At 64.6% G+C, this 50,315-nt stretch carries 49 protein-coding genes; 12 read left to right on the top strand and 37 right to left on the bottom strand.

What is annotated here, in order from left to right; all coding sequences use genetic code 11:
- Nucleotides 1–46 precede the first annotated feature (46 nt).
- From DY467_RS21870 to DY467_RS21760, 23 genes are all read right to left on the bottom strand, one after another.
- Nucleotides 47–754: a nitrogen fixation protein NifQ gene (locus DY467_RS21870; protein WP_164638909.1), complete on the bottom strand. Its 708-nt coding sequence runs from the start codon at nt 752–754 to the stop codon at nt 47–49.
- A gap of 17 nt (nt 755–771) precedes the next feature.
- Nucleotides 772–1,083, bottom strand: a complete 312-nt coding sequence (gene fdxB / locus DY467_RS21865; protein ID WP_107346155.1) for a ferredoxin III, nif-specific — start codon at nt 1,081–1,083, stop codon at nt 772–774.
- A 59-nt stretch (nt 1,084–1,142) separates the two neighbouring features.
- Nucleotides 1,143–1,349 (bottom strand): CCE_0567 family metalloprotein, encoded by a 207-nt coding sequence (locus DY467_RS21860; protein WP_107346156.1) that lies wholly within the window; start codon nt 1,347–1,349, stop codon nt 1,143–1,145.
- 17 nt (nt 1,350–1,366) lie between these two features.
- Entirely contained in the window at nt 1,367–1,831 is a 465-nt protein-coding gene (locus tag DY467_RS21855) for a NifX-associated nitrogen fixation protein (protein ID WP_012497763.1), read from the bottom strand.
- Nucleotide 1,832: 1 nt separating this feature from the next.
- Nucleotides 1,833–2,231, bottom strand: coding sequence for a nitrogen fixation protein NifX (nifX, locus tag DY467_RS21850; RefSeq protein WP_013504431.1), 399 nt, complete (start codon nt 2,229–2,231; stop codon nt 1,833–1,835).
- Nucleotides 2,232–2,286: 55 nt separating this feature from the next.
- Nucleotides 2,287–3,660: a nitrogenase iron-molybdenum cofactor biosynthesis protein NifN gene (gene nifN / locus DY467_RS21845; protein WP_164638907.1), complete on the bottom strand. Its 1,374-nt coding sequence runs from the start codon at nt 3,658–3,660 to the stop codon at nt 2,287–2,289.
- Nucleotides 3,661–3,670: 10 nt separating this feature from the next.
- Nucleotides 3,671–5,134, bottom strand: coding sequence for a nitrogenase iron-molybdenum cofactor biosynthesis protein NifE (gene nifE, locus DY467_RS21840; RefSeq protein ID WP_107357094.1), 1,464 nt, complete (start codon nt 5,132–5,134; stop codon nt 3,671–3,673).
- Between the two features lie 38 nt (nt 5,135–5,172).
- A complete protein-coding gene (gene nifK, locus DY467_RS21835) occupies nt 5,173–6,732 on the bottom strand; it encodes a nitrogenase molybdenum-iron protein subunit beta (RefSeq protein WP_107346161.1) in 1,560 nt (519 codons plus the stop codon).
- Nucleotides 6,733–6,809: 77 nt separating this feature from the next.
- Nucleotides 6,810–8,273: a nitrogenase molybdenum-iron protein alpha chain gene (gene nifD / locus DY467_RS21830; protein ID WP_107346162.1), complete on the bottom strand. Its 1,464-nt coding sequence runs from the start codon at nt 8,271–8,273 to the stop codon at nt 6,810–6,812.
- Between the two features lie 71 nt (nt 8,274–8,344).
- Nucleotides 8,345–9,238: a nitrogenase iron protein gene (gene nifH, locus DY467_RS21825; RefSeq protein ID WP_054161688.1), complete on the bottom strand. Its 894-nt coding sequence runs from the start codon at nt 9,236–9,238 to the stop codon at nt 8,345–8,347.
- Between the two features lie 609 nt (nt 9,239–9,847).
- Complete coding sequence (locus DY467_RS21820) at nt 9,848–10,750, bottom strand: SIR2 family protein (RefSeq protein ID WP_164638905.1); 903 nt, start codon at nt 10,748–10,750, stop codon at nt 9,848–9,850.
- 14 nt (nt 10,751–10,764) lie between these two features.
- Complete coding sequence (locus tag DY467_RS21815) at nt 10,765–11,043, bottom strand: DUF6129 family protein (RefSeq protein WP_164638903.1); 279 nt, start codon at nt 11,041–11,043, stop codon at nt 10,765–10,767.
- Between the two features lie 2 nt (nt 11,044–11,045).
- Nucleotides 11,046–11,246: a putative nitrogen fixation protein NifT gene (gene nifT, locus DY467_RS21810; RefSeq protein WP_107357099.1), complete on the bottom strand. Its 201-nt coding sequence runs from the start codon at nt 11,244–11,246 to the stop codon at nt 11,046–11,048.
- Between the two features lie 37 nt (nt 11,247–11,283).
- Nucleotides 11,284–11,517: a nitrogen fixation protein NifZ gene (locus DY467_RS21805; RefSeq protein ID WP_107346167.1), complete on the bottom strand. Its 234-nt coding sequence runs from the start codon at nt 11,515–11,517 to the stop codon at nt 11,284–11,286.
- Nucleotides 11,517–11,816 carry a nitrogen fixation protein NifZ gene (locus tag DY467_RS21800; RefSeq protein ID WP_107346168.1) on the bottom strand — a complete coding sequence of 100 codons (300 nt, stop codon included), beginning with the start codon at nt 11,814–11,816 and terminating at the stop codon, nt 11,517–11,519. The genes DY467_RS21805 and DY467_RS21800 overlap by 1 nt, the downstream gene beginning before the upstream one ends.
- Nucleotides 11,813–12,598 carry a 4Fe4S-binding leucine-rich repeat protein gene (locus DY467_RS21795; protein ID WP_164638901.1) on the bottom strand — a complete coding sequence of 262 codons (786 nt, stop codon included), beginning with the start codon at nt 12,596–12,598 and terminating at the stop codon, nt 11,813–11,815. The genes DY467_RS21800 and DY467_RS21795 overlap by 4 nt, the downstream gene beginning before the upstream one ends.
- The gene (locus DY467_RS21790; RefSeq protein WP_164638899.1) at nt 12,588–13,127 is read right to left on the bottom strand and encodes a tetratricopeptide repeat protein; all 540 of its coding nucleotides are present in this window, start codon (nt 13,125–13,127) and stop codon (nt 12,588–12,590) included. Before DY467_RS21790 ends, DY467_RS21795 begins: the two co-directional genes overlap by 11 nt.
- Before the next feature lie 3 nt (nt 13,128–13,130).
- Complete coding sequence (locus DY467_RS21785; protein WP_164638897.1) at nt 13,131–13,487, bottom strand: HesB/IscA family protein; 357 nt, start codon at nt 13,485–13,487, stop codon at nt 13,131–13,133.
- A 10-nt stretch (nt 13,488–13,497) separates the two neighbouring features.
- Nucleotides 13,498–13,719 (bottom strand): 4Fe-4S binding protein, encoded by a 222-nt coding sequence (locus tag DY467_RS21780; RefSeq protein ID WP_107346172.1) that lies wholly within the window; start codon nt 13,717–13,719, stop codon nt 13,498–13,500.
- A 26-nt stretch (nt 13,720–13,745) separates the two neighbouring features.
- Nucleotides 13,746–15,302 (bottom strand): nitrogenase cofactor biosynthesis protein NifB, encoded by a 1,557-nt coding sequence (nifB, locus tag DY467_RS21775; protein ID WP_164638895.1) that lies wholly within the window; start codon nt 15,300–15,302, stop codon nt 13,746–13,748.
- A 158-nt stretch (nt 15,303–15,460) separates the two neighbouring features.
- Complete coding sequence (locus tag DY467_RS21770) at nt 15,461–15,655, bottom strand: 4Fe-4S binding protein (RefSeq protein WP_011160163.1); 195 nt, start codon at nt 15,653–15,655, stop codon at nt 15,461–15,463.
- Nucleotides 15,656–15,931: 276 nt separating this feature from the next.
- Complete coding sequence (gene nifA / locus DY467_RS21765; protein WP_164638894.1) at nt 15,932–17,686, bottom strand: nif-specific transcriptional activator NifA; 1,755 nt, start codon at nt 17,684–17,686, stop codon at nt 15,932–15,934.
- 313 nt (nt 17,687–17,999) lie between these two features.
- Nucleotides 18,000–18,797: an SDR family NAD(P)-dependent oxidoreductase gene (locus tag DY467_RS21760; protein ID WP_349626913.1), complete on the bottom strand. Its 798-nt coding sequence runs from the start codon at nt 18,795–18,797 to the stop codon at nt 18,000–18,002.
- Between the two features lie 357 nt (nt 18,798–19,154).
- Here DY467_RS21760 and DY467_RS21755 point away from each other — a divergent pair, with 357 nt between their 5' ends.
- Nucleotides 19,155–20,009, top strand: a complete 855-nt coding sequence (locus tag DY467_RS21755) for a xanthine dehydrogenase (protein ID WP_164638891.1) — start codon at nt 19,155–19,157, stop codon at nt 20,007–20,009.
- Nucleotides 20,010–20,454: 445 nt separating this feature from the next.
- Here DY467_RS21755 and feoB read toward each other — a convergent pair whose 3' ends face one another.
- Nucleotides 20,455–22,335, bottom strand: coding sequence for a ferrous iron transporter B (feoB, locus tag DY467_RS21750; protein WP_107346177.1), 1,881 nt, complete (start codon nt 22,333–22,335; stop codon nt 20,455–20,457).
- Between the two features lie 37 nt (nt 22,336–22,372).
- Nucleotides 22,373–22,663: a FeoA family protein gene (locus DY467_RS21745; RefSeq protein ID WP_107346178.1), complete on the bottom strand. Its 291-nt coding sequence runs from the start codon at nt 22,661–22,663 to the stop codon at nt 22,373–22,375.
- 358 nt (nt 22,664–23,021) lie between these two features.
- On the opposite strand from DY467_RS21745, the gene DY467_RS26265 reads away from it, so the two are divergent.
- Nucleotides 23,022–23,183, top strand: a complete 162-nt coding sequence (locus tag DY467_RS26265) for a hypothetical protein (protein ID WP_205502648.1) — start codon at nt 23,022–23,024, stop codon at nt 23,181–23,183.
- A gap of 385 nt (nt 23,184–23,568) precedes the next feature.
- Here DY467_RS26265 and DY467_RS21740 read toward each other — a convergent pair whose 3' ends face one another.
- The 8 genes from DY467_RS21740 to DY467_RS21705 all read right to left on the bottom strand — a co-directional run bounded on the left by DY467_RS21740 (nt 23,569) and on the right by DY467_RS21705 (nt 34,915).
- The gene (locus DY467_RS21740; protein ID WP_164638889.1) at nt 23,569–25,260 is read right to left on the bottom strand and encodes a methyl-accepting chemotaxis protein; all 1,692 of its coding nucleotides are present in this window, start codon (nt 25,258–25,260) and stop codon (nt 23,569–23,571) included.
- Nucleotides 25,261–25,765: 505 nt separating this feature from the next.
- Entirely contained in the window at nt 25,766–27,457 is a 1,692-nt protein-coding gene (locus tag DY467_RS21735; RefSeq protein WP_164638887.1) for a methyl-accepting chemotaxis protein, read from the bottom strand.
- Between the two features lie 204 nt (nt 27,458–27,661).
- Entirely contained in the window at nt 27,662–28,054 is a 393-nt protein-coding gene (locus tag DY467_RS21730; RefSeq protein WP_164638885.1) for an acyl transferase, read from the bottom strand.
- 280 nt (nt 28,055–28,334) lie between these two features.
- A complete protein-coding gene (locus DY467_RS21725) occupies nt 28,335–29,720 on the bottom strand; it encodes a ribulose-bisphosphate carboxylase (protein WP_107346751.1) in 1,386 nt (461 codons plus the stop codon).
- 58 nt (nt 29,721–29,778) lie between these two features.
- The gene (gene fba, locus DY467_RS21720; RefSeq protein WP_011160174.1) at nt 29,779–30,864 is read right to left on the bottom strand and encodes a class II fructose-bisphosphate aldolase; all 1,086 of its coding nucleotides are present in this window, start codon (nt 30,862–30,864) and stop codon (nt 29,779–29,781) included.
- Between the two features lie 59 nt (nt 30,865–30,923).
- Nucleotides 30,924–32,939, bottom strand: coding sequence for a transketolase (gene tkt / locus DY467_RS21715; RefSeq protein WP_164638884.1), 2,016 nt, complete (start codon nt 32,937–32,939; stop codon nt 30,924–30,926).
- 31 nt (nt 32,940–32,970) lie between these two features.
- Nucleotides 32,971–33,846, bottom strand: a complete 876-nt coding sequence (locus tag DY467_RS21710) for a phosphoribulokinase (RefSeq protein ID WP_107346181.1) — start codon at nt 33,844–33,846, stop codon at nt 32,971–32,973.
- A gap of 37 nt (nt 33,847–33,883) precedes the next feature.
- Entirely contained in the window at nt 33,884–34,915 is a 1,032-nt protein-coding gene (locus tag DY467_RS21705) for a class 1 fructose-bisphosphatase (protein ID WP_164638882.1), read from the bottom strand.
- A 470-nt stretch (nt 34,916–35,385) separates the two neighbouring features.
- On the opposite strand from DY467_RS21705, the gene DY467_RS21700 reads away from it, so the two are divergent.
- Nucleotides 35,386–36,135: an alpha/beta hydrolase gene (locus DY467_RS21700; protein ID WP_164638880.1), complete on the top strand. Its 750-nt coding sequence runs from the start codon at nt 35,386–35,388 to the stop codon at nt 36,133–36,135.
- Between the two features lie 89 nt (nt 36,136–36,224).
- Here DY467_RS21700 and DY467_RS21695 read toward each other — a convergent pair whose 3' ends face one another.
- The 4 genes from DY467_RS21695 to DY467_RS21680 form a co-directional block, all read right to left on the bottom strand.
- Nucleotides 36,225–36,980, bottom strand: a complete 756-nt coding sequence (locus tag DY467_RS21695; protein ID WP_107357118.1) for an IclR family transcriptional regulator — start codon at nt 36,978–36,980, stop codon at nt 36,225–36,227.
- A gap of 81 nt (nt 36,981–37,061) precedes the next feature.
- Nucleotides 37,062–38,150, bottom strand: a complete 1,089-nt coding sequence (locus DY467_RS21690) for an extracellular solute-binding protein (protein ID WP_107346185.1) — start codon at nt 38,148–38,150, stop codon at nt 37,062–37,064.
- A 33-nt stretch (nt 38,151–38,183) separates the two neighbouring features.
- On the bottom strand, nt 38,184–39,977 hold the full coding sequence (locus DY467_RS21685) for an ABC transporter permease subunit (RefSeq protein WP_164638878.1): 1,794 nt from the start codon (nt 39,975–39,977) through the stop codon (nt 38,184–38,186).
- The gene (locus DY467_RS21680; protein ID WP_164638876.1) at nt 39,974–41,119 is read right to left on the bottom strand and encodes an ABC transporter ATP-binding protein; all 1,146 of its coding nucleotides are present in this window, start codon (nt 41,117–41,119) and stop codon (nt 39,974–39,976) included. Before DY467_RS21680 ends, DY467_RS21685 begins: the two co-directional genes overlap by 4 nt.
- A gap of 255 nt (nt 41,120–41,374) precedes the next feature.
- On the opposite strand from DY467_RS21680, the gene DY467_RS21675 reads away from it, so the two are divergent.
- The 9 genes from DY467_RS21675 to DY467_RS21635 all read left to right on the top strand — a co-directional run bounded on the left by DY467_RS21675 (nt 41,375) and on the right by DY467_RS21635 (nt 50,021).
- Complete coding sequence (locus DY467_RS21675; RefSeq protein WP_164638874.1) at nt 41,375–42,181, top strand: CoA transferase subunit A; 807 nt, start codon at nt 41,375–41,377, stop codon at nt 42,179–42,181.
- Nucleotides 42,181–42,948: a CoA transferase gene (locus DY467_RS21670; RefSeq protein ID WP_107357122.1), complete on the top strand. Its 768-nt coding sequence runs from the start codon at nt 42,181–42,183 to the stop codon at nt 42,946–42,948. The genes DY467_RS21675 and DY467_RS21670 overlap by 1 nt, the downstream gene beginning before the upstream one ends.
- 32 nt (nt 42,949–42,980) lie before the next feature.
- Nucleotides 42,981–45,290, top strand: coding sequence for a molybdopterin-dependent oxidoreductase (locus tag DY467_RS21665; protein WP_164638872.1), 2,310 nt, complete (start codon nt 42,981–42,983; stop codon nt 45,288–45,290).
- A gap of 14 nt (nt 45,291–45,304) precedes the next feature.
- A complete protein-coding gene (locus DY467_RS21660; RefSeq protein ID WP_107346190.1) occupies nt 45,305–45,874 on the top strand; it encodes a peroxidase-related enzyme in 570 nt (189 codons plus the stop codon).
- 78 nt (nt 45,875–45,952) lie between these two features.
- Nucleotides 45,953–46,639, top strand: a complete 687-nt coding sequence (locus DY467_RS21655) for an L-fuculose-phosphate aldolase (protein WP_164638870.1) — start codon at nt 45,953–45,955, stop codon at nt 46,637–46,639.
- A gap of 30 nt (nt 46,640–46,669) precedes the next feature.
- Complete coding sequence (locus DY467_RS21650; RefSeq protein ID WP_164638869.1) at nt 46,670–47,629, top strand: sugar kinase; 960 nt, start codon at nt 46,670–46,672, stop codon at nt 47,627–47,629.
- Nucleotides 47,630–47,675: 46 nt separating this feature from the next.
- Nucleotides 47,676–48,422, top strand: coding sequence for an SDR family NAD(P)-dependent oxidoreductase (locus DY467_RS21645; RefSeq protein WP_164638867.1), 747 nt, complete (start codon nt 47,676–47,678; stop codon nt 48,420–48,422).
- 32 nt (nt 48,423–48,454) lie between these two features.
- On the top strand, nt 48,455–49,441 hold the full coding sequence (gene acuI, locus DY467_RS21640; protein WP_164638864.1) for an acrylyl-CoA reductase (NADPH): 987 nt from the start codon (nt 48,455–48,457) through the stop codon (nt 49,439–49,441).
- Nucleotides 49,442–49,517: 76 nt separating this feature from the next.
- Nucleotides 49,518–50,021, top strand: coding sequence for a GNAT family N-acetyltransferase (locus tag DY467_RS21635; RefSeq protein WP_164638911.1), 504 nt, complete (start codon nt 49,518–49,520; stop codon nt 50,019–50,021).
- The last annotated feature ends 294 nt before the right edge of the window (nt 50,022–50,315 follow it).

Raw genomic sequence — 50,315 nt, 5'->3', positions numbered from 1 at the left:
GCTCTTCACCTCCCTGGAGGGGGAGGTGAAGAGCGGCGTCACTGCGTCAAGCCACGGCCGTCCGCAGTTCAACCTCGCGGCGGCGGATCGCCATCCGGCTTTCGCCGCTCTCTTCACCGAAGCACTCGGCGAAGTCGCCGCACTGCGAGCAGACCGGGGTGCTACACATCACCATACCGTCGTCTTCGCAGAGCTTGCGATAGAAGAACCGCTTCCAGCGCATGTTGCGGGTGTTGTCGCGGGCCAGCGGCTCGAAATGCCGCATCAACAGCCGGCTCAGCTCGGCACGGCTGCGCAGGCCGAGATCTTCCCACAGATGCTCCGGCTGCATTGCCCGGCGCGCCACCATCGCGGCGAGCCAGCGGCCGACGTCGCCCGAGGTCGAGCGATGCTTGAGCAGCAGGTCGCGGACCATGCCGGCTTCCTCGTCCTCGTCGTGCTCGCCGACCGCCAGCACTGACAACAGGACCGAGACGTGCGGGAACCAGCCGACGATCAGCGCCGCGAAATCGTCGGCCGTCAGACCGCTGGACTCCGTGATCGAGCCGGGTTCGGTGACCGCGACCGACAGGATCGATGCCAGCACGTGACGATCGAATGCCCGATCGTCATCGATCTGGGCTTCGGCCGGGGTGCAGCCGGTCAAGGCCCGGTACACCACCGCCGGAGAGGACGCGAAGCTCGACGCCGTCACGCGCAGCGGCAGCGCCGCTGCCGTCGCGCCTGCCGCCTGGATTCCCGCTGCGCCGAGCATGTCCGTCGCTCCCTTGCTTAGAGCCCGAGTTCGCTGGCCTTGACGTGGGTCTGGCATGCCTTCGGGCAGACCCGGACGCAGGCCGAGCAGCCGATGCAATTGCCGGCCGCGTCGAGGACCATCACCTTGCGGACGAACTCCTCGTCATCGTCATCATCATCGAGCGAGCAGGCGACCAGTTCGCCCTCCTCGTTGACGCCCATCAGATGCATCACGTCGCGCGAGCACACCTTGTGACAGCGGCCGCAACCGATGCACTTCTTGTCGTCGATCGCCGTGAGGTAAGTCGGTTCCCACGGCTGGCCGTCGCGGGTGGAAAAGATCGCCATTGTTCGCTCCTGCGCGCGGCTCGCGGCCGCGCCGTTTGGGCTGAGGCGTTCGGCCGCGATCAGGCGGCTTTCGCTTCCAGCTCCTTCAAAGCCTTCCGCGCAGCTTCAAGGGCCGCGTAGGCATCCTGGGTTTCCTGCGCCACCGTCATGATGTTCTGCCAATTGATCGGCAGCTCTTCCGACAGGTCGTGCAGATTCATCTTCATCGTCGTCGCGCGGGCGGACAGTTTCTTGATCTCGGCCTTCAGCGTGTCGATGTCGGACATGCGTGCTCGCTCTCGCGTTAGAGGTTGGCGACGTCGGGATATTTGCGGATCATCTCGCTGCCGGCGGCGACCAGCTTGTCGCCCTCCTCGGCCAGCTTGCCGAGGTTATCGAAGCCGAAGCGATGAACGTCGCGCATGTGCTTGTTGATGACGATCAGCCGCCCGGCGCTGAGGATCAGCCGACCGAAGCCCTCATGGTGCATCTTCATCATCGGCGACACCATGATTCTGGTCTCGCGTTCGATCGACAGCGCCACCGCGTTGTAGAACAGTTCGAGCCGCCACAGCGTCTCCGGATCCGGATCGCCCATGATCGGGATCTCGCGGCGCTTGGCCTTGTCGACGATGAACGGCTCCAGCAGCTTCAGATCAGACTTGCCCTCCCAGACACCGTGGGTGTCCTGAGCGCGGAGCTGCTTGACCAGTTCCTTGACGAACAGCGAGTCGAGCGCGGCGTCGGGTGCAGTGGTGGCTTCGGTCATGTCAGGCCTCGTCGGCAAAATCGAACGTGCGCTCTTCACCCTTCATCAGCGCCTTGCGCAGCCACGGCGGCGGCACGCCGCGCAGCACGCCCTGCAGCTTGGTGATCAGGTCGGTGATCAGCTCCGGCTGCGCCAGCTTCAGCGGGTGGACCTGAGCGGCGACGACGCGCGCCGCGCCGGAGCCGCCGATCGCCGTGCAGTACATGATGGCGCAATCACGGATCGCGTCGATCTTGGCGACCAGCTTGTCCTCGTTGCCGTCTTCTTTTTCCTCGGCGAACTGAACCGCTTCGACAAAGCGATAATCGTCGGCGGTGACTTCGTAGATCGCGATGTTCCGAGCCCAGCCGAAATGCGCATCGACGCGCGCAAGATCCTGGGTGGCAAAGGCGACTTTCATGCCGGTTCTCCTGAGTTGTGCATCGGCGCTGTGCTCCGCTCGACTGCCGTCGTTGCTAATGAGCCGTAGCCGGCGCATCGGTCTGATCCGGGCGACCAGCGGTACTCCGCCAGCTGTTCACATCCGGCTCCTTGATGTTGGCGATGAACACATTGCCGATCGCGAAGATCAGATCGCGGGTGCCGCGATAGCCGACCGCAACCTGATGCGCGGCGCCGAGCCGGTCGAACATCGGCAGACCCATCCGGAACAGCGGCACGCCCAGGCGTTCCGCGGCCTGGCGACCATGCGAATGCGTGACCAAGAGGTCGCAATCCTCGGCGCGGCGTTCAAGGTCTTCGAGGTCGCCGATCAGCACCTCGTCGCTCGGCACCTGGGCCAGGATCGGCGAGGTCGTGGTCGTGACCGCAGCACTGACGGTGCAGCCCATGTCGGCGAGGAAGCCGCCGATATTCAGCAGCATGTCGGGCTCGGTGCCGATCGCGACGCTCTTGCCGCCGAAATAGAAGTGGCCATCGAGCATGGCGTCGACCAGCTGGCTGCGCTGGCGGCGATATTTCGGCGGCACCGGGCGGCCGCTGATCTTAGCCAGCGTCGCCATCAGCTCATCGGCCGCCGCAAGCCCGGTGACCCGCGCCAGCAGCGCGAACGGCACGCCGGCCTTGGTTTCGAGCGCGACCGCGGCTTTGCGCATCTGCTCGCCGAACGCCAGCGTGTAGGCCGCGCCGCCCATCGCTGCGACTTCGGCGACGGAGACGCCGCCATGGGTGGTCGGTGTGAAGTCGTCCGGCAGATGGCCGTCGAGCGAACCGGAAATATCCGGCAGGAAGGTCGGCGCCAGGCCGAACGCTTCGATGATGTCGCGCAGCTCGTCGATGTCGCCCGGCGTCAGATGGCTGCCGGCCAACACATTGATCCTGTCAGCATCCGGCACGCTGCCCTCAGCCGGGACATTGACCAGGGTCTCGACGATCCGCGTCACGGTAGCGGCGAAGCCGTCTTCGAATGCGCCCTTGAAGTCCGGGGTCGACACCGGCACCAGCGCGACGTTTGCCAGTTCCGGATGATTGGCTCGCACCATCTTGATGTAGCCGTCGAGATCATCGCCTTTGATCTCGGTGACCCCGGTGGTGCAGATCCCAATCACGTCGGGCTTGGTGCGGCCGACGATGTTGACGATCGCCTGCTCCACGTTCTCGAAGCCGCCGAGCACGGTGGCGACTTCGCTCATCGCCGTGGTCTGCAGCGGAATCGACTCGCGGAAGTGGCGAACGAATAGCACCAGGCCGAACGAGGTGCAGCCCTGGGAGCCGTGCAGCAGCGGCATGCAGTTGCGCAGCCCCATGAAGGCCAGCGCGGCGCCGAGCGGCTGACTCATCCGCAGCGGATTGACGGTGCAGGACTTGGTCGAGGTGACGATCTGTGCCATCGCAGCCTCCCTACGCCACCCGAGCCGAACGCCCGAAGATCGCGCGCTGGCGATCGTCGGCGGCGTTGGCGGCATCGGCGCGCTCTTCCCAGGTCACCTCGTCCCACGGCGGGGCGCTGCGCACCTGAGCCCAGATCGGATTGGACAGCGACTTGTCGATCTGCCGGACCATCTCGACGATGCCGACATAGCCGCAATACGCGTAGGTCCGCTCCTGGTTGATATCCATCCAGGGCATCCGCGCCTTCAAGGCGACGAACTGCGAGCGGCCGCCCGACAGCATGATGTCGGCCTGCGCCTCTTTCAGCATCTTGTACATTTCGCGCGGGCGCAGGTCGTCGATCTGGTGGACGTCCGGGCTCATCTCCTTGAGCCGCAGCTTGTCTTCCTTGGTCGACTTCTTGACGCTGGTGCCGACGATCGTCAGCCCGGCCTCCTGCAGCGCCGCTACCACCGACCACGACTTCACACCGCCGGTGATCAGCAGCACCTTCTTGCCTTCGAGGCGCGGGGTGTAGGCCTTGATTGCCGCCCAGGCCTTGGCCTCTTCGCGCGCGATCAGCGCTTCGACACGGTCCATCAGCTCGGCGTCAGCGCCGCGCTGGATCAGCAGGCGGGCGATCTGGCGCAGCGACTCGGAGGTGTCGCTGATGCCGTAGAACGAACCTTCGAAGTACGGGATGCCGTAGCGCTCTTCCATCTTGCGCGCGACGTTGATCATCGCGGTGGAGCACACCATCATGGCGGCACGGGCGCGGTGCGACTGCGCCACCTCGTGATAGCGCGCATCGCCCGACAGGCACGACAGGATCCGGATGCCGAGCTCGTCGAGCAGCGGCTTCACCTGCCACAGCTCGCCCGCGACGTTGTATTCGCCGATGATGTTGATGTCGTAAGGGGTCGTGAACTCCGGCTCCTGGGTGCCGATCACGTAGTCCAGCATCGCCTCGCCGGCGAGCTTGTTGCCGAGATTCTTCGGCCCGACAAAGCCGGGCGAGATGATCGGAATGCAGGGCTTGCCGAACTTCTCGGCCGCCACCTTGCAGACAGCGACGATATCGTCGCCCATCATCGCCGGCACGCAGGTCTGATACACAAACACTGCAGGCGGATCGTACTTCTCGATGATTTCCTTGATCGACCGGAACAGCCGCTTCTCGCCGCCGAAAATGACGTCGTTCTCACCCATGTCGGTGGTGAAGCCGGTGCGATACAGCTTCGAGCCAGACGACTTGGTGCCGCGGTTATCCCAGGACGAGCCTTCACAGGCGATCGGGCCGTGCACCAAATGCGCGACGTCGACGATCGGCTGCAGCGCGATCTTGGCGCCGTCGAAGGCGCAGCCACCGGCTGCGCCTCCCGGCTGCAGCGGTTTGCTGCAGCCCTTCTTGCGTTGCTTGTCGGACTTGGCCTGATTGGCCGCACAGCCGGGCTCGTTGAAGACGTCTTGAATCTTGTCTGCGAGGCGGCTCATGCGGCACTCCTGTAATCAGGTTCTCCGAAGCTGCGGCATCAGCGGATGATGTCGAAGCTGATGTCGGTCTTGCCGGCGGCGTTGGTCGACTTGTCCATTTCGTCGAAGATCTTGTCGAGGATCTTGACCAGGACGTTCATCGAACCCTGATAGCCCCACACCGGTGCGCGGTGATGGTGATGGCGATCGAAGATCGGGAAGCCGATGCGGATCAGCGGCGTGCCGGTGTCGCGCTCGAGATACTTGCCGTAGGTGTTGCCGATCATGAAGTCGACCGGTTCGGTGAACAGCAGCGAGCGCAGGTGCCAGAGATCCTTGCCGGCGTAGACCTTGCAGCCCGCGCCGAACGGCGATGAGTCAAGCAGCGCCTGCACCTTGGCTTCCCACGTCTTGTTGCCGTTGGTGGCCAGGATGTGGGTCGGTTCGCCGCCGAGTTCGAGGATGAATTCGGCGAGGCCGTAGCACAGGTCCGGATCGCCATAGATGGCGAACTTCTTGCCGTGGATGTGGGCGGCCGAGTCGGCAATGGCGTCGACCAGCCGGCCGCGCTCCTTGGTCAGCGCTTCGGGGATCGCCTTGCCGGTGATCCGCGACACCGCCTGCAGGAAGCGATCAGTGCCGCTGACGCCGACCGGGTGATTGAACGCCACGACCTCCTGGCCATGGTCCGCGATCGTCGCCAGCGTCTTTTCGGTGCAGAACTCCTGCATCGAAATCGTCGCCTTGGCGTGGACGGCGTTGGCGGCCTGCTCCAGCGTGGTGCCGCCGTCGTACATCCGGAACTCGCCGTCGGCCGGGGTGTCCCAGACGTCGCTGTTGTCGCCGAAGATAGTGTATTCGACGCCCATCGTTTCGAAGATGCGCTTGATTTCGCGGAGGTTACCGACGGTGTAGCCGTCGAAGCCGCCGAGGAAGTTGATCGACTCGTTGGGCTTGCGCTCGAGCTTCGGCGCGGTGCCGGACTTGCCGTCCCAGAAGTGCTCGACCACGCCCTTCATGGTGTTGTCGTAGCCGGTGATGTGGCTGCCGACGAACGCCGGGGTGTGGGCGTAGGTGACGTCGAAGTCCGTCGGGACCGAGCCCTTTTCCTTGGCATTCTTGATGAACGCGTTGAGGTCGTCACCGATGACTTCCGCCATGCAGGTGGTCGAGACCGCGATCATCTTCGGCTTGTACAGCGCATAGGCGTTGGCCAGACCGTCGATCATGTTGTTGAGGCCGCCGAACACCGCGGCGTCTTCAGTCATCGACGACGACACGCAGGAGGTCGGCTCCTTGAAGTGCCGGGTGAAGTGGCTGCGATAGTAAGCGACGCAGCCCTGCGAGCCATGCACGAACGGCAGCGTCTTTTCGAAGCCGACCGCCGCGAACACCGCGCCGAGCGGCTGGCAGGCCTTGGCCGGGTTGATGACAAGCGCTTCGCGGGCGAAGTTCTTGTCCTGATATTCCTTGGTCTTGGTCCAGTCCGAGACGCGCGCGACCTCGGCTTCGCCAACATAGTTCTCGAAATTCTTCCGCTTGTTCTCCATCAACTCTTCGTACTGGGGCTCACGGAAGAGGTCGAAGTGATCGCGGATCTTCTCTGCGGTCTCGGTCATGGTGATGTCTTTCCCAAGAATTCGGTGTCGCGGCGCTTCCGGCGGCTGGCGCCGGAAGCCCGGTGTGAAGGTTCAGCTCAGCTCCAAGGTGCCTTGGTCAGTTTCCAGACCGGGGCATTGATGGCGATGTCCATGTCGCGGGCGAAGATGCCGAACCCGTCGTAGCCGTGATACGGGCCCGAATAGTCCCAGGAATGCATCTGGCGGAACGGAACGCCCATCTTCTGGAAGATGTACTTTTCCTTGACGCCGGAGCCGACCAGGTCGGGCTGCACCTTCTCGACGAACTTCTCGAATTCGTAGCCGGTGACGTCGTCGTAGATCAGCGTACCGTCCTTCACGTAATGGGTGGTGCGCTGATAGTCGTCGTTATGGGCGAACTCGTAGCCGGTTCCGACCACTTCCATGCCGAGATCTTCGTAGGCGCCGATGACGTGGCGCGGACGCAGACCGCCGACATAGAGCATCACCTTCTTGCCTTCGAGGCGCGGGCGATACTTGGCGATCACCGCATCCATCTTCGGCTTGTACTTGGCGATGACGCGCTCGGCGCCTTCCTTGATCTTGTCGTCGAACTTCGCGGCGATCTCGCGCAAGCTCGCCTCGATCTTGGACGGGCCGAAGAAGTTGTATTCAACCCACGGAATACCGAACTTCTCTTCCATGTGCCGCGTGATGTAGTTCATCGAGCGGTAGCAGTGCAGGATGTTCAGCTTCGCCTTCGGGGTGTTCTCCAGCTCGGCGATGGTGCCGTCGCCGGACCACTGCGCGATCACGCGGAGCCCCATTTCCTCGAGCAGGATGCGCGAGGCCCAGGCGTCGCCGCCGATGTTGTAGTCGCCGATGATCGCGACGTCGTAGGGGGTCGACTGGAAGCCGGCGTTCTTCTCGGCGGCCTTGTCGAACACCCAGTCACGGATCACATCGTTGGCAATGTGGTGGCCGAGCGACTGCGACACGCCGCGGAAGCCTTCGCAACGCACCGGGATGATCGGCTTGCCGTCATACTGCTTCGACTTGGCCTTGGAGACCGCCTCGATGTCGTCGCCGATCAGACCGATCGGGCACTCCGACTGCACCGAGATGCCCTTGGAGAGCGGGAACAGCTCCTGGATCTCGTCGATGATCTTGCCGAGCTTCTTGTCACCGCCGAAAACGATGTCCTTCTCCTGGAAGTCGGAGGTGAACTGCATCGTGCCGAAAGTGTCGACGCCGGTGGTGCCCTTGTAATAGTTGCGGCGCGAGCCCCACGAATACTGGCCGCAGCCGACCGGGCCGTGGCTGATGTGGACCATGTCCTTGATCGGGCCCCACACCACGCCCTTCGAGCCGGCGTAGGCGCAACCGCGGATCGTCATCACGCCCGGGATCGACTTGATGTTGGACTTGACCGAGCACTCCGCCTTCTCGGCGTCGTACGTGTTGAGATGCTTGGCGCGACGCTTGGCCGACTTGTCCGGATAGGCCTCCAGGACTTCGCCGATCAGCTTCTTGTTACGTTCCTTGATGTCCGCGGGGGATTCTGCGACTGCGGTGCTCATCGTTGTTCCTCGTGTCTGGGGCCGCCGGGATGGCGGCCGGTCGCGCTAGGCGACCGGCCTGGCTGATGCGATCAGGCGGACGCGGCCGCCTTGGCGGCTTCCTTGGCGGCGAGCTCGGCGAGCTGCTGCTCCTCGGTCTTCATGATGCCGAAGTCGAGCAGCATCTCTTCCAGCTCTTCCATGGTGATCGGGGTCGGGATGGTGCCGTTGCCGCAGTTGGCGTGAACCTTGTTGGCCAGGGCGCGATATTCCTTGGCCTGCTGGCTGTCGGGCGCGTACTGGATCACGGTCTGGCGGCGCAGCTCGGCGTGCTGCACGATATTGTCGCGCGGCACGAAGTGGATCAGCTTCGAGTTCAGCTTCTTGGCCAGCGCTTCGGCGAGGTCGAGCTCGCGGTCGGTCTGGCGCTCGTTGCAGATCAGGCCGCCGAGGCGGACGCCGCCCGACGAGGCGTACTTCAGAATGCCCTTGGAGATGTTGTTGGCGGCATACAGCGCCATCATCTCGCCGGACATGACGATGTAGATTTCCTGCGCCTTGTTTTCACGGATCGGCATCGCGAAGCCGCCGCACACCACGTCGCCGAGCACGTCGTAGGAGACGTAGTCGACGTCTTCATAGGCGCCGTTCTCTTCGAGGAAGTTGATCGCGGTGATAACGCCGCGGCCGGCGCAGCCGACGCCGGGCTCCGGGCCACCGGCTTCGGTGCACTTGATGCCCTTGTAGCCGATCTTCATCACGTCTTCGAGTTCGAGGTCTTCCACCGAACCCGCTTCCGCGGCGAGGCTCAGCACGGTGTCCTGCATCTTGGTGTTGAGGATCAGACGGGTGGAGTCCGCCTTGGGGTCGCAGCCGACGATCAGGATCTTCTGACCCATCTCGACCAGCGCCGCGAGGGTGTTCTGCGAGGTGGTCGACTTGCCGATGCCGCCCTTGCCGTAGAATGCGATTTGCCGAAGTGCCATGTTTTCTCTCCGTTGACCTAATGCCGCTTGATCGATTTGCGCCGAGGCGCAGCCTTCTTCCGTTCAAAACCGTCGCACGGCTCAGATGCGGACGTTGCCCTTTGCAGTAACTGCTCGGCCAACCATCCCTCGCCTTGCTGATCCCTGTTTTGCAACGAGCGTGCCAAGCTTCGCCGGAGACGAAAAAGTGTGTGTTTTCGCGGAGATGTAGAATGTCCGGGCAGAATGTACGTAGATGTTTAGAATCCGACATCGCTGCCGAGCGGACGACATCCCAGGGGACGGCTGTTAGAAACGAAACAAACTGATACCGGCCGGGCGAGCTAAGCGAGACTCTGTCGCAACTCGAAAACGGCTTCGCTGCGTCATCGCGAGCGAAGCGAGGCAATTCAGTGCTCGTTGTACGGAAGCAGGACCAAGCTCCTCACCATGACGTGGGCGAGTGCACGTATCGTCGTGTCCAGCCTTGTGCCGGGCATTCACGGGTACGGCAGGGCCTGGAGCAAGAACGGAGATGGCCGAGCCGCCGCCGCGCCGAAGCAGCTTCGGCGTAGGCGGGACGTGCCCGGCCAAGACGTTCATTGAGAGTGGGAAGAGACGAAGAAGCGCCTACGCCGTCAGCGCCTGGCTCTGCAGCAGTTCGCCGAGCATGGCGACAAACTTCGTCAGCGGCCAATCAATCCGGGTGATGGACTGTTCCTCGAGGAAGCGCTCTTCGTTGCGGGTGGGCGTATCCGGCAACACGGCCCAATGCTGGGCCGAGGAGCGCTTCATGATCTGGCGGGCGAAGGCGCGGTCGAGCTGGGTATCGAACCGGCAGCCGAGGAACAGGAAGTTCCTGTCCTTGCGCAGCTGCTGCACCGTCAGCGGGATCGGCGTCTGAATGTCGATCTCGGTCAGGACTTCGACATAATCGCTGTCGGACACCAGAAAATTGGCCGCCGGCGCGACCGAGCCGATCGGCTGATACAGCATCGTCGTCCAGCCGAGCGCCTCGTCCGGGACCGGCGCATACAGCGGCATCTCGTCTTCGGTCACGATGCCGGGTGCGGTCTCGGCAATCTCGCTGCCATCGGGCTTGTAGTAATTCACCCAATGGCCGTGATGTTCGCTCTGGCTGACGCCCTGTGCCATGCCCCAATTCTGGCGATTGGCGAACGCCTTCTGTGGCAAGTCGTCATACCAGGCGTGGACCAGCAGCGGCAGCTCGGACAGCGACGCCAGCATCCGATGCAGCTCGTTCGGCTGCGGCGAGGACCGGAACGCCTCGGCCATCATCGTCGTCAGGGTTTTGCGGTGCTTGAAGTTCTCGATGTACTGCGCGGCGCCGGTGAGATTGGTGCGGACCTTGTGCGGCACCGTGGTCTTCGCGGTCAGCCGCGCCACCAGCTCGGCCGGCGAGGTCGGCACGCTGCTCGATTCGCCGAGCGCCACGCAGGCCGAGCCGAGATACGGGATCACCCGGCCGCGCAACAAGCCTGCGGCGATGTCGTCGAGTGCTTGTACCGGCATGATCCTGCTCCCTGTTAGATCGCTCTTGCGGCCTTGTGATGGACCACCACCAAGCCGGTCGCGCGCGCGGCGTCGGTCGTGATGGTCCAGCAATGGTTCGATCCGTCGACCAGATAAACGCTGAACCGCGGATAATCGCGGAACGGCTGCTCCACATAGATGTCCGACGCGTCACACTGCGTCAGCGACAGGCCGGGAAGCTCCTGCCGCACCGTCTTCAGCGCACCGGCCTCGGCCGCGTCGCCTCCGAGCAGCGCGTCGAGCCGGGCGAGATCGTCGGGCGACAACGACATGGTCAGAGCTTGCGGGCTTCGACGGTGATCGGCAGTGGCGTGTCCGCCGCCATCACCGGCAGTTCGAGCTGCCAGCCATTGGCAAGCGTAACCTTGCCGCCCCAAAGCGCGGGATTCTCCATCTCGACGATCGGCTCTTCGAGGTCCTTCTTGGCGACATAGGCGGAGTGACCGGTCGCGGTCTTGCGGATCATCACTTTCATCGAGGGTGGTCCTTTGCTTGGCCGCCGCGGCGACAGGTCAGAGTGGGGTGATTTCGTCTTCGAGGCAGCCGATCACCCGGTGTTCGGCGAATTCGACCAGATAGACCGGCCGATTGGTTTCGGTGTGCAGGCCGATCCGGACGATCTCGCCGGCGTCGCCGCTCTTCACCAGCAGCGCGTCCTCCGGCTGGTCCGGAAAGCTGCCGTCATTGAACAGGTCGATCTCGGCGCGGACGCGCTGGCCCCATTGGTATCGCGGCTCCGGCGTCATCACACTGCCTCCTGCGTTTCGGCCTGAAAAGCTTCGACCGCGACCAACTCCCGCCGCTTCATGCCGACGATGCGGCCCTGCGCCACGAAGTCGACGCCGTAGATGTAAAACTGCTGCAAGAAGGTGCCGATCGAGACGACGTAGCCCTCGTCGCCCTTCTTCACCAGCACCTCGCCGATCTCCTTGCCGGGAAAGGTGCCGTCGTTGCGGATGTTGAGCCGCGCCCGGACCTTCTGGCCGTATTCAAAGTCCGGCGGGCCATCGAGCTCGACGATGTCGCTGTCACGCGCGATGTTCATGGCGAGGGCTCCGTTGCGGGTTTGAGCTGTGCAGGTTCGGTGAAGCCGCTGCGGCTGCGCGCCAGCTCGCGCACCAGCGGATCGGGATCGTCGAGCAGCGGCGCCAGTTCGTAGGCGTCGACGCGGCTGGCGACTTCGTAGCGAACCCGCCAATCGGCATCGCCGAGCATCGCCAGCAGCCGGCCGGGCGTCATTCGCTTTGCGGCTTCGAGACGGACTTCGCCGTCCTTATCCATCGCGATCTGGGCCAGCCATTCCGGACCGATCCGCCGAGCTACTTCGCGGCGCACGCCAGGATCGGGATCGAGCACCAACAGCGGCAGCAGGCCGGGCGATGCCCGCCGCGCCACGATCTGGCGGACATAATAATCCTCGTCGCTCGCCATCGGGCGCAGCTCGTCGTCGCTCAAGACCGAAGCGACGCGAATCCGCACTTCGCGATGCGGGTCGCTGCGCAGGCCGAGCAGATATCGCTTCGGCAGCCGGCGTGCCGCGCTCCACCGCACCGTCTCGTCCGGATCCTGCAGCAGCTTCGGCAGCAGGAACACCGTGGCATAGCCGGCCGCAACCGCGCGCGTCTCGAAATACGGATGGTCGAGATAGGAGTCAGCGAGCGGGCGGTTCTGCTGGAAGAACCGCTCCAGCCGCCGCGCATAGCGATCCTGGACACACGCCTTCTTCAATTCGCACAGCCCGGCGGACAGCAGCTCGTGATGCGGGCACGACGCACAATCAACCTCATTGCCCTGCCAATCACGGGCTTCGTCGATGTCAGTCGTCATCGTCCTGCCCTATCCGCCGCCACACCTCGAGCAGCACGGCAGCGCCGACCTTGTCGGTCGAATCGAGTTCGAGCAGCTTTTCGACCGCCGCATGACCTTCGTCGAGCTGGCCGAGCCGCATCTGCAAATAGGCGTAGGCCTTCAGCGCAAACAGATAGAACCGCGGCAGCACCGCCGAATAGCTGGAGAACTCGGCATCGCCGCGGCGCACGTTGCGCCAGTCGGAGGCGAGGCCGTTGTCGCGCGCCGCCTTGCACAGGCAGGCCTGCGCCACTTCCAGTGCCTCGCCGAGGCGGCCCTTATAGAAATAGAACCGGTACAGCCCGATCAGCACTGCGGCATGGTCGGGCGCCAGCAGATGAGCTTCGCGCAGATGCTGCTCAGCCAGCGCCTCGCTCTGATAGTCACGGCCCGCCAGTTCGAGATGCCGATGCGCATCTGCCGGCAGACCGGCGCCGAGCAGCGCCCCGGCCAGCAGCGACTGCTCCGGACCAGACATCGTCAGTTCGCTGTGCATCAGGTCGGGCATGGCTCACAGCTCCCGCAGCTGGTGCAGACCGGCAGCCGGCTTGGAGCCGCTGTCGCTGGCGCACTGACAGTTCGATCCCTTTGGATTGTGGAACATGAAGCCGCTGGAGGTCGGCGTCTCCATGAAATCGATCACCACCCCTTCGAGCAGCTTCAGGCTCGATTCCGGCAGAAACAGCTTGTAGTCGCCGCGATCGACCACCGCGTCGCCGGTGTGCGGCGCGCCGGCAATATCGAACTGCGCCGACAGGCCGGAGCAGCCGCCGGCGCTGACCACCAGGCGGAAGCCGCCGGTGCCGCCGCTGAACCGCAGCATGCGACGGATGAATTTCTCGGCCGAGGGGGTGAAGCTCATATCCATCGGAATCGCCTCATGCTGCCTGGTAGCGCGGGACGGAATTGTCGATCACGCAGGTGCCGTCGACCGGGCACACCGCGACACATTGCGGCTCGTCGTAGTGGCCGATGCACTCCGAGCACTTCGAAGGATCGATCGCGAAGGTGCCGCCCTTCTCGAAGATCGCCACATTCGGGCACTGCGGCTCGCAAGCCGAGCAGCCGGTGCATTGCGAGGCGACGATCTTGTAGGCCATGGCCGTTCCCCTTCGTTGCGCTCGCCCTAAGCCTCGGTAAAAGCGCCCTGGCGGATCGTGGCATCGCCGCGCGCGACGTGGCGGATCTCCGACTTACCGACGCGCTCGAGGTACTCCTTGAAGTACGCGATCACCGACTGCTCGATGTATTCGAACGCGTACGTCTCGACCGCCTCAATGCCGGCACCCGCGAGCGAATCCTTCGGGCACATGCCGATCTTGGCAACCAGGACGGCGGTGCAGTCGTTCAGCGCCTTGAGGATCGGCTCGATGCCGGTTTCGCTGGCGTAGCCGCCTTCGCAATACAGATCGACACGCCGGTGACCGACGAACTTCGCACCGGCAGTCGACACTTCGTAGATCTGGAATTCGTGAGCGTGGCCGAAGTGCTCATTGATGACGCCGCCGCCCTTGGTGGCGATTGCCACCTGGATCTTGATGGTCGCGGTCTCGTCGGCGAGCTTGTCCAGCTCGCGCCGCTTGGCGACCGCGATCGCGTCGCGCTCGGCCTCGACCTTGGCCTGGTAGGCCTGGCGCGCGGCGAGATCATATTCGACGTCCATCGCCATCACCTTTTCGGTGGTGAATTCGGCGCTACGGTCTTCGCCGAGCAGGCCGACGGCGTCGGCACGGCACTGTCGGCAATGCCGCATCATGTTCATCTCGCCTTCGCAGGCATCCTGCAGCGCCTTCAGCTCCTGCGCGGTCGGGCCGCGCTGGCCGGACAGGCCGAACGCGGTGCCGTGCTCGGCTTCGGAGATCAGCGGCATGATGTTGTGCAGGAAGGCGCCGCGCGACTTCACCGCCTTGTTGACCTCGATCAGATGCTCGTCGTTGATCCCCGGGATCATCACCGAGTTGACCTTCACCAGGATGCCGCGCGCGACCAGCATCTCCAGGCCGAGCAACTGCCGTTCGCTGAGGATCTTCGAAGCCTCGACGCCGGTGTAGCGGCGGTGATTGTAGAAGATCCACGGATAGATCTTCGCGCCGACTTCGGGATCCACCATATTGATGGTGATGGTGACGTGATCGACCTTCATGGCGGCGATCTGCTCGACATAGTCGGGCAGCATTAGGCCGTTGGTCGACAGGCAAAGCTTGATGTCGGGCGCGGTCTCAGTGACCAACTCGAAGGTCTTGAAGGTCTTGGCCGGATTGGCGAGCGCATCGCCCGGGCCGGCGATGCCGAGCACGGTCATCTGCGGGATGGTCGAGGCCACTGCGACGACCTTGCGCGCGGCCTGCTCCGGGGTCAGCTTTTCGCTGACCACGCCGGGGCGGGATTCGTTGGCGCAATCGTATTTGCGATTGCAGTAATTACACTGGATGTTGCACGCGGGCGCGACCGCGACGTGCATGCGGGCGAAGTGATGGTGCGCCTGCTCGCTGTAGCAGGGATGGTTCTTCACCTTCTCCCAAACTTCCGGCGGCAGATCGCTGGGACCTGCGGCCGAGCCGCAGCCGGTCTTGCCGGCGCCGCCCTTGCTGCTGCAGCCCGATTGCGCTGCGCTCTTGCGCATCTCGTCGAACGACGCCGTTCCCAGCGCGCTGAAATCGTGCAGTTGCAGCAGCTTGCTCATATCCGGGCCTCGTTCGATCGCCGCACGACAGACGGCTTGACGGTGGGTGATGGTGCTGCAACCGAGCCGGCGAAGATCAATCCCGATCCGCGGGCGCGGCGATCCGTTGAAGACGGCGTCCGACGGTCAAGGCGTCGGCCGTCTTGCAAGATCACGCGTCAGGCCGGCACGCAGGTGTTGTCGACCGGGCAGACCGAGACGCACTGCGGCTTGTCGAACTGACCTTCGCACTCGGTGCACTTGGTCGCGTCGATCACATAGGTGCCGCGCTTCATGCTGATCGCGGCGTTCGGGCATTCGAATTCACACGCACCGCAGACGGTGCACTGGGAGGTAACAATCTTGTAGGCCATGGTCGGCTCCTGGTTCGCAGAGTGCTGCTGACCAGTTGTCTTTCAAGCCGCGTGCCAGATGCGTGATAATTGATTTTAAAGAACTATTTGTCGCCTCAGAGGGCCCGCGCCGGTGTAAGGCCCCCGACACTTGTCGCAAGTCTGACAGGTGCTCTGACCCGTCATCGAACTTCGCAAGACACCAGAATGATCTGCTTGGAAGCGCCCCACAGACAGACAAAACGCGCGGCGCCGGACAGCGTCGCGCGTTTGACCGATGATCGCGTGCAAGACGCGTCAGAAGTGCTTGAGCTCGATGTTGTGCTTCTTCAGCGCATAGCCGATCTGGCGCGGCGTGAGGCCGAGAATGCGCGCGGCCTTCGCCTGCACCCACCCGGCTCGCTCCATGGCGTTGATCAGCCGCTCGCGCTCCGACATGTTCGATTCGTCGGACGGGATCTCCGAACGGACCGGCGCCGGCGCAAAATCATCTGCTGATGCGACCGGCTCGCGCGGATGCACGATTTCCACCGGCGCCTTGCGTGGCAGGACCTGCAGCGGAATTTCCGGGCGCGGACGCTCGGGCGCCGGTTCGGTGTGGCCTTTCCACAGGATCGCCGATAGGCACTCGTCCTGGTGACAGGCGAAATCGCTGTCGCGGATTTCCGGCCCCATCGCCAGGGTGGCGGTGCGGCGCACGCAGTTCTCCAGCTCGCGGACGTTGCCGGGGAACGAGCAGGCCTTCAGCAGATCCAGCGCGTGCGACTCGAAGGCCAGCTCGCGGCCGTTCTCCTTGTTGAAGTTCTTCAGGAATTCGGTCGCCAGCAGCGGGATGTCACTGGGCCTGTCGCGCAGCGGCGGCAGGATCATCGGCACCACGTTGATGCGGTAGTACAGGTCGGCGCGAAACTCCTTGCGCGCCACCGCCTCTTCCAGATTACGGTTGGTCGCAGCGACGATACGGACATTGACCTTGATGGTCTGGTTGCCGCCGACCCGCTCGAACTCCTGCTCCTGCAAGACGCGCAGCAGCTTGGCCTGGAACGACGCGGAGATCTCACCGATCTCGTCGAGGAACAGCGTTCCCTTGTCGGCGAGCTCGAACCGCCCCTTGCGCGAGGCGATCGCGCCGGTGAACGCGCCCTTCTCATGCCCGAACAGCTCGGACTCCAGCACCGATTCCGGCAGCGCCGCGCAGTTGATCTTGATGAACGGGCCGTTGGCGCGCGCCGACAGCTCATGAATCGCCTTCGCGATCAGCTCCTTGCCGGTGCCGGACTCGCCGCGCAGCAGCACGGGCGACTGCGACTTGGCGATGATGCTGACCTTGGCCAGCAGTTTGCGGATCGCCGGGCTCTCGCCGACGATGCCGTCGACCTTGACCCGCTTGCGCTCGCGCTCCGGCTTCAGCTCGGACAGTTCCTTCTGCAACCGGTGGCTCTCCGCCATCAGCCGCTCGCGGTCGCGGGTGACGACGCGGTGCAGCTTCACGGTCTGGCCGATCAGATTGGCCACCATGGTGAGGAAGCGCACGTCCGCGTCCATCCGGAAATGCGAACGGCCGTCACGGACGCGATCGATGCTCAGCGTCCCCACCACCCGCGAATCGATCCGGATCGGCACGCCGATGAACGACACCCGGGTCTCGTCAGTAGCGCCGAGCGCCATTGCATCGGCGGCGGTAAACATCGGATGGGCGGAGACATTGTCGGCGACCAGCGGCACCGCGGTGGCGACGATCTGGTCGATCGCCTTCTGAGGCAGCCGGGCGCGATAGCGGTTGTCGCTGCCCTCGTTCCAGCCGACGCCGACGGTAATATCCGGGATGCCGTCATCCGCCAGCAGCGACACCACGCCGTTGCGCATCTGCAGGAACGACTGCAGCAGGTTGACGACGTTGGCGAGCGTGATCTCCAGCCGCGCCGGTGAGGTGAGGATTTTCGAGATCTCGAAAATGCCGGTGAGCGCGATATCACTCAGCGGTATCGGAGGATGGGTCATCGACGGCGACGGGTACTCGTTTTCGACAAGGCGGATTTCGCGCTGAGCCATAGCTCGTCTCCATCGCTCCCGAGCCTTCCCCCGTCAGATCCGGAGCATTGCGAGATTGTGGATGAATTCCAACCAGATGTCGTGCTCATCTTGGCTGCATCGCTGCGGAAGTTATGGCTAGCTCTGCTTAGTTCATTACCACTGATAAAAATGCTGATAATCAACTGATTACTACTCTAGCACCAGTCCGCCGCCGTTACCGCATTGACGCAGCGCAAAACTGACCGACCAAAAGAGCGGCAGCCAGCAGGCCGCCGTGTGTGATTGCTAGTCAACCGCAACTAATTGCGAACTATTCGCCTGAAGCCGACACTCAGACGTGCTGACCGCCATTGATGTGAATTTCTTCACCGGTGACGTAGCTGGCTGCATCCGAGCACAGGAAGAACATCACCTTGGCGACTTCCTCCGGCGTTCCGATCCGCCGCATCGGAATCGTCGGCGCCAGCATGGCCTCGGTTTCGGGCGACAGGATGTCGGTCTTGATCTCACCCGGCGCGATCGCGTTCACCCGGATGCCGTAGGGCGCGTAATCATGCGCCATCTCACGGGTCAGGCAGGTCAGCGCCGCTTTCGAGGTGGCATAGGCGCTGCCGGCGAACGGATGCACGCGCGAGCCGACGATCGAGGTGACGTTGACGATCGAGCCCTGCCCGGCGCGCAGTTCGTCGAACAGCCCCTGCGCCAGCATCACCGGCGCCAGCAGGTTGACGTGGAACACGCTCATCCACGTCCCGACCGGCGTATTCAGTGACGTCAGCCGCTCGCCTTCGGCGTTCTTGGGGGAGATCGCCGCATTGTTGATCAGGGCGTTCAATGGGCCGCCGCCGAGCTTCTCTTTCAGCTCGTCGATCGCCCGGGGGACCGCGCGATGGTCGGCGAGTTCGACCGCGACGTGGTTCTCGAGGCCGGTCGCCCACGGACAGCGGTCATCGGCGAACGGCTGCCGCGAGCAGGTAATGATGCGCCAGCCGGCGTCGGAGAACAGCTTGCCGGTGGCATGGCCGATACCGCGCGACGCGCCGGTCAGGACCAGCGTCTTTTGCTTGCCGACGCGCGCCTCGCGCTGATCATTGTGAAACGGACAGGCGCCACCTGTGGCCGACGGCATTCCGGCCGGCATACCAGGAGGCATCTCTGCGGGGCGCCCGGCAGGGGGCGAAGAGGGCGCGGGTTCGGGCCGCTCTGCGTGCAGTGGTTCAGGGTGCACGGGACGGTCTCCATCGGTTTCGTTGCAAGTGAACTTGCATGAACCGGGCCAACCGCTACGACGTTCGATTTAGGCCGACAAACCACACCTAGTTGCCATCCGATGTCATTACAGCGACACCGCTCGCGCCGCACAACCCGACACAACGTTGGCTTTCCGACATCAAAACCCGCCACCGATTACCACTAACAACTCCTACTCGGTCTGGTCCGGCTCTTGCTTAAACAGGCTCCAGACACTGAACACAGCGTGGTGGTGATGACGCAGCCTCTCCAACTCAGCGCCGGCGGCTTCGCGGTCGTGCTCGGGACTAATGAGATCGCCTCCGCCGTCGCTGTGCATCTGCACCGCGCCGGCTGCTGTGTGGTGATGTCGCACGATCCGTTTCCGCCGGTGATCCGCCGCAAGATGTCGTTTCACGACGCGCTGTACGGCGACGAAGTCACGGTCGAAGGCGTGCGTGGCGAGCGGGTCGATCACGCCACTCAGATTTTCAAAGCGCTGCGCCGCTCCGACAATGTGCTGGTGACCTGGCTGGCGTTGCCGGACCTGCTGCCGATCAGCATGGTCGACGTGCTGATCGATGCGCGGATGCAGAAGCACCGGGTCACGCCGGACCTGCGCGGGCTCGCGCGCGTCAGCGTCGGCCTCGGGCCCGGCTTCTCGACCGCAGTGAACTGCGACGTTGCGATCGAAACCCGTCCCGGCCGCAGCGGCCTGATCGTCGGCTCCGGCTGGACCGATGCGGCCGATGGCGTCGCCAGCCCGCTCGGCGGCGTCGGAGCCGAGCGCTTCCAGTATTCTCAGGCCAGCGGCCGATGGCGAACCGCGGTCGAGATCGGCAGCCGTGTCTTCAACGGCTATCCGATCGGTCACCTCGGCGGCGTTCCGGTGCGGGCGCCGTGCGACGGCATCCTGCGCGGCGTCGTGCGCGACGGCCAGGACGTGCCGCAGGGCGTCAAGCTGCTGGAGGTGGATTCCCGCGGCCGCCATGCGCAGTGGACAGGGATCGACGATCGTGGCCGCGGCATCGCCAAGGCGGTGCTGCGCGCCGTGCAGCCGCAGGCCGAAATCCGCCCGAGCTACGCGGCGCAGCCGATCGCGGTGTTCTAGGCCAGCGACGGCCTGCCGCTCGCCATCGCCAAGATGGCTTTCCCACATTGACTGACGCCTCGTCCCGAGGAGCCCGGGAGAGCCGGGCGTCTCGACGGGACGAGCGGTTGCATGTCGCGCGGCAAATGGTTCGAGACGGCGCGGCGCGTCTCTTCACCAGCAGGCTTTGCCTAGAGCATCTCTGCTTTTGACAGAATCAGGACCGAACTTCCTAGCGGTCGCAGCTCGTAGAGCCTCATGGTGAGGAGGCGCGAAGCGCCGTCTCGAACCATGCGCCGCAGGCGATGTGGCTCCTCATCCTTCGAGACGCCCGGCTTTGCCGGGCTCCTCAGGATGAGGACTTCGGACGCTTGGCAAAGGCCAAATCCGCTTCAATCAATCGATGAAGCGCTCTAGGCCGAGCGACCTAGAGCGCAGCACTGGACTGCGCTCGTTGACGCCGGCACTAGCCGGCGCCGAGGGCGACGGCGACGTTGTAGGTGATCAGGCTGGCGATATAGGCGAGCACGAACATGTAGACGAAGGTGACGCCCATCCAGCGCCAGCTTCCGGTCTCGCGCTTGATCACCGCCAGCGTCGAGGCGCATTGCGGCGCGAACACGAACCAGGCCAGCAGCGATAGCGCGGTGGCCAAGCTCCACTTCGAGGCAAGCACCAGGCCGATCTGCTCGGCCGCTTCCTTGCCGCCCTCGATCGCATAGACGGTACCGAGCGCCGCGACCGCGACCTCGCGCGCCGCCATGCCGGGGATCAGCGCCACGGCGATCTGCCAGTTGAAGCCGAGCGGCGCCAGAACCGGCTCGACCGCGTGACCGATGATCGAGGCCAGGCTGTAGTCGATCGCCGGCTCGGTCGCGCCGATCGGCGGCCGCGGGAACGAGGCCAGGAACCAGATCAGCACCATCATCGAGAAGATGGTGGTACCGGCGCGCTGCAGGAACATCTTGGCGCGGATATAGATGCCGATGGCCACGCTCTTCAGCCGCGGCAGCTTGTAGTCCGGCAGTTCGAGCATGAACGGCGCCGGCTCGTAGTCGCGCCACATGAAGAACTTGACCAGCGCCGACACCGTCAGGGCGCTGACGATGCCCGCGGTGTAGAGGCCGAACATCACCAGCCCCTGCAGATTGATCCAGCCGAACACATCCTTGGCCGGCACGAACGCCGAGATGATCAGCGTATAGACCGGAATGCGCGCCGAGCAGGTCATCAGCGGCGCGATCAGGATGGTGGTGAGGCGATCGCGGCGGTTGTCGATCACGCGCGTCGCCATGATTCCGGGGATCGCGCAGGCAAAGCTCGACAGCAGCGGAATGAACGCGCGGCCGTGCAGACCGGCGCCGCCCATGATGCGATCCATCAGAAACGCGGCGCGCGCCATGTAGCCGAGATCTTCCAGCAGCAGGATGAACAGGAAGATGATGATGATCTGCGGCAGGAACACGAGGACGCTGCCGACGCCGGAGATCACGCCGTTCTGCAGAAAGCTCTGCAGCAGCCCCTCGGGCAAATTGGCCTGGACGAAGGCGCCGAGAGCTTCGAAGCCACCGGAGATCAGCTCCATGATCGGCTGCGCCCAGGAGAACACCGCCTGGAACATCACGAACAGGATCAGGATCAGGATCAGCAGGCCGGCGACGGGATGCAGCACCACCCGGTCGATCTGAGCCGTCAGGGTGTGGGGCCGCGCCGGCAGGCTGACGCACTCGCCGATGATGCGGTCGGCCTCGCGCTGCAGGGCGCGCAGCTCGCTGGTGGACAGCGGTCGCCAATTGGTGTCGGTCGCGGGCGCCGGCGTCTGAGCGGCGAATTCATCGGTCCGCTTCAGCAGCTCCGCGGTGCCGCCCTTGCGGACCGCAATCGACGTCACCACCGGAATACCAAGCTGCGCCGAAAGCTTCTCAACATCGACCGTGACGCCACGGCGCATCGCGATGTCGTACATGTTCAGCACGAGCATCAGCGGACGGCCGGTCCCCTTCAATTCCAGCATCAGCCGGAAGGTCAGCCGCAGGTTTGTCGAGTCGGCAACACACAGCACCAGATCCGGCACCGGCTCGCCCGACTTGCGGCCGAGCACAACATCGCGGGTGATCTCTTCGTCGGGGCTGCGGCCGCGCAGCGAATAGGTGCCTGGTAGATCGACCAGGCTGACGACGCGGCCGGCCGGCGTGGTGAACAGGCCGGTCTTGCGCTCGACGGTCACGCCCGGGTAGTTCGCCACCTTCTGGCGGCTACCCGTCAGCGCGTTGAACAGGGAAGTCTTGCCGCTATTGGGTGTTCCAACCAGGGCAAGGTTGAACGGCTGAGAATCGATCGAGCTCATCGCGCAATCGCCAAATCAAGAAGCTGCAATCTGCGCGTCACATCAACACGATGGCCATCGCCTCGCGGCGGCGAACCGCGATGGTGATGTTGTCGACCCGGACCGCGATCGGATCCCGGCCGATGATACCCTCGTGCAACACTTCGACCTTGGCCCCCTCGACGAAGCCGAGTTCGATCAGTCGGCTTTCCAACTCGATCGGCTGCAACGACGACGTGCCGCGGTGCGGATCGATCGCCTGGACGACGCCGCGATAGCCGCGTCGCGCGTTCCCCAGCAGGATCGGCTGGTGATGGCTGTGGCCGTTATGAAGGGGGGTTTGGGTCATTACTCGTTCTTCCAATCGGCGCCGTGAAGGTCAAGAGATTCAAGCCGGCGCCATCGGGAGTTTAGAACGATTGTAACAGGCGCTATCAATTCTCAATCTAACAAAAGAGCCCTGCCAAATGGTTTGATTTGGCACAAAACTGCGGACGGCTTCGGCCAGATTCAATCTGAAGGCGAGCTTGCAAACCGCATGCCTCGTCTGACCAGACATCGAACCATCACGGAGCCGAGATCCGTAAACCATGGAGCGTGATCAGAGGCTGAACATCGTCCCGGTTAAGGCTTTGGCCAACGCTACGCCGGATACTCGGCGCCGGATCGGGAACATGCCCGATCACCGCCCCTGACCGGATAGCGCCATGGCCGCCAAAACCTCCAAAGCGAAACGACGCAAGCCGGCCGTCGCGGTAGGCGGCGCATGGCTCTCGATGCTGACTCAGAACCTGACCAACATGGCGATCGTGATGGCGACGTCTGGTTCGGTGCTGCTCTGCCTGCTGATCGCCAAGCGCTTCGCCTGAGGGCGATTGCATTCTGATGGAATCAGAGCCGCGCTTTGGCGGACTCACCGCAGACAGAACCTCACGGTGAGAGGGCGCGCAGCGCCGTCTCCCCCCTAGAGCGCTTCATCGATTGATTGAAGCGAACTTGGCCTTTCCAAGCGCACTAAAGTCCTCATCCTGAGGAGCCCGGCAAAGCCGGGCATCTCGAAGGATGAGGAGCCGCAGGGCTTGCGGCACATGGTTCGAGACGGCGCTTCGCGCCTCCTCACCATGAGGTTCTGCAAGCTGCGACCGTTAGGAAGTGCGGTCCTGATTCCGTCGAAATCAGAAATGCTCAAAAACGTCGATGCCCGGCACGAGGCCGGGCATGACGCGGAGTTGAAGGGGAAAGACGGCGCGGCGATCAGGCCGCGCGGACCGTATCGAGGAACCGGGTGACCTCGATCTTCAGCCGGCTCGATTCCTGTGACAGCGACTGGGCCGCCGACAGCACCTGGGCGGAGGCCGAACCGGTCTCGGTCGCGCCACGCTGCACGTCGGTAATGTTCGCCGACACCTGCTGGGTGCCATGCGCCGCCTGCTGCACGTTGCGGGAGATTTCCTGGGTGGCGGCGCCCTGCTCCTCGACCGCGGCGGCGATCGCCGACGAAATCTCGGACATCCGCCCGATGGTCATACCGATCTCGCGGATCGCATTGACCGACTCGTTGGTCGCCGACTGGATTCCCGAGATGTGCTGGCCGATTTCGCCGGTGGCTTTCGCGGTCTGCTCCGCCAGCGCCTTGACCTCAGCCGCCACCACCGCGAAGCCGCGACCGGCCTCGCCGGCGCGCGCCGCCTCGATCGTGGCGTTGAGCGCCAACAGGTTGGTCTGGCCGGCGATGGTGTTGATCAGTTCGACGACGTCGCCGATCCGGCTCGCCGCTTCCGACAGATCACCGACGCTGTCGTTGGTCTTGCGCGCCTGGTCCACCGCTTCCGAGGCGATGCGCGAGGACTCCTGCACCTGACGGCTGATCTCGGTGATCGACGACGACATCTCCTCGGTCGCGGAGGCGACCGACTGGACGTTGGTGGAGGCTTCTTCGGACGCTGCGGCGACCGAGGTCGCCAACTCCTGGGAGCGATCGGCGGTCGAGGTCAACGTGCCGGCCGATGCCTCCAGCTCGGTGGAGGCCGACGACACCGTCTCGACGATTTCGCTGATCGCGGATTCGAACTGCCGCGTGGCCGCGTCGACCCGGTGGCCGCGCGCGATCTTTTCCTCGGCCTCGCGGGCTGCGGCGAGATCAGCCTCGCGCTTGGCGATCAGCGCTTCCTTGAAGATCTGCAGCGAATCCGCCATCGCGCCGATTTCGGTCGACTCGCCGCGATGCGGCACCTCGGCAGCGAGATTGCCCTGGCCCAGCGCCTGCATCGGCTCGATAATCGACGCGATACCGCGGCTGATGTCGCGGATCACCAGATAGCTGGCGATGAAGCCGAAAGCCATCGCGAGCACCAGAATGCTGACGACGATCATGACCGCCGAGCTATAAGCGGCCTCCGCCGTCGCGGTCGACTGATCGGCGCCGTTATTATTCAAATCCACGCTCTTCTGCAGGACCGCGTCAACGCGGCTGCCGATCGGGCCAAGCGTCTTGGTCAGGTAGACGCCAAGCTCCGCGGTGGATTGACCGAGACTTTGCTGCGACATCTCGATCGCCTTCTTGGCTCCATCGAGATAGACGTTCAGCTCCTTGCTGAACTCCTCGTACAGCGCCTTCTCTTCCGGCGAAGTGATCATCTTGCGATAGGCGGCGAGCTGCTTGTTGATGACCTCTTCGACACCGGCAATTCGCTTCGCAGCCGTCGCCTTGCCTTCCGCGGTCGCTTCCATCGCATGAGCCCGCAGGGTCACGCGGTACATTGCCAGTGTGGTTCGGATGTCGCCAAGGACGCGAACGCTCGGCAGCCAGTTGGTGGCGATGTCGACCGTCGAGTCGTTCAGGGTCCGCATCTTAAGCAGACCCAGGCCACCGATCCCTGACACGGCCACGAGAAGCAGCGCTACGAGCGCGATGATCTTGGTACGAATCGACAGTCTGGAAAGCATCGGCATCTACTCGTCTGATGGAAGACCAAATAACAGGAATTGGTACGACACCGCGCACCACAGCGAGCACAGGGGCGCAGTCACCGATCCAATTCTGGAACCAATGTGCAGCTTGCAGATTGAGGGGGGGTTAAACCACGCCCCCGTAGAACTACTGAGCAAGTAGGACGACTGGAGCATTGCGCGGCGCCGGGGCTGATTAGCAGTCGGGACGGCAGTTTTCCTCGCCATGGTTTCGGTCAGAACGGCTGTCCAATCACAGGGTGCAGGGCGGCATTGCAGAGTAGAGGATGCGCTCCTTTAGCCGAGATGGACGCATTCTGAGTATCAGGTTCAGTTTCTTGGACGGTAGGCGCCCGAACTAATCGATGGCGCACCAACAAACAGTCAGATACCGCACCTTTCTCGGACAACACCCCAAAGGCAAATGGCCGGGACAGAGCCCGGCCACGAGGTCGTTGAGCGTTGCGCCTTCGCAGACCTTGCCTCCGCGAGCCGGGGGCAGTTACGCCGCCCGTACGGTGTCGAGGAATTTGGTGACCTCGACCTTCAGCCGGTTGCTGTCCTGCGACAGCGACTGCGCGGCGGAGAGCACCTGCGACGAGGCGGAGCCGGTCTCGGTGGCGCCGCGCTGCACGTCGGTGATGTTCGACGACACCTGCTGGGTGCCGTGCGCAGCCTGCTGCACGTTGCGAGAGATTTCCTGCGTGGCGGCACCCTGTTCTTCCACCGCCGAAGCGATGGTCGAGGCGATTTCCGACATCCGGCCGATGGTCTGACCGATCTCCTTGATGGCGTCGACCGACTGGCCGGTCGCTGTCTGGATGCCGGTGATGTGCTGGCTGATCTCGCCGGTGGCCTTGGCGGTCTGCTCCGCCAGCGCCTTCACTTCGGCCGCCACCACCGCGAAGCCACGGCCCGCCTCGCCGGCACGCGCCGCTTCGATCGTGGCGTTGAGTGCCAGCAGGTTGGTCTGCCCGGCAATGGTATTGATCAGTTCGACGACGTCGCCGATCCGGCTGGCGGCGTGCGACAAGGTGCTGACGCTTTCGTTGGTCCGGCGCGCCTGGTCGACCGCATCGTTGGCGATGCGCGCCGATTCCTGCACCTGGCGGCTGATCTCGGTGATCGACGACGTCATTTCCTCGGTCGCCGACGCCACCGACTGCACGTTGGTGGAGGCTTCCTCGGAAGCCGCCGCCACCGACGTCGCCAGTTCCTGGGCGCGCTCGGCGGTCGAGGTCAGCGTGCTGGCCGAGGCTTCGAGTTCAGTCGAGGCCGACGACACGGTGTCGACGATCTCGCCGATGGCGTGTTCGAACTGCCGGGTCGCGCTGTCGACCCGCTGGGCGCGCGCGATCTTCTCCTCGGCCTCCTTGGCGGCCGCGGCATCGGCATCGCGCTTGGCGATCAGCGCCTCCTTGAAGATCTGCAGCGCATCCGCCATCCGGCCGATTTCGGTCGGCTCGCCGCGATGCGGCACCTCCGCTGCCAGATTGCCCTTCCCGAGGTCCTGCATCGGCGAAATGATCGATGCGATCGCGCTGATGATGTCCCGGATCACCAGCACGCTCATGGCGATTCCGAGCGCAAAGGCGAGCGCGAGAATCGTGACGACGAGACCGAAACCGAAGCTGTAAGTGGTGTCAGCCGTTTCGGTCGAGGTCTGCGCCCCCTTGTTGTTGAGGTCGATATCCTTCTGCAGGGTTTCATCCATCCGCATTGCGATCGGGACCAGGTTCTTCTTCACGTAGTCCCAGGCCGACGCCGGATACTGGCCGACGCTGCCACGCGAGATCTCGATGGCCTTTCCAACGGTGGCCTTGTAGTCGGTCCACCCCTTCGCGAACTCGTTGAAGAGCGCCCGCTCCTCCGGCGATGAGATCAGCTTTTCATAATCGCCATTCGCCTTGTCGAGCGCCGTCTGAGCAGCGGTCAGACGCTTGTCCGCACCATCCTTGCCCTCTGCGGTGAGATCGAGGATGTGATCGCGCAGGGCGCCGCGATAGCTCAGCACATAGGCCCGCATTTCGCCGAGAATCCGCACACTCGGCAGCCAATTGGTCGCGATGTCGGTCGACGCGGCATTGAGCGACCGCATCTCGACCACCGCAAGCGCGCCGAGACCCGACAGGGCGATCAGCAGAGCGGCGACCAGCGCAGTAATCTTGGTACGTATGGTGATCTTGGCGAACATCGACATCATCCTGTGAGAAAGACCATGGCGCGCGCCGTCACCCGACGATGGCCCGGCATCGAACCGGACTCACCATCACTGACTCAGCCGAGACTGCGCCCCTGCACCGCGGGTACTCTGAGTTCCACCCGCTTGCGAGTTCCTTAATTCAGCACCGCGTACGATTACGTACATTGCCGGCGCAACGAACTAATCGACCGAGAACTACGAGCGGGGATGATGTGTCGGCTGGACGCCGACCCAGCGCAGCAGGTGCTTGCCGAACCAGCCCTTGTGGGCCTCGTGCGATTCCGAGGTCGGCTCCGGCTCGACGGCAGCTTCAGGGACGCCTGCCAAGTGGGAGTGTGGCTCCGGCTCGTCTTCAGGATGGGGGTGGACCGCCGCTGCCACAGCACGGGTGAGCTGCTCGCGCACCAGCTCGCCGGCCAGGAATTCCGCGAGCGCCAGCGGCGGCATCATGCCGAGCTCTTCGGTCCGCTTCCGGCCGGCGGCCGTCACCGTGATCAGCCGGTTGTCGATGATCACGAACGCGCTCGGGTAGTACACGCCGTTGACGGCGATCTGAAACTGATACGGGCCAGAACGACTGTGTGTCATCTGAGTTCTCCGACGTCAGGGTTTCCGCCGAACTCGAACGGACGCCAACGCGAATTGACCTGTGACCACACCCCAGCATTGCACGACGCTCAGGAAACGCAAGCCGCCACTCCCCAATCGGCGCGGATCGTTTCTTTTCCGTTGCGGCTTTCGCCGGCGTTGAGATCAACTGATCGGAGAATGCGGCGGGCCGTCAGGCGGTCCTCGAACAACTACCAGGTCAAAAAGCAAACGGCCCGCGCCGAAGCGCGGGCCGTCAGTCGTGTGCGGTGCGAGAAGCTTACGCCGCCTGCGGCTTCAGCTTGGCGCGCCAGTTCGGATACAGCTTGTCGGCATCCTGCGGGAAGCTCTCGAACGCGCGAGCGAATTCGCGGTGATCCTTGGCGAATTCGACCGGATCGGCGCCCTGCTTCCAGCACTGTTCGGCCTGACGCAGCGACTTGGCACCGGCCGCGCCGCCGTCGACGTGACCGAACGCACCGCCGCCCGCCGTCATGATCAGGTTGGAGTGGCCGAGGTTGTCGAAGAAGCCCGGCATCCGCAGCGCGTTCATGCCGCCGGAGATGATCGGGGTGGTCGGGTTGAGGCCGAGCCACTCCTGATGGAAGTACGGACCGTCGGCCGAATCCTCGGTGATCATGTAGGCGATCGCGCGATCGGCGGCTTCGCCTTCCATCTTGCCGAAGCCCATGGTGCCGGTGTGGATGCCCGAGGCGCCCTGCAGGCGCGCCATCTTCGACAGCACGAAGGCGGTGTAGCCGCGCTTGGACTGCGGCGAGGTCACCGCACCGTGGCCGGCGCGATGGTAGTGCAGGTACTGCTTCGGGAAGGCGCGGCGAGCGGTGGTCACCGCAGCCGGGCCGGCAACGTAGCCGTCGACCAGGAACGCGATGTGATCGGCGTTGTCGGCGAAGGTCTCGAGGATGAACTCACCGCGTGCCAGCATCTCGTAGTGATCGTCGGCGGTGATGTTGAACGAGAACAGCTTGGCTTCGCCAGTCTTGTCCTGCGCGCGGCGCATCGCGTCGGCGACGGCCCGGACCGTGTCCTTGAACGGCGCGAACACCTGGTTGCCCTGCGGCTCGTCGTTCTTGATGAAGTCGCCGCCGAGCCAGAAATCGTAGCAGGCATTGGCGAACGGCTGCGGACGCAGGCCGAGCTTCGGCTTGATGATGGTGCCGACGATGAAGCCGCCGTTGATCACCGGCCGGCCGAGCACGCGCCACAGATCCTTGATGGTGGTCGACGGGCCGTCGAACAGCTTGAGATACGCCGGCGGCACGTAGAAGTCGTACATCTTGGCGTATTCGACGTCGCCCATGCCCTGGTTGTTGCCGATCGTCAGGGTCAGGAACGAAGCGATCATGGCGCGGCCATCGATCACGTTGCGATCGAACAGCTCGATCGGGTACGCGATCTTCATCAGCTGCTTGGCTTCGTCGATCTCGTACACCAGCGCGTCGACGCCGCGGGTGAAGTCGTCGGTGGTGGAGACTTCGACGTTGGTGCCGGTCGAGGATTCGGCGGCGAAGTGCGCGGCGGTCTGGAGGAAATTGCCGAAGCCGGCCTTCGGCTTCATGATGTAGGCGCACAGCACGTGCCGTCCGCCCGCGATCAGCTCGCTCTCTTTGAGGTTGAGGTTGGCGTAGCGGTTCGACTGGTCCATGGTGATCTCCTGCAATGCGAGGCGCGGCGGCGCGCTGGCCGCCGCGAATTGAAAGCGGTTACTCCGCGGCGCGGGCGACCTGGCCGATCTGCGGATCGAGCGCGCCGGACTTGTAGCGCTTGGCCATTTCCGCCATCGGCACGACCTTGATCTTCGAGGCGTTGCCGGCGGTGCCGAACTGCTCGAAGCGCAGCTTGCAGATGTCGCGCATCGCATCCATCGCGGGCTTCAGGAACTTGCGCGGATCGAACTCCGCCTTGTTCTGGGTCGCGACCTTGCGGAACACGCCGGTCATCGCCAGACGGCAATCGGTGTCGATATTGACCTTGCGGACGCCGTGCTTGATGCCGCGGACGATTTCCTCGACCGGCACGCCGAAGGTCTGCGGCATCGCGCCGCCGAACTCGTTGAAGATGTCCTGCAGATCCTGCGGCACCGACGACGAGCCGTGCATCACCAGATGGGTGTTCGGCAGGCGGCGGTGGATCTCTTCGACCACCTTCATGGCCAGCACGTCGCCGTCCGGCTTGCGGCTGAACTTGTAGGCGCCGTGCGAGGTGCCCATCGCGATCGCCAGCGCGTCGACCTTGGTGGCGCGCACAAACTCGACCGCCTGGTCCGGATCGGTCAGCAGCTGCTCGCGGCTGACCTTGCCCTCGACGCCGTGGCCGTCTTCCTGCTCGCCGCCGCCATGTTCCAGCGAGCCGAGCACGCCGAGCTCACCTTCCACCGAAGCACCGACCCAGTGCGCCATGTCGACGACGCGGCGGGTGATGTCGACGTTGTACTGATAGTCCGCGGCGGTCTTGGCGTCGGCCTTGAGCGAGCCGTCCATCATCACCGAGGTGAAGCCGTAGCGGATCGCGGTGGCGCAGGTGGCTTCGTCGTTGCCGTGGTCCTGATGCATACAGAGCGGGATGTCCGGATACATCTCGGCCAGCGCGTCGATCATCTTCGCCAGCATGATGTCGTTGGCGTAGGAGCGGGCGCCGCGCGACGCCTGGATGATCACCGGCGCGTCGACCAGCGCCGCCGCCTCCATGATCGCGAGGCCCTGCTCCATGTTGTTGATGTTGAACGCGGGCACGCCGTAGCCGTGCTCGGCGGCGTGATCCAGCAATTGCCTCAGAGTGATACGCGCCATGATGTCTCCTCAAACTAACTGTGTGACGACAGCGTCGTCCTGATGTTCAAAAATCGGGCTCAGTGCTTGCCGCGGGCGATCGCGCCCTTGGCGGCGTCCACCACCGCGTCCGCGGTGATGCCGAACTTCTGGTACAGCACCGGCGCCGGCGCCGAGGCACCGAACCCGGTCATGCCGACGAACGCGCCGGTATCGCCGATCCAACGGCGCCAATCGGTGTCGCGCGCCGCTTCGATGCCGACCCGCGGCGCGGTGCCCAGCACGCTGGCGCGGTAGGCGTCGTCCTGTTCGGCGAACAGTTCGAAGCACGGGGCCGAAACCACCGCCGCCTTGATGCCTGCGGCTTCCAGCTTGCAGGCCGCATCCAGCGCCAGCGACACTTCCGAGCCGGTGGCGATCAGGGTGACGTCGCGCTGGCCGGGATCGACCACGACGTAAGCGCCGCGCGCCACCGGGTTGCCGGAGACGCCGTTCGGACGTGGCAGCGGCGGCAGGCCCTGACGCGACAGCGCCAGCACCGACGGACGCGAGGTCTGCTTCAGCGCGCAGTCCCAGGCCTGCGCGGTTTCGATCGCATCGGCCGGGCGGAACACCAGCACGTTCGGGATCGCCCGCAGCGAGGGGACGTGCTCGACCGGCTGATGGGTCGGACCGTCTTCGCCGAGGCCGATCGAGTCGTGGGTCATCACGTGGATGACGCGCATGCCCATCAGCGCCGCGAGGCGGATCGCCGGACGGCTGTAGTCGGCAAACACCAGGAAGGTGCCGCCGAACGGCACGAAGCCGCCGTGCAGCGCGATGCCATTCATCGCAGCCGCCATGCCGAATTCGCGGATGCCGTAGTGCAGGTAGGAGCCGCCGAACGCACCCGGCTTCACCGACGCGGTGCCCTTGGCATGCGTCAGGTTGGAGTGCGTCAGGTCGGCCGAGCCGCCGAGGATGTTCGGCGACGCCGGCACGATGGCGTCGATGGTGAGCTGCGACGCCTGGCGGGTGGCGATGGTCGGCTTGTCGGCGTCGAACTTGGCGATCAGGCCCTGCAGCGCGCCTTCGTAGTCCGCCGACAGCTTACCGGCGAGCGCATCGGTGAAGCCGGTGCGGGTCGCGGCGTCGGCCGCGGCCAGCCGCTGATTCCAGGCCTCGTGCGCCGCCTTGCCGCGGCCGCCGGCTTCACGCCAGCGAGCCAGGATCCCTTCCGGAATCTCGAACGGCGGATACGGCCAGTTCAGCGCGGCGCGGGTCTTCTCGACCTCCTCGGCGCCGAGCGGAGCGCCGTGCGCCTTCTCGGTGCCGGCGACCTTCGGCGAGCCGAAGCCGATCGTGGTGCGGCAGGCGATCAGCGACGGACGGTCGCTGGTCTTGGCCTGCTCGATCGCGGCCGCGACCGCTTCCGGATCATGGCCGTCGACCCGGGTGGTGGCCCAGCCCGACGCGGCGAAGCGCGCGAGCTGATCGTCCGAGCACGACAGCGAGGTGTCGCCGTCGATCGAGATGTGGTTGTCGTCCCACAGCACGATCAGCTTGTTGAGCTTGAGATGGCCGGCCAGCGAGATCGCCTCGTGGCTGACGCCTTCCATCAGGCAGCCGTCGCCGGCGATCACATACGTATAGTGATCGACCAGCGCGTCGCCGTAGCGCGCGTTCATCATGCGCTCGGCGAGCGCCATGCCGACCGAGGTCGCAAGACCCTGGCCGAGCGGGCCGGTGGTGGTCTCGACGCCCTGGGTGTGGCCGTATTCCGGATGGCCGGGGGTCTTCGAACCCCACTGCCGGAACGACTTGAGCTGATCGATCGTGACTTCCGGATAGCCGGTCAGATGCAGCAGCGCGTACAGCAGCATCGAGCCGTGGCCGGCCGACAGCACGAAGCGGTCGCGGTCCGCCCAATCGGGCGCGGTCGGATCGAACTTCAAGAAGCGGGTGAACAGCACCGTGGCGACGTCGGCCATGCCCATCGGCATGCCCGGGTGGCCGGACTTCGCCTTCTCGACACCGTCGATGGCGAGAAAGCGGATCGCATTCGCCATGTCGCGATGCGTGACCTTGTCGTGGATGTCGCGCGCGGGAACGTTCAAACCGGCCTCCCCAGATTCCAAATGTTGGGCATTACTTCATGCTTCGCTTGCGGTCGATCAGCTGCATGATCAACGGCGTCAGGATCAGCTGCATCGCCAGGTCGAGCTTGGCGCCGTGGATCACGATCGAGTTGGCGCGCGACATGAAGCTGCCTTGGATCATCGACAGCAGATACGCAAAGTCGATGCCGCGCGGGTTCTTGAAGCGGATCACCACCATCGATTCGTCGGCGGTGGGAATCCAACGCGCGATGAACGGGTTCGAGGTGTCGACGGTCGGCACCCGCTGGAAGTTGATATCGGTCTCGGCGAACTGCGGCACGATGTAGTGCACGTAGTCCGGCATCCGGCGCAGGATGGTGTCGGTCACCGCCTCGGTCGAATAGCCGCGCGCCGCGCGGTCGCGGTGCAGCTTCTGAATCCATTCGAGGTTGATCACCGGCACGACGCCGATCTTGAGGTCGGCGTGCTGCGCGACGTTGACCTTGTCGGTCATCACCGCACCGTGCAGACCTTCGTAGAACAACAGGTCGGAGTTCGCCGGCAGGTCCTGCCACTGGGTGAAGTTGCCGGGCGGAACGCCGTGCAGCGCGGCTTCCTCGTCGTCGTGAACGTAGTGACGGGTGCGGCCGGTGCCGGTCTCGGCGTAGCTCTTGAAGGTCTGCTCCAGCTCCTCGAACAGGTTGGTCTCGGGGCTGAAATGGCTGAAGTGGCGGTTACCGCGCTCGGCTTCCTCGGCCATCTTGTTGCGCATGTCGACGCGATTGTAGCGGTGGAAGGCATCGCCCTCGATGAACGCGGCGTTGACGTTCTCGCGGCGGAAGATCTGCTCGAACGTCTTCTTCACGGAGGTGGTGCCGGCGCCGGAGGAGCCGGTGATGGAGATGATCGGATGCTTACGGGACATGAGGAGGTACTTCCAATTCCAACCGGGGGAGACGACGTCAGACGCGGAACAGACCGCGGCGGGCGAACAGCGGCGCCGAGCGCGACGCGGCACTCGGATCGGTGTGCAGCAGTTCGATGCGCTTGACCTTGTCGATCGACCCCATGATCAGCGGCGAGCGCTGGTGGATCGTCTTGGCAGTGAGATCGAGCACCCGTTCGCGGCCGGTCGAGGCGGCGCCGCCGGCCTGCTCCATCACGAACGACATCGGATGGGTCTCGTAGAGCAGCCGCAGCCGGCCATTGCCGTAGCCCGGACGGTTGTCGCCCGGATACAGGAACACGCCGCCGCGGGTGAGGATCCGATACACCTCGGCCACCAGCGAGCCGATCCAGCGCATGTTGAAGTCCTTGGCGCGCGGACCGTCGGCACCGGCGATGCACTCGTCAACGAAGTCGCGGATCGGCTGCTCCCAATGGCGATGGTTGGAAGCGTTGATGGCGTATTCGGCGGTGTCGGCCGGCACAGTGACGCCCTGGCGGATCAGCCGGTACACCTTGGCCTTGCGGTCGAGCGTGAAGATGTCGACGCCGTTGCCGAGCGTCAGCACCAGCGACGTCTGCGGCCCGTACACCACGAAGCCCGCCGCGATCTGGCAGGAGCCAGGGGCGGTGAACGGCTTCACGCCCGGCTGGTTCGGGATGATCGAGAAGATCGTCCCCACCGTCATGTTGGTGTCGATGTTGGACGAGCCGTCGAGCGGATCGTAGGCAATCGAGATCGGCGCGTTCGGATCGCCGTCGAGCAGCGTGTCGGACTCTTCCGACGCCAGCGCCGCGTAAGGCACATCCTTCAGCGCCTTGACGATGATTTCTTCGGCTTTGACGTCGAGATCCTTCTGCACGTCGCCGTCGGCATTGCTGCCGCCATGCGCCGCGCCGGTGATGCCGGCGAGAGCCCCCTGCCCGATCAGTTCGGAAATTTCGATCGACCCCGCGGCGATCGCGCCGACCGCGGCGGCGACGGCTTTCCGCTGCGGATCAACCGCATATGAATCCAAAAGAACTGAGAGCGTTTGGCCCTGATCCATGATGACTCCCCCACAACGCAGCGCGGCCAATTGGCTCCGCGGGCTCCGTTGGGCGGAGCTTGTGAGCCGATCGATCACATAAGAGAAATTGCATTTTCCTTGGTACCACCAAAGGAATTTTTATATGGAGCGCCACCGCCCTGTATTTGCTTACCGGAAAACGGCGGCGCGGCGCGCATTCTGCACAATTAGTCGAAGGCCGCCGTGATTTAGATCAGAAGAGACGGCCCAAGATCGGGGTGATTTGGCCCCAATCGGTCGGAGAGTCGACACACTTATACTTTAGCAGCGCAGCGTATCCACACCCTGCGGGTCTTTGCCGCTGCCGGTCCGCATCCGCACGTTGCGGCGCAACCTCTCTTGAGCTGCCGGCGCAATTTTGGGACATAGGAAAGCTGAACCAAAACAGATGGTTGAGTGACCGGAGCGATGCCCGCGACGGCGCCGCCATCGTCGCAGGGGGGATTCCTATGAGTGAAGCGGTGATGGCCGGCGCGGACGCGTTCGCGTTCGATGGCGGCAAGACCGGCGTACTGCTGGTGCACGGTTTTACCGGCAGCCCGCAGAGCATGCGCTATCTCGGTGAACGGCTGGGCGAGCGCGGCTATTCCATTCTCGGCCCGCGGCTGCCCGGACACGGCGTCTCCCCGGCCGCGATGGCCAAAACCACCGCCAATGACTGGGTCAACTGCGCCGAGGACGCGCTGCTCGCGCTGTCCGCCAAATGCGACAAGACGTTTGTGGCCGGACTGTCGATGGGCGGCACGCTGTCGCTGTATCTGGCGGCGTCACATCCGGACAAGGTCGCCGGCGTCGTTCCGATCAACGCCGCGGTGCAGATCGACTCGCCCGACCTTGCCGGGCTGGCGTACGCGCGCGGCCTGCCGGAATTCGTCCCGGGCATCGGCTCGGACATGGTCGACACCACCACCAAGGAGCTGGCCTACGATCAGGTCCCGGTGACCTGCGTCAAGCAGGTGATGGGGCTGGCCGCCACCGCCCGCGCGCTGCTGCCGAAGATCAAGTGCCCGACCTTGGTGATCAACTCGCGCGTCGACCACGTGCTGTCACCGACCAACGCGACCGTGATCGCCAACCACGTCGGCTCCAGCCGGATCGAGACGCTGTGGCTCGACAACTCCTACCACGTCGCGACGATCGACAACGATAAGGACCTGATCGCTTCCGCGATCGACAGCTTCGTGAAGCGCAATCTGTGATCCACAGCGGTAGCGGCGCATCTCGGCGCTGATCGCGCCGAACACCAGTCGCCCCGCTTGTCCTTGCAAGAAGCGGAGCGACGAAGCCCTTACTTCATCCCGCCATGGCCGAGCGCCAGGCCGATGGTGCGGGCGGCTTCCATGACGTGGGCGGAGTATTCCTTGATCTGCTTGCGCTTGACGCGGATGTCCGGGCCGGACATCCCGATTGCGCCGATCAATTCGCCGGAGCGGCCGATGATGGCGCAGGCGCAAGCGGCGATGCCTTCGCGCCACTCTCCGTGCAGCACCGATGCGTAACCCTGCGCCCGGATGGCGCGGATGTCCTCGCGCAGCTCTTCGATCGTGGTGCGGGTCGAATCCGTGTAGCGCTTCAGATGCGGACGCAGGATTTCAAGATAATCGTCCGGCATCTGCGCCAGCATCGCCTTGCCGGTCGCGACCGTGAAGGCGGGCGCGCGCATGCCGACGCTGGTGTGGGCGCGGATGTGATGGGCGCTCTCGATCTTGTCGACGTACAGCACCTCGGTGCCGTCGAGCACCGATAGATGCACCGTCTCGCCAGTGACCTCTGCCAGCGTGGTCATCGCCGGCCGCGCGATCCGAACCAGATCCATGCGCTGGATGACGTGATGGCCGAGCTCCCACAGCTTGGTGGTCAGCTCATAGGTGCTGTGCGGCGGGATCTGGCGGACAAAGCCCTGCGACTGCAGGGTCGCCAGCAGCCGGTGCACATTGCTTTTGGTGAATTTGAGCTCGTTGGCGAGATCCGTGACGCCGCGCGGCTGATCGCTGAGCGCAAGGGTCTCGAGCAGTCGAAGTCCCTTGATGAAAGCTTTATCCATTCAGGCGGCCGGGCAATATCTCTTTGTTGGAAATAACGACCGGCAGTCGTAACTGCCGGTCGGAGTTTGCGAGACGCCGGCTTACTGGGCCAGCATCGCGTTCAGCTTTTCTTGTCCGTATTCTTCATTGGTGGAATTCCCCGCCGGCGACGGCGCACCCCAGAAATCCGGGCTCCACTCGATCGCCTTGGCGACGTTGTCGGGATTGTTCGCCCAGTACCGCGCGATGTTCTTATCCGTCGCCGCGTCGAACACGACCTTCGACGGCAGCGCCACCGGGAAGGTGGAGGTCAGTTGCGCGGCGCGCTTCGGATCAAGACGCCACGACAGCAGCTTCAGAGCATTGTCGTAGTTCGGCGCGCCTTTTGGAATCGAGAAAAAGTCGTAATAGACGAAGCCCTGGTTGAAGGTGAGGTCGATCGGCGCGCCTTCCAGCGCCAGCTTGCTCATCGAGCCGGTGTAGGCGAGGCACATGTCGGCTTCACCGTCGAGGATCAGCTGCGGCGGCTGCGCGGCGGTGGTCCACCACTTCACGACGTGCGGCTTGATCTCCTTCAGCTTCTTGAGCGCCCGATCCATGTCGATCGGATACAGCTTGTCTTTGGTCACGCCGTCGGCCATCAGCGCGGCTTCGAAGGTGAAGCGCGGCCACGCCGGCATGCAGCGGCGGCCGGGGAATTTCTTCACGTCCCAGAAGTCGGCCCAGGTCTGCGGAGCCTTGTCGCCCTTGAACTTGTCTTTGTTGTAGACGAGGCCGACGCCGATCACCTGCAGCGCGACGCCCTTCTTGCGCTTCAGATTATCCGGCATCGCCGCGAGGGTCTTGTGCGCGGATTCCGACAGCTTAGAGTAGTCGATGTCGGCCAGGCAGCAGTCGCCGAGCAGCTTGGTTTCCTGATCGAAGATGAAGGTCAGGTCCCACTGCGCCTTGCCGGCTTCGGCCTGGGCCTTGATGCGCGGACCGCTGCGGGCTTCCTGCACGGTGACGACCTTGATGCCGGTTTCCTTCTCGAACGGGTCGTACATCACCTTGCGCAGCGCATCGCCGTAGCCGCCGCCCGGATCCTGCATGATGACGACATTGCTCTGGGCGGAGGCGGTCGCCGCTCCCAGGGCGATGAATGCCGCCGAGGCCAAGGCCGGCAGTCTGAAGCGTTTCAGTCCCAACATCGTGCGTCTTCCTCGTGGTTTGATTGTTTGTCGTCAGCTCGCTTTTTGCGAGGTCGCAAGCACCGGCCGGGCGAGGAACAGCCCTCCCACGACCAGCAGAACTTCAAGCGTGGAGACTACCGCCAACACCGGATTGAGCCGGTAGTTGATGTCGCCCCACAGCATCAGCGGCAGCGTCTTGAGCTGTGCGCTCGACAGGAATAGCGTCAGCACCAGCTCGTCGAACGAATGCAGGAAGGCGAAGAACGTCGCCGCCGCGAGACCCGGCGCGATCGCCGGCAGGGTCACCAGCCGCAGTACGGTCAGCGATGAAGCGCCATGCACCGCGGCCGCCTGTTCGAGCCGCTTGTCGACGCCCTGCAGCGCGGCCGCCAGAATCACCACCACGATCGGCAGGCCGCCGATCGCGTGGGCGGCGGCGAGCCCGAACACCGAGCCGATCAGATCGAACTTCAGGAACAGGCTGTAGAGCGACAGGCCGAGCACCACCGGCGGCACGATGATCGGGCTGACCAGCAGCAGCATGATGGCCGACTTGCCGCGGATGTTGCCGCGGACGATGCCGAGCGCCGCGCTGGTGCCGAGCCCGACCGCGATCAAGGCCGAGACCGCCGCGATCAGCGCCGAGGTCCAGAACGCCCGCATCCAGTTGGTGTCGGAGAAGAACTGCTCGTACCAGCGCAGCGAGAAGCCCGGCGGCGGAAAGGTCAGATAGCTGGCGCTGCTGAACGAGATCACCATCACCACGACAATGGGGAGGATCAGCACGGCAACGACCACGCCGCCCATCAGTCGCACCGTCCAGGTGCCGACGCCGGCCGGCAGCATCCCGAGCAGCCGCAATAGCGGCCAGCCGATCGTATCAGCGAGGCTGCTGCCGATGGTGCGGCGTGCCGGGGCGTTCGCAGCGACATGCGCCGGGCTTGCGGGGGTGGATTCGGTCAGCTTGCGGCCGCCCCAGATGAACTCGAGGCCAAGGAACCGGCCGGCGATCGCCACCACCGCCAGCGTGATCAGCAACAACACGACGCCGAGCGCCTGCAAGAAGCCTTCGGAGGTCACCGAATCCGCCTGCTGGGTGATGTGCATGGCGAACATTTGGTCGCCGGGCCCGCCGAGCAGCGTCGGCGTGATGAAGAAGCCGATCGCCGCGACGAACACCAGCAGGAAGCCGGCGCCGATGCCGGGCAACGTCAACGGCAGCAACACTCGCCAGAACACCGCGATGGGGCCGGCGCCGGAGGCGAGCGCCGCGCGCGTCAGGCCGGGATCTAGCCGCGACACGCTGGAATAGATCGTCAGCACCATCAGCGGCAGCAGCACCGCGGTCATGCCGAGCAGCACGGTGCCGCGATGAAACAGCAGCTGAACCGGCTCGCCCAGAATGCCGATCGCGACCAGCAGCTTGTTGACCGGGCCGGTGCGGCCGAGCAGCACCATCCAGGCGTAGGTGCGGATCAGGATCGCGATGAAGTACGGCAGCACGATCGCGGTCGCGATCAGCGCACGCGTCAGACCACGGGTGCGATGGATCAGCAGCGCAGTCGGATAGCCGAACAGCAGGCACAGGAACGCCACCGTGACCGAGATCTGCATGGTCCGGACCAGCGATTCCCAATACAGCGGCACGGCGAAGACGCGCTGAAAGTAAGTCAGCCAGCTCGGGCCGCTGATGCTGATACGGATCAGGTCGATCAACGGCAGCAGATAGATGAAGCCCAAAAACGCGACCGCCGGCAGCAGCAGCAGCGCCGGGTTCTTCAGCTTCATCGCCAGACTGGAGGATGGCTGACGCCGCGGCTCGTCGGTCAGCGAGAGCGTCGTCATGCCAGCACCCAGCAGTCTTCCGGGCCCCAGCTCACATGCAGACGATCGCCGATATTCGGCAGCGGCCGCTTGGCGCTATCGGGGCAGCGCACCAGCAGCGTCTCGCCGCTCTCCATCTGCGCCTCGATGCGCAGGGTCTCGCCGAGGAAGATCGCCGAGGTCACGGTCACCGGCGTCGAGTTCGCGGTGGCTTCGTCCGCAATCGCAATGCGCTCCGGACGGACCAGCACGGTGACACGGCCGACGTCGATTGCATCGCGGCTCTCGGCTTCGAACACATAGCCCGAACGATTCTTCAGGGTCACCGTGGTGCCACGCTTCTGCATGATCTCGGCTTCGATCAGATTGCTCTCACCGACGAACGAGGCCACGAACCGATTGGCGGGGTGACGATAAATATCGAGCGGCCGGCCGATCTGCACGATCTTGCCGGCATCCAGCACGGCAATGCGGTCGCTCATGGTCAGCGCTTCGCCCTGGTCGTGGGTGACGAACAGGATCGTGCTGCCGATCGTCTGGTGCAGATCGCGGATTTCGATCTGGATCGATTCGCGCAAACGGCGGTCGAGCGCGCTGAGCGGCTCGTCCATCAGCACGACCTTGGGCCGCATCACGATGGCGCGCGCGATCGCGACGCGCTGCTGCTGGCCGCCCGACATTTCCGACGGCGCCTTGTTGGCGTGCGCCGACAGCCGCATGATCTCCAGCGTCTCGGCGACGCGCCGCGCCGTGGTGGTGCGATCGACACCGGCCATCCGCATCGGGAACGCGACGTTCTGCGTCACCGTCATGTTGGGAAATAGCGCGTAGCTCTGGAACACCATGCCGAAGCCGCGCTTGTGCGTGGGCACGTTGTGTACCGGCTTGCCGTCGACCAGGATTTCGCCGCCGTCGAGTGATTGGAAGCCGGCGAGCAGATTGAGCAGCGTGGTCTTGCCGCTGCCGGACGGGCCGAGCAGCGTGATGAATTCGCCCGGCTCGATATCGAGGCTGATGCGGTCGACCGCATGAAACTGGCCGTAGCGCTTTTCAGCTTCGCGCACCGCGATGCTGGAGCCGATGGCCTGCCGCGTCTGCGTGGCCTGCGATGCTGCACCTCGCGCGCCGAAACTCCCTGCGCGCAGAGCCACTGGCTCGGCCATCGTTCCCTCCCTGATCATTCCCGACTTCGTCGTTCTATATTATGAAACGCTATTCCAATTATTCTTGGCGGGCGACTTGGTCTTGTCAAGTCGGGGAACGTGCGCTGCGACGCGGTGGCGCGCGCCGAGCCGTCATGCAGATGCGCCGAAGCGCCACGCAGCAACACGATCGGCATTGACAGAGGATCGGATGCGCGACTAATTTTATTTGGAAAGACGTTCTACAATATAGAACACAAATTCGGGAGGTTGATCGTGGCGAGCGATCTTCGCGGACTGGCGAAGTATGTGGAGCCGGGAATCCGGCTGGCCGTGCCGGTCGACTATGCCGGCGTCTCGATGGCGATGACGCGCCCGATCATCGAGCGCAAAACCGGCAACCTCCATCTCATCTGCGTGCCGACCGGCGGCCTTCAGGTCGATCAGCTGATCGGCTCGGGACTGGTCCGCACCGTCGAGACCAGCGCGGTGACGCTCGGCGAGGCCGGCGGTGCGCCGCGGTTCAACGCAGCCGTCAAGGACGGCGCGATCAAGCTGATGGACGCGACCTGCCCGGCGATCCACGCCGGCCTGATGGCGGCCCAAAAGGGCAGCCCGTTCATGCCGATGCGCGGCCTGATCGGCAGCGACATCCTGCGGCATCGCAAGGACTGGCGCGTGATCGACAATCCGCTGGCCGACGGCGGCGACCCGGTGGTGCTGATCCCCGCGATCAAGCCGGACGTGACGATCTTCCACGCCCCGATGGCCGACCGGTTCGGCAACGTCTGGATCGGCCGCCGCCGCGAACTCGCGGCGATGGCCTATGCGTCGGCGATCACGCTGGTGACCGTCGAGCGGATCGTCGACGACAGCCTGCTCGCCAATGAGATCACCGCGGCCGGCGTGCTGCCGGCGATCTACGTCACTGAAGTCGCCCTCGCGCCGAAGGGCGCGTGGCCCTACGGGCTGTGGGGCGAATATCAGGCCGACACCCAGGAACTCGTTCGCTACGCCCGCGCGGCACGCACCGCCGAAGGTTTTGCCGACTACATGACGACGACGCAGATGGAGCCCGCCTGATGACCGACATTCATCCGCGCGAGATCCTGATCTGCACCATCGCCAAGCTGCTCGACGGCGTGCGCCATGTTGCGGTCGGCGCCTCCTCGCCGATTCCGGCCTCGGGCGCGATGCTGCTGCGGGCGCTGAAGCAGCAGGCCGGCGAGACCGGACCGCGGATCTCGATCCTCGGCTCGGTCGAGCATAACTTCTTCACCAACGGTTCGGCCGAACTGTTCGATTGCGCCGGCCAGGGCCGCATCGACGCCTTCTTCCTCGGCGGCGGCCAGATCGACGGCCAGGGCAACATCAATCTGGTCGGCACCGGCGAGTATCCGCAAACGCAAGTGCGCTGGCCGGGCTCGTTTGGGTCGGCCTATCTGTACTACGTCGTGCCGCGCGTAATCCTGTTCCGCGAGGAGCACACCCCGCGCGCGATGGTCGAGAAGGTCGACTTCATCAGCGCGCCGGGCGTCAGCGACGACGGCGTGTATCGCACCGGCGGTCCGATCGCGCTGCTGACCAGCAAGGCGCTGTTCCGCTTCGACAAGGACCGCCGCGGCTTCGACCTGCAGAGCGTGCATCCCGGCTACGACCTCACCGCCATCAAGGAAGCGACCGGCTTCAAGTTTGCGCATGACGACGTGCCGGAACAGACCCCGCTGCCCGATCCGGACGTGCTGAAGCTGCTGCGCGAGCGCGTCTACGACGAAGTCGCGGAGACCTATCCGGACTTCGCCGCGCAGATGCGGCGCGAGATCGCACAGCCGCTGTCGCAAGCATCCTGAGCCGATCGGCCATCATCCTACGGAGACGGCGCGTGAGTGAGATCAAGCGAATCCCGCACTGCAGCCACTGGGGCGCCTATACGCTGCTGGTGCAGGACGGGAGCATCGTCGGCGTCGAGCCGTTCGCGCACGATCCCGCGCCGTCGCCGATCATTCACTCGGTGCCGGAATGGGCCAATCCCAAGCGCCGCGTGCCGCGCCCGCTGGTGCGCGCCGGCTGGCTGGAGAAACGAGAGCACAGCAACCGGCGCAAGCGCGGTGCCGAGAAGTTCGTACCGGTCAGTTGGGACGAAGCGACCACGCTGGTGGCCGATGAAATCCGCCGCGTCTCGACGACATTCGGCAACGCCTCGATCTTCGCCGGCTCCTATGGCTGGACCAATTCGGGCCGGCTGCACCACGCTTCCTCGCTGCTGAAGCGGATGCTCAATCTGGTCGGCGGCTTCACCCGTCACGTCGACACCTATTCGATCGCCGCAGGCCCCGTGATCCTGCGCCACACGCTCGGCAGCTCGGACGCCTGCGACGGCCGCGCCAACACGCTCGACACCATCGCCGAACACACCGAGACGCTGGTGGTGTTCGGCGCGCTGTCGCCGCGCACCGCGCAGACCGAGGCGGGCGGAATCGGCGTCCACCGCGTCGAGTCGTATTTGCGCAAGATCGCCGATCGCGGCATCCGCATCGTGCATGTCTCGCCGCTGAAAGACGATCTGCCGGAGTGGGTCGGCGCCGAATGGTGGCCGATCCGTCCGAACACCGACGCCGCGCTGATGCTCGGCCTCGCCGGCGAGATCGTGCTGGCAGGCCGGCACGCCCGCGACTTCCTCGACCGTTGCACCAGCGGCGCCGATCAACTGATCGCGTATCTCGACGGCTCGGCCGACGGCGTCCGCAAGGATGCGGCGTGGGCGGCGGAGATCTGCGGCCTCGATGCCGAGAGCATTCGTCAACTCGCGCGGCGTCTGGTCGACACCCGCAGCATGCTGACGGTGAGCTGGAGCCTGCAGCGCGCCCATCACGGCGAGCAGCCGTTCTGGTCGGCGCTCGGCCTTGCCTCGATCATCGGTCAGATCGGCCTGCCCGGCGGCGGCGTCGGCTATGGCTATGCGTCGCTCGGCGGCGTCGGCTCGCCGTTCAACATCGGCAAGTCGCCGGCGATTTCGCAGCTGACCCGGCCGATCGACAGTTTCATTCCGGTGGCGCGGATCAGCGACATGCTGCTGAACCCGGGCGGGACCTTCACCTACGAAGGCAAGACCCAAACCTATCCGGACACCCGGCTGGTGTATTGGGCCGGCGGCAATCCCTATCATCACCATCAGGACCTCAACCGCCTCGCCGAAGCCTGGACACGGCCGGAGACGATCATCGTCCAGGACCCGATGTTCACCGCGACCGCGCAGCGCGCCGATATCGTGCTGCCGGCCACGACCTCGATCGAGCGCAACGATCTCGCCGGCAACCGCCGCTCCGATTTCGTGATCGCGATGAAGCAGGCGATCGCGCCGGTCAGCGAGTCGCTGCCGGATTTCGAGATCTTCAATCGCATCGCCGCCAAGCTCGGCGTTGCCGACGGCTTCAACGAAGGCCGCGACGAGATCGGCTGGGTGCGACATCTCTACGAAGAGGTGCGGCAGGACGCGGTCGAACGGCTTGGCTTCGAGATGCCCGACTTCGACACCTTCTGGGAGCGCGGCTACGCCCGCTGCCCGGTCCGCGCCGAGCACACCTTCTTGGCCGACTTCCGCACCGATCCCGCCGCGCATCCGCTCAACACCGAGAGCGGCCGGATCGTGCTCGGCAGCCGCACGCTGGCCGGGCTCGGCTATGACGATTGCCCGCCGCATCCGGCTTGGCTCGAGCCGGCCGAATGGCTCGGCAAGGGCGACGCCTCCGATCTGCACATGATCTCGCATCAGCCGGTCGGCCGGCTGCACAGCCAGATCGAAACCGGCGTCGCCAGCGTGGCGGCCAAGCGCAACGGCCGCGAACAGGCGAAACTGCATCCGGCCGACGCCGCGGCGCGCGGCATCCTGGACGGCCAGACCATCCGCATCTGGAACGGGCGCGGCGCCTGCCTTGCGACCGCGACGGTCACCGACACGGTGCGGCCCGGCGTGCTGGTGCTGCCGACCGGAGCATGGTTCACGCCGCGCGACGAGAACGGCCTCGAAGTCGCCGGCAATCCCAACGTGCTGACGCTCGACATCGGTACTTCGCAATTCGGCCAGGGCTGCTCTGCACATACCTGCCTGGTCCGCGCCGAACCACACATCGCCGATCAGCGCGACGCTTTCGACGAATATCAGGACAAGCTGGTCGCCCTCGCGACCGCCTAAAGAGAGACTGCGACATGACCAAGCCTGCTATCAGCCGCTTCCCGGTTCCGGATATCGCCAGCCTGCCGGAGGACATCCGCACCCGCATTCTCGCCGTGCAGGAGAAGTCCGGCTTCGTGCCCAACGTGTTTCTCACGCTGGCGCATCGCCCCGACGAATTCCGCGCGTTCTTCGCCTATCACGACGCGCTGATGGACAAGCCCGGTCCGATCACCAAGGCCGAGCGCGAAATGATCGTGGTCGCCACCAGCAACGCCAACCAGTGCCAGTATTGCGTGATCGCGCACGGCGCGATCCTGCGCATCCGCGCCAAGAACCCGCTGCTCGCCGACCAGATCGCGGTGAACTATCGCAAGGCCGACATCACCCCGCGGCAGCGCGCGATGCTCGACTTCGCCATGAAGGTCTCGGCCCAGGCCTATGAGGTCGGCGACGCAGACATCGAAACGCTGAAGAGCCACGACTTCAGCGAAGAAGACATCTGGGACATCGCGGCGATCGCCGCGTTCTTCGGCATGTCCAACCGCCTCGCCAACGTCACCAGCATGCGGCCGAACGACGAGTTCTATGCGATGGGGCGCTGAGGCGCCTCGTTCGAGCTTCCGCGACGATGCGCAGCGGCCGGTAAGAGCCGCAGCGGCCAACCTTTGAGGAAACCACCCATGACGCTTCCCGGCGCCGCCGACGTTGCAACCCGGCAATCCATCATCGACGCCTGCCGCGAGATGACGGCCTTAGGCATCAACCAGGGCACGTCCGGCAACATCAGTGTCCGCACCGAAGACGGCATCCTGGTCACGCCGTCCGGCGTGCCCTACGAGTTGATGCAGCCGGAAGACATCGTGGCAATGAACTGGGACGGCTCGTGGACCGCGTCGGAAGGCCGCGTGCCCTCGACCGAATGGCGCTTCCATCTCGATATTCTGCGCGAGAAGCCGGAAGCCAACGCCGTGGTGCACGCCCACCCGATCTTCTGCACCATCATCGCGATCATGAACCGCGCGATTCCGGCGATCCACTACATGATCGCGGCGGGCGGCGGCAACGACATTCCCTGCGCGCCTTACGCGCAATACGGCACCGCCGAACTTTCGCAAACGGTGCTCGAGGCGCTGCGCTATCGCCGCGCCTGCCTGATGGCGCATCACGGAATGATCGCAATCGGCCCGAACCTGCGCCGAGCTCTGTGGCTCGCCGGCACCGTCGAAGTGCTGGCCAAACAGTATCACGGCTGCCTGCAGATCGGCACGCCGCCGCTACTCTCGGATGACGAGGTCGACAGCATCCTGAAGCGCTGGGGCCAATACGGCCTGCGCGACAGCGACCGCGCTCCCAAGACCTCCAACTAACACCAACCAACACTGCGTAAGGCTCACTCCATGGCCCATCCCCACGACGTCAGCGTCTGCGGCACCTACATCCTCGACATTCTCGGCGTGCCGGTCACCGAGATCCCGGCCGGCGGTGGCCGCGCGCTGATCGATGAAATCCGTCTCACCGTCGCCGGCACCGCCGGTGGCACGGTGGTGCCGTGCGCCCGGCTCGGCCTGAAGGCGCTCGCGGTCGGTGCAGTTGGTACCGACGAAAAGGCCGATTGGGTGCTGAACGCGATGGAGCGGGAGGGCATCGACATCTCGGTGATGGAGAAGATCGCCGGCGCGCCGACCTCCGCCACTATCCTGCCGATCCGGCCCGATGGCTCCCGGCCGGTGCTGCACGCGCGCGGCGCTTCGGCGCGCTGGAAGATATCGCCCGAAGCCCAGAAGGCCGCCTGCGGCAGCAAGGTGCTGCATCTCGGCGGCGTCGGTTCGCTGCTGGCGATGGACGGCGAACCGACCGTGTCGCTGCTGCGCGACGCCAAGGCGGCCGGCTGCATCACGACGGTCGATCTGATCCAGGCGCGCGGCGAAACGCTGCCGCTGCTCGAACCGCTGATGCCCTACACCGACTTCTTCATGCCGAGCATCGACGAAACCCACGCACTGATCGGCAGCGACGATCCGGCGACCTGCGCGCGCTACTTCATCGGCAAGGGCGCCCGCGCCTGCGCGATCTCGCTCGGCGAGCACGGCTCGTTCGTGATGACGCGCGACGGCCGGCAGTTCACCGTGCCGGCATTCGACATCACCGTGCGTGACACCTCGGGCTGCGGCGATTCCTACACCGGCGGCTTTATCGCCGGCCTGGTGCGCGACTGGGATCTCCAGGACTGCGCCCGGCTGGCGACAGCCACGGCCGCCATCGTCGCCACGGGTCTCGGCTCCGGCGCCAACCTCGTGTCGTTCGAGGAGACGGTGAAAGCCATGAACACACTGCCGGTGCGTGCCGCGCGCACCTGAGTTCATCACGACCTATCTTTCGATCGGAACGTTTCGAGGATCACTCATGACCAGACATGCCATCGTCACCGGAGCCAGCCGCGGCATCGGACGCGCCATCGCGCTCGGCCTTGCTCAGCGCGGCTACGACCTCGCCCTCACCGACATCGCCGCGCAGGAAGGCGTGCTGCGTGAGACCGTCGAGGAAGTGAAGCAGCTCGGCCGCAAGTGCATTCCGATCCTCGCCGACGTCAGCAAGATCGAGGATTGCCAACGTTCGGTGGCCGAGGCGGTCGCGGGGCTCGGCCACGTCGACGTGCTCGTCAACAATGCCGGCATCTTGCGGCTGGCGATGATCGACGAGACCACGCCCGAACATTGGGATCAGACCTTCGCAGTGAACGTCCGCGGCGTTTTCCAGATGACCCAGGCGGTCGTCGTTCACATGAAAGAGCGGCGCTACGGCCGCATCGTCAATATCGCGTCGCTGGCCGCCCGCACCGGCGGTCCCGGCCAGTCGCACTACGCGGCGTCGAAGTCGGCCGTGGTCGGTTTCACCCGCGTCTCGTCGATGGAGTTCGGCGGCCACGGCATCACCGTGAACGCAGTCTGCCCGGGTATCATACAGACCGAAATGGGCCGCAATAACCTGCGCGATCCGGAGCGGGTCAAGTATTTCGAGAAGATCACCGACCTGCATCGGCTCGGCGAACCGGAAGACGTCGTCGGCCCGGTTGCGTTCTTCGCGTCGGACGATTCGGCATTCGTCACCGGCCAGGCGCTCAATGTCGATGGCGGCATCTTCTACAGCTAATCTCGTAACGCGCACCAAAAGGGAGTGATGCATTGGCCACGTTCAAGGCTGTCCGGATCGACAAGGCGGACAAAGGCACCAGCGCCACGCTGACGCAATTCGACGAAGCCGAGCTGATGGACGGCGACGTCACCGTCCGGGTCGAATGGTCGACGCTGAACTACAAGGATGGTCTCGCACTGACCGGGAAATCGCCGGTGGTGCGGCGCTTCCCGATGATCGCCGGCATCGACTTCGCCGGCTCCGTCGAGAGCTCGAGCAATCCGAACTGGAAGCCGGGCGACAAAGTGATCGCCAATGGCTGGGGCATGGGCGAGACCCATCTCGGCGCCTATGCGGAGAAGGCACGCGTCAAGGGCGACTGGCTGGTGCGACTCCCCGACGGCATGACGGCGCGGCAGGCGATGGCGATCGGCACTGCCGGCTACACGGCGATGCTCTCAGTGCTGGCGCTGGAGAACCACGGCTTGAAGCCTGCCGACGGACCAATGATCGTCACCGGTGCTGCTGGCGGCGTCGGCTCGGTCGCGATCGCGCTGTTATCGAAGCTCGGCTACCACGTCATCGCCTCGACCGGCCGGATGTCGGAAGAGGGCTATCTGAAAGGCCTCGGCGCCGCTGAGATCATCGACCGCAACGAACTCTCAGCACCGGCAAAGCCGCTCGCCAAGGAGCGTTGGGTCGGCGGGGTCGACAGCGTCGGATCGACCACGCTGGCGAACCTCCTGGCGATGACCAAGTATCGCGGCGCGATCGCGGCCTGCGGTCTCGCCGGCGGCATGGACCTGCCATCGTCGGTCGCGCCGTTCATTCTGCGCGGCGTCTCGTTGCTCGGCATCGATTCGGTGATGTGCCCGATCGAGCTGCGCAAGCAGGCCTGGGCCCGACTGGCGACCGACCTCGATGCCGGCAAGCTGTCCGAGATGACGCAGGAAGTTTCGCTCGATCAGGTCATCGACGCGGGCACCAAGCTGCTCGCCGGCCAGATCCGCGGCCGCACGGTGGTGAAGATCGGCTGATATCGCGCTCATCGGCTCGACGACATTGTGCCCGCGCTTCGGCGCGGGCATTTTCGTTTTGGGAGGCGCGAACGAGATGCTGATCAGGCCAGCCACGACCGCCGACTTTGACGCGCTCAGAGCGATCGAACTCGCCGCGTTCGAAACGCTGCGCGCTGCGGGCGCGGTCAGCGGCGTCCCATCGGCAAGCTCGGATCAGCAGCTCGAGCGCTATCTCGATCATGGACTTCTCGAGGTCGCTTGCAATCACAGTGGCGATCCGATCGGATTCTGCGGTGGCTATATCGCAGAACGTCTTCTGCACATCGGCGAGATGGATGTGCATCCGAACTGGCAGCGGCAAGGAGTTGGTCGAGCCTTGCTGACCGCGTCGCTCGATAAGGCGCGCGCACAGAGGCTGGATGGCGCCACACTCACGACCGATCGGTTCGCGCCCTTCAACGCGCCGTTCTACGCAGGCATCGGGTTTCGGCCGCTTGCCGATCGTGAGCTTCCATCGAGGCTTCGCGCTATCCTCGATGAGGAGGCCAAGATCGGTCTCGATCCAGCTCGCCGGGTCGCGATGATGCTCCGGTTCTGAAGCCGCTGCTCTGGCCGTGCGAAGAGATGCGTCGTCGGGCGCTTTCCAACGGAGATGCAGCGAAATGTATCTCGCGGACGATGTCGATCGGAGAGAGCGCGCAGAAGGAAGCCGCGGAAGGGCCGGACGTGTTGGTACCAGCGCTTCTCGTACCCCCGAACGCAAAAACGCCGCCTCTTTTGGAGGCGGCGTTTTTGTTTGTAGCGGACATCGTGTTTTGTTGAGGATCTCTTGTGCTTTGCAGGCCTGGCGGCGACCTACTCTCCCGCGTCTTGAGACGGAGTACCATTGGCG

Source organism: Rhodopseudomonas sp. BR0G17, assembly GCF_010907025.1.
Lineage (GTDB): Bacteria > Pseudomonadota > Alphaproteobacteria > Rhizobiales > Xanthobacteraceae > Rhodopseudomonas > Rhodopseudomonas palustris_H.
This window is presented reverse-complemented; position numbering and strand designations above follow the sequence as displayed.

Coding starts and splice junctions, on each gene's coding strand:
- DY467_RS21870 (WP_164638909.1), bottom strand. CDS start 754: ATGCTCGGCGCAGCGGGAATCCAGGCGGCAGGCGCGACGGCAGCGGCG.
- fdxB (WP_107346155.1), bottom strand. CDS start 1,083: ATGGCGATCTTTTCCACCCGCGACGGCCAGCCGTGGGAACCGACTTAC.
- DY467_RS21860 (WP_107346156.1), bottom strand. CDS start 1,349: ATGTCCGACATCGACACGCTGAAGGCCGAGATCAAGAAACTGTCCGCC.
- DY467_RS21855 (WP_012497763.1), bottom strand. CDS start 1,831: ATGACCGAAGCCACCACTGCACCCGACGCCGCGCTCGACTCGCTGTTC.
- nifX (WP_013504431.1), bottom strand. CDS start 2,231: ATGAAAGTCGCCTTTGCCACCCAGGATCTTGCGCGCGTCGATGCGCAT.
- nifN (WP_164638907.1), bottom strand. CDS start 3,660: ATGGCACAGATCGTCACCTCGACCAAGTCCTGCACCGTCAATCCGCTG.
- nifE (WP_107357094.1), bottom strand. CDS start 5,134: ATGAGCCGCCTCGCAGACAAGATTCAAGACGTCTTCAACGAGCCCGGC.
- nifK (WP_107346161.1), bottom strand. CDS start 6,732: ATGACCGAGACCGCAGAGAAGATCCGCGATCACTTCGACCTCTTCCGT.
- nifD (WP_107346162.1), bottom strand. CDS start 8,273: ATGAGCACCGCAGTCGCAGAATCCCCCGCGGACATCAAGGAACGTAAC.
- nifH (WP_054161688.1), bottom strand. CDS start 9,238: ATGGCACTTCGGCAAATCGCATTCTACGGCAAGGGCGGCATCGGCAAG.
- DY467_RS21820 (WP_164638905.1), bottom strand. CDS start 10,750: ATGCCGGTACAAGCACTCGACGACATCGCCGCAGGCTTGTTGCGCGGC.
- DY467_RS21815 (WP_164638903.1), bottom strand. CDS start 11,043: ATGTCGTTGTCGCCCGACGATCTCGCCCGGCTCGACGCGCTGCTCGGA.
- nifT (WP_107357099.1), bottom strand. CDS start 11,246: ATGAAAGTGATGATCCGCAAGACCGCGACCGGTCACTCCGCCTATGTC.
- DY467_RS21805 (WP_107346167.1), bottom strand. CDS start 11,517: ATGACGCCGGAGCCGCGATACCAATGGGGCCAGCGCGTCCGCGCCGAG.
- DY467_RS21800 (WP_107346168.1), bottom strand. CDS start 11,816: ATGAACATCGCGCGTGACAGCGACATCGTCGAGCTCGATGGCCCGCCG.
- DY467_RS21795 (WP_164638901.1), bottom strand. CDS start 12,598: ATGACGACTGACATCGACGAAGCCCGTGATTGGCAGGGCAATGAGGTT.
- DY467_RS21790 (WP_164638899.1), bottom strand. CDS start 13,127: ATGCCCGACCTGATGCACAGCGAACTGACGATGTCTGGTCCGGAGCAG.
- DY467_RS21785 (WP_164638897.1), bottom strand. CDS start 13,487: ATGGATATGAGCTTCACCCCCTCGGCCGAGAAATTCATCCGTCGCATG.
- DY467_RS21780 (WP_107346172.1), bottom strand. CDS start 13,719: ATGGCCTACAAGATCGTCGCCTCGCAATGCACCGGCTGCTCGGCTTGC.
- nifB (WP_164638895.1), bottom strand. CDS start 15,302: ATGAGCAAGCTGCTGCAACTGCACGATTTCAGCGCGCTGGGAACGGCG.
- DY467_RS21770 (WP_011160163.1), bottom strand. CDS start 15,655: ATGGCCTACAAGATTGTTACCTCCCAGTGCACCGTCTGCGGTGCGTGT.
- nifA (WP_164638894.1), bottom strand. CDS start 17,686: ATGGCTCAGCGCGAAATCCGCCTTGTCGAAAACGAGTACCCGTCGCCG.
- DY467_RS21760 (WP_349626913.1), bottom strand. CDS start 18,797: ATGCCGTCGGCCACAGGTGGCGCCTGTCCGTTTCACAATGATCAGCGC.
- DY467_RS21755 (WP_164638891.1), top strand. CDS start 19,155: ATGACGCAGCCTCTCCAACTCAGCGCCGGCGGCTTCGCGGTCGTGCTC.
- feoB (WP_107346177.1), bottom strand. CDS start 22,335: ATGAGCTCGATCGATTCTCAGCCGTTCAACCTTGCCCTGGTTGGAACA.
- DY467_RS21745 (WP_107346178.1), bottom strand. CDS start 22,663: ATGACCCAAACCCCCCTTCATAACGGCCACAGCCATCACCAGCCGATC.
- DY467_RS26265 (WP_205502648.1), top strand. CDS start 23,022: ATGGCCGCCAAAACCTCCAAAGCGAAACGACGCAAGCCGGCCGTCGCG.
- DY467_RS21740 (WP_164638889.1), bottom strand. CDS start 25,260: ATGCTTTCCAGACTGTCGATTCGTACCAAGATCATCGCGCTCGTAGCG.
- DY467_RS21735 (WP_164638887.1), bottom strand. CDS start 27,457: ATGTTCGCCAAGATCACCATACGTACCAAGATTACTGCGCTGGTCGCC.
- DY467_RS21730 (WP_164638885.1), bottom strand. CDS start 28,054: ATGACACACAGTCGTTCTGGCCCGTATCAGTTTCAGATCGCCGTCAAC.
- DY467_RS21725 (WP_107346751.1), bottom strand. CDS start 29,720: ATGGACCAGTCGAACCGCTACGCCAACCTCAACCTCAAAGAGAGCGAG.
- fba (WP_011160174.1), bottom strand. CDS start 30,864: ATGGCGCGTATCACTCTGAGGCAATTGCTGGATCACGCCGCCGAGCAC.
- DY467_RS21710 (WP_107346181.1), bottom strand. CDS start 33,846: ATGTCCCGTAAGCATCCGATCATCTCCATCACCGGCTCCTCCGGCGCC.
- DY467_RS21705 (WP_164638882.1), bottom strand. CDS start 34,915: ATGGATCAGGGCCAAACGCTCTCAGTTCTTTTGGATTCATATGCGGTT.
- DY467_RS21700 (WP_164638880.1), top strand. CDS start 35,386: ATGAGTGAAGCGGTGATGGCCGGCGCGGACGCGTTCGCGTTCGATGGC.
- DY467_RS21695 (WP_107357118.1), bottom strand. CDS start 36,980: ATGGATAAAGCTTTCATCAAGGGACTTCGACTGCTCGAGACCCTTGCG.
- DY467_RS21690 (WP_107346185.1), bottom strand. CDS start 38,150: ATGTTGGGACTGAAACGCTTCAGACTGCCGGCCTTGGCCTCGGCGGCA.
- DY467_RS21685 (WP_164638878.1), bottom strand. CDS start 39,977: ATGACGACGCTCTCGCTGACCGACGAGCCGCGGCGTCAGCCATCCTCC.
- DY467_RS21680 (WP_164638876.1), bottom strand. CDS start 41,119: ATGGCCGAGCCAGTGGCTCTGCGCGCAGGGAGTTTCGGCGCGCGAGGT.
- DY467_RS21670 (WP_107357122.1), top strand. CDS start 42,181: ATGACCGACATTCATCCGCGCGAGATCCTGATCTGCACCATCGCCAAG.
- DY467_RS21660 (WP_107346190.1), top strand. CDS start 45,305: ATGACCAAGCCTGCTATCAGCCGCTTCCCGGTTCCGGATATCGCCAGC.
- DY467_RS21655 (WP_164638870.1), top strand. CDS start 45,953: ATGACGCTTCCCGGCGCCGCCGACGTTGCAACCCGGCAATCCATCATC.
- DY467_RS21650 (WP_164638869.1), top strand. CDS start 46,670: ATGGCCCATCCCCACGACGTCAGCGTCTGCGGCACCTACATCCTCGAC.
- DY467_RS21645 (WP_164638867.1), top strand. CDS start 47,676: ATGACCAGACATGCCATCGTCACCGGAGCCAGCCGCGGCATCGGACGC.
- DY467_RS21635 (WP_164638911.1), top strand. CDS start 49,518: ATGCTGATCAGGCCAGCCACGACCGCCGACTTTGACGCGCTCAGAGCG.